General features: G+C 51.6%; 51 protein-coding genes and 1 pseudogene (1 of these 52 only partly in view). 38 read left to right on the top strand and 14 right to left on the bottom strand.

Annotated features, from left to right (window positions below; genetic code table 11):
• Nucleotides 1-331 precede the first annotated feature (331 nt).
• From PGL01S_RS14890 to PGL01S_RS14880, 3 genes are all read left to right on the top strand, one after another.
• Nucleotides 332-1,285 carry an ABC transporter permease gene (locus PGL01S_RS14890; RefSeq protein WP_127495402.1) on the top strand — a complete coding sequence of 318 codons (954 nt, stop codon included), beginning with the start codon at nucleotides 332-334 and terminating at the stop codon, nucleotides 1,283-1,285.
• 27 nt (nucleotides 1,286-1,312) lie between these two features.
• Nucleotides 1,313-2,227 (top strand): carbohydrate ABC transporter permease, encoded by a 915-nt coding sequence (locus PGL01S_RS14885; RefSeq protein ID WP_127495401.1) that lies wholly within the window; start codon nucleotides 1,313-1,315, stop codon nucleotides 2,225-2,227.
• 64 nt (nucleotides 2,228-2,291) lie between these two features.
• Nucleotides 2,292-3,998: an extracellular solute-binding protein gene (locus tag PGL01S_RS14880; protein ID WP_127495400.1), complete on the top strand. Its 1,707-nt coding sequence runs from the start codon at nucleotides 2,292-2,294 to the stop codon at nucleotides 3,996-3,998.
• 90 nt (nucleotides 3,999-4,088) lie between these two features.
• Here PGL01S_RS14880 and PGL01S_RS14875 read toward each other — a convergent pair whose 3' ends face one another.
• The 4 genes from PGL01S_RS14875 to PGL01S_RS14860 all read right to left on the bottom strand — a co-directional run bounded on the left by PGL01S_RS14875 (nucleotide 4,089) and on the right by PGL01S_RS14860 (nucleotide 6,666).
• The gene (locus PGL01S_RS14875; protein WP_127495399.1) at nucleotides 4,089-4,826 is read right to left on the bottom strand and encodes a DUF4247 domain-containing protein; all 738 of its coding nucleotides are present in this window, start codon (nucleotides 4,824-4,826) and stop codon (nucleotides 4,089-4,091) included.
• A gap of 111 nt (nucleotides 4,827-4,937) precedes the next feature.
• Nucleotides 4,938-5,444, bottom strand: coding sequence for a DUF4178 domain-containing protein (locus PGL01S_RS14870; RefSeq protein ID WP_127495398.1), 507 nt, complete (start codon nucleotides 5,442-5,444; stop codon nucleotides 4,938-4,940).
• A 30-nt stretch (nucleotides 5,445-5,474) separates the two neighbouring features.
• Nucleotides 5,475-5,876: a DUF350 domain-containing protein gene (locus tag PGL01S_RS14865; protein ID WP_127495397.1), complete on the bottom strand. Its 402-nt coding sequence runs from the start codon at nucleotides 5,874-5,876 to the stop codon at nucleotides 5,475-5,477.
• Nucleotides 5,877-5,991: 115 nt separating this feature from the next.
• Nucleotides 5,992-6,666 carry a PspA/IM30 family protein gene (locus tag PGL01S_RS14860; RefSeq protein ID WP_127495396.1) on the bottom strand — a complete coding sequence of 225 codons (675 nt, stop codon included), beginning with the start codon at nucleotides 6,664-6,666 and terminating at the stop codon, nucleotides 5,992-5,994.
• 151 nt (nucleotides 6,667-6,817) lie between these two features.
• Here PGL01S_RS14860 and PGL01S_RS31450 point away from each other — a divergent pair.
• Both PGL01S_RS31450 and wsfD read left to right on the top strand, forming a co-directional pair.
• Nucleotides 6,818-6,982: pseudogene (locus PGL01S_RS31450) on the top strand (DinB family protein); the annotation flags it as partial.
• A 127-nt stretch (nucleotides 6,983-7,109) separates the two neighbouring features.
• A complete protein-coding gene (wsfD, locus tag PGL01S_RS14850) occupies nucleotides 7,110-8,534 on the top strand; it encodes a glycan biosynthesis hexose transferase WsfD (RefSeq protein ID WP_127495395.1) in 1,425 nt (474 codons plus the stop codon).
• A 38-nt stretch (nucleotides 8,535-8,572) separates the two neighbouring features.
• Here the strand turns inward: wsfD and PGL01S_RS30845 are convergent, their stop codons facing one another.
• The 3 genes from PGL01S_RS30845 to PGL01S_RS14845 all read right to left on the bottom strand — a co-directional run bounded on the left by PGL01S_RS30845 (nucleotide 8,573) and on the right by PGL01S_RS14845 (nucleotide 10,701).
• Entirely contained in the window at nucleotides 8,573-8,749 is a 177-nt protein-coding gene (locus PGL01S_RS30845) for a hypothetical protein (protein WP_164775472.1), read from the bottom strand.
• A gap of 44 nt (nucleotides 8,750-8,793) precedes the next feature.
• Nucleotides 8,794-8,970: a hypothetical protein gene (locus PGL01S_RS30840; RefSeq protein WP_164775479.1), complete on the bottom strand. Its 177-nt coding sequence runs from the start codon at nucleotides 8,968-8,970 to the stop codon at nucleotides 8,794-8,796.
• 498 nt (nucleotides 8,971-9,468) lie between these two features.
• The gene (locus tag PGL01S_RS14845) at nucleotides 9,469-10,701 is read right to left on the bottom strand and encodes an aminopeptidase (RefSeq protein ID WP_127495394.1); all 1,233 of its coding nucleotides are present in this window, start codon (nucleotides 10,699-10,701) and stop codon (nucleotides 9,469-9,471) included.
• A gap of 181 nt (nucleotides 10,702-10,882) precedes the next feature.
• Here PGL01S_RS14845 and PGL01S_RS14840 point away from each other — a divergent pair, with 181 nt between their 5' ends.
• Nucleotides 10,883-11,992 carry a M24 family metallopeptidase gene (locus tag PGL01S_RS14840; RefSeq protein WP_127495393.1) on the top strand — a complete coding sequence of 370 codons (1,110 nt, stop codon included), beginning with the start codon at nucleotides 10,883-10,885 and terminating at the stop codon, nucleotides 11,990-11,992.
• Nucleotides 11,993-12,714: 722 nt separating this feature from the next.
• Here the strand turns inward: PGL01S_RS14840 and PGL01S_RS14835 are convergent.
• Entirely contained in the window at nucleotides 12,715-13,632 is a 918-nt protein-coding gene (locus tag PGL01S_RS14835) for a proline dehydrogenase family protein (protein ID WP_127495392.1), read from the bottom strand.
• 92 nt (nucleotides 13,633-13,724) lie between these two features.
• Here PGL01S_RS14835 and pruA point away from each other — a divergent pair, with 92 nt between their 5' ends.
• The 3 genes from pruA to PGL01S_RS14820 all read left to right on the top strand — a co-directional run bounded on the left by pruA (nucleotide 13,725) and on the right by PGL01S_RS14820 (nucleotide 18,677).
• Nucleotides 13,725-15,272 (top strand): L-glutamate gamma-semialdehyde dehydrogenase, encoded by a 1,548-nt coding sequence (gene pruA / locus PGL01S_RS14830; protein ID WP_127495391.1) that lies wholly within the window; start codon nucleotides 13,725-13,727, stop codon nucleotides 15,270-15,272.
• A 112-nt stretch (nucleotides 15,273-15,384) separates the two neighbouring features.
• Nucleotides 15,385-16,881, top strand: a complete 1,497-nt coding sequence (gene glpK / locus PGL01S_RS14825) for a glycerol kinase GlpK (RefSeq protein ID WP_127495390.1) — start codon at nucleotides 15,385-15,387, stop codon at nucleotides 16,879-16,881.
• A 110-nt stretch (nucleotides 16,882-16,991) separates the two neighbouring features.
• Nucleotides 16,992-18,677 carry a glycerol-3-phosphate dehydrogenase/oxidase gene (locus tag PGL01S_RS14820; RefSeq protein ID WP_174806566.1) on the top strand — a complete coding sequence of 562 codons (1,686 nt, stop codon included), beginning with the start codon at nucleotides 16,992-16,994 and terminating at the stop codon, nucleotides 18,675-18,677.
• A gap of 11 nt (nucleotides 18,678-18,688) precedes the next feature.
• On the opposite strand, the gene PGL01S_RS14815 is transcribed toward PGL01S_RS14820, so the two are convergent.
• Together PGL01S_RS14815 and PGL01S_RS14810 are read right to left on the bottom strand one after the other, a co-directional pair.
• A complete protein-coding gene (locus PGL01S_RS14815; RefSeq protein WP_127495389.1) occupies nucleotides 18,689-19,615 on the bottom strand; it encodes an AEC family transporter in 927 nt (308 codons plus the stop codon).
• Nucleotides 19,616-19,633: 18 nt separating this feature from the next.
• Nucleotides 19,634-20,332: a metal-dependent hydrolase gene (locus PGL01S_RS14810; RefSeq protein ID WP_127495388.1), complete on the bottom strand. Its 699-nt coding sequence runs from the start codon at nucleotides 20,330-20,332 to the stop codon at nucleotides 19,634-19,636.
• 133 nt (nucleotides 20,333-20,465) lie between these two features.
• On the opposite strand from PGL01S_RS14810, the gene PGL01S_RS14805 reads away from it, so the two are divergent.
• The 8 genes from PGL01S_RS14805 to PGL01S_RS14770 all read left to right on the top strand — a co-directional run bounded on the left by PGL01S_RS14805 (nucleotide 20,466) and on the right by PGL01S_RS14770 (nucleotide 30,868).
• Nucleotides 20,466-21,287 carry a PaaX family transcriptional regulator C-terminal domain-containing protein gene (locus PGL01S_RS14805; protein ID WP_127495387.1) on the top strand — a complete coding sequence of 274 codons (822 nt, stop codon included), beginning with the start codon at nucleotides 20,466-20,468 and terminating at the stop codon, nucleotides 21,285-21,287.
• A 146-nt stretch (nucleotides 21,288-21,433) separates the two neighbouring features.
• Complete coding sequence (locus tag PGL01S_RS14800; protein ID WP_127495386.1) at nucleotides 21,434-23,050, top strand: response regulator transcription factor; 1,617 nt, start codon at nucleotides 21,434-21,436, stop codon at nucleotides 23,048-23,050.
• Between the two features lie 9 nt (nucleotides 23,051-23,059).
• On the top strand, nucleotides 23,060-24,850 hold the full coding sequence (locus PGL01S_RS14795; protein ID WP_127495385.1) for a cache domain-containing sensor histidine kinase: 1,791 nt from the start codon (nucleotides 23,060-23,062) through the stop codon (nucleotides 24,848-24,850).
• Entirely contained in the window at nucleotides 24,847-25,845 is a 999-nt protein-coding gene (locus PGL01S_RS14790) for a substrate-binding domain-containing protein (protein ID WP_127495384.1), read from the top strand. Before PGL01S_RS14795 ends, PGL01S_RS14790 begins: the two co-directional genes overlap by 4 nt.
• Before the next feature lie 123 nt (nucleotides 25,846-25,968).
• Nucleotides 25,969-27,468 (top strand): sugar ABC transporter ATP-binding protein, encoded by a 1,500-nt coding sequence (locus PGL01S_RS14785; protein WP_127495383.1) that lies wholly within the window; start codon nucleotides 25,969-25,971, stop codon nucleotides 27,466-27,468.
• A gap of 265 nt (nucleotides 27,469-27,733) precedes the next feature.
• On the top strand, nucleotides 27,734-28,726 hold the full coding sequence (locus PGL01S_RS14780; RefSeq protein WP_127495436.1) for an ABC transporter permease: 993 nt from the start codon (nucleotides 27,734-27,736) through the stop codon (nucleotides 28,724-28,726).
• Between the two features lie 121 nt (nucleotides 28,727-28,847).
• On the top strand, nucleotides 28,848-29,870 hold the full coding sequence (locus PGL01S_RS14775) for an ABC transporter substrate-binding protein (protein WP_127495435.1): 1,023 nt from the start codon (nucleotides 28,848-28,850) through the stop codon (nucleotides 29,868-29,870).
• Between the two features lie 131 nt (nucleotides 29,871-30,001).
• Nucleotides 30,002-30,868, top strand: a complete 867-nt coding sequence (locus tag PGL01S_RS14770) for a YitT family protein (RefSeq protein ID WP_127495382.1) — start codon at nucleotides 30,002-30,004, stop codon at nucleotides 30,866-30,868.
• 5 nt (nucleotides 30,869-30,873) lie between these two features.
• Here PGL01S_RS14770 and PGL01S_RS14765 read toward each other — a convergent pair whose 3' ends face one another.
• The gene (locus tag PGL01S_RS14765; protein ID WP_127495381.1) at nucleotides 30,874-31,605 is read right to left on the bottom strand and encodes a glycerophosphodiester phosphodiesterase; all 732 of its coding nucleotides are present in this window, start codon (nucleotides 31,603-31,605) and stop codon (nucleotides 30,874-30,876) included.
• A gap of 171 nt (nucleotides 31,606-31,776) precedes the next feature.
• Between PGL01S_RS14765 and PGL01S_RS14760 the strand changes: the two genes are divergently transcribed.
• The 11 genes from PGL01S_RS14760 (at nucleotide 31,777) to PGL01S_RS14710 (ending at nucleotide 44,816) form a co-directional block, all read left to right on the top strand.
• Nucleotides 31,777-32,115, top strand: a complete 339-nt coding sequence (locus PGL01S_RS14760; RefSeq protein ID WP_127495380.1) for a metal-sensitive transcriptional regulator — start codon at nucleotides 31,777-31,779, stop codon at nucleotides 32,113-32,115.
• 20 nt (nucleotides 32,116-32,135) lie between these two features.
• The gene (locus tag PGL01S_RS14755) at nucleotides 32,136-32,336 is read left to right on the top strand and encodes a copper ion binding protein (RefSeq protein WP_127495379.1); all 201 of its coding nucleotides are present in this window, start codon (nucleotides 32,136-32,138) and stop codon (nucleotides 32,334-32,336) included.
• A 400-nt stretch (nucleotides 32,337-32,736) separates the two neighbouring features.
• Nucleotides 32,737-33,663 (top strand): DUF8832 domain-containing protein, encoded by a 927-nt coding sequence (locus tag PGL01S_RS14750; RefSeq protein ID WP_127495378.1) that lies wholly within the window; start codon nucleotides 32,737-32,739, stop codon nucleotides 33,661-33,663.
• 67 nt (nucleotides 33,664-33,730) lie between these two features.
• Complete coding sequence (locus tag PGL01S_RS14745) at nucleotides 33,731-34,471, top strand: GTP cyclohydrolase II (RefSeq protein WP_127495377.1); 741 nt, start codon at nucleotides 33,731-33,733, stop codon at nucleotides 34,469-34,471.
• Nucleotides 34,472-34,555: 84 nt separating this feature from the next.
• Nucleotides 34,556-35,932 (top strand): AraC family transcriptional regulator, encoded by a 1,377-nt coding sequence (locus PGL01S_RS14740; RefSeq protein WP_127495376.1) that lies wholly within the window; start codon nucleotides 34,556-34,558, stop codon nucleotides 35,930-35,932.
• Between the two features lie 199 nt (nucleotides 35,933-36,131).
• Nucleotides 36,132-37,664: a response regulator gene (locus PGL01S_RS14735; protein ID WP_127495375.1), complete on the top strand. Its 1,533-nt coding sequence runs from the start codon at nucleotides 36,132-36,134 to the stop codon at nucleotides 37,662-37,664.
• Nucleotides 37,661-39,460, top strand: a complete 1,800-nt coding sequence (locus PGL01S_RS14730) for a sensor histidine kinase (RefSeq protein WP_127495374.1) — start codon at nucleotides 37,661-37,663, stop codon at nucleotides 39,458-39,460. The genes PGL01S_RS14735 and PGL01S_RS14730 overlap by 4 nt, the downstream gene beginning before the upstream one ends.
• Nucleotides 39,461-39,478: 18 nt before the next feature.
• Nucleotides 39,479-41,038 (top strand): response regulator transcription factor, encoded by a 1,560-nt coding sequence (locus PGL01S_RS14725; protein ID WP_127495373.1) that lies wholly within the window; start codon nucleotides 39,479-39,481, stop codon nucleotides 41,036-41,038.
• A gap of 91 nt (nucleotides 41,039-41,129) precedes the next feature.
• Nucleotides 41,130-42,851 carry an ABC transporter substrate-binding protein gene (locus PGL01S_RS14720; RefSeq protein ID WP_127495372.1) on the top strand — a complete coding sequence of 574 codons (1,722 nt, stop codon included), beginning with the start codon at nucleotides 41,130-41,132 and terminating at the stop codon, nucleotides 42,849-42,851.
• An 83-nt stretch (nucleotides 42,852-42,934) separates the two neighbouring features.
• Nucleotides 42,935-43,897, top strand: a complete 963-nt coding sequence (locus PGL01S_RS14715) for an ABC transporter permease (RefSeq protein ID WP_127495371.1) — start codon at nucleotides 42,935-42,937, stop codon at nucleotides 43,895-43,897.
• 16 nt (nucleotides 43,898-43,913) lie between these two features.
• Nucleotides 43,914-44,816, top strand: coding sequence for a carbohydrate ABC transporter permease (locus PGL01S_RS14710; protein ID WP_127495370.1), 903 nt, complete (start codon nucleotides 43,914-43,916; stop codon nucleotides 44,814-44,816).
• 347 nt (nucleotides 44,817-45,163) lie between these two features.
• On the opposite strand, the gene PGL01S_RS30835 is transcribed toward PGL01S_RS14710, so the two are convergent.
• Nucleotides 45,164-45,307 carry a DUF6254 family protein gene (locus PGL01S_RS30835; RefSeq protein WP_164775478.1) on the bottom strand — a complete coding sequence of 48 codons (144 nt, stop codon included), beginning with the start codon at nucleotides 45,305-45,307 and terminating at the stop codon, nucleotides 45,164-45,166.
• 128 nt (nucleotides 45,308-45,435) lie between these two features.
• Between PGL01S_RS30835 and PGL01S_RS14705 the strand changes: the two genes are divergently transcribed.
• Genes PGL01S_RS14705 through PGL01S_RS14690 form a run of 4 tightly spaced genes read left to right on the top strand, consistent with a single transcriptional unit; the run spans nucleotide 45,436 to nucleotide 49,707 of the window.
• Nucleotides 45,436-46,965 carry a spore germination protein gene (locus tag PGL01S_RS14705; protein ID WP_127495369.1) on the top strand — a complete coding sequence of 510 codons (1,530 nt, stop codon included), beginning with the start codon at nucleotides 45,436-45,438 and terminating at the stop codon, nucleotides 46,963-46,965.
• A 26-nt stretch (nucleotides 46,966-46,991) separates the two neighbouring features.
• Entirely contained in the window at nucleotides 46,992-48,167 is a 1,176-nt protein-coding gene (locus PGL01S_RS14700) for a Ger(x)C family spore germination protein (RefSeq protein WP_127495368.1), read from the top strand.
• Nucleotides 48,168-48,401 (top strand): hypothetical protein, encoded by a 234-nt coding sequence (locus PGL01S_RS14695; protein ID WP_127495367.1) that lies wholly within the window; start codon nucleotides 48,168-48,170, stop codon nucleotides 48,399-48,401. It begins immediately after the preceding gene.
• Nucleotide 48,402: 1 nt separating this feature from the next.
• Nucleotides 48,403-49,707, top strand: coding sequence for a GerAB/ArcD/ProY family transporter (locus PGL01S_RS14690; RefSeq protein ID WP_127495366.1), 1,305 nt, complete (start codon nucleotides 48,403-48,405; stop codon nucleotides 49,705-49,707).
• 441 nt (nucleotides 49,708-50,148) lie between these two features.
• On the opposite strand, the gene PGL01S_RS14685 is transcribed toward PGL01S_RS14690, so the two are convergent.
• Nucleotides 50,149-50,487: a winged helix-turn-helix transcriptional regulator gene (locus tag PGL01S_RS14685; protein ID WP_127495365.1), complete on the bottom strand. Its 339-nt coding sequence runs from the start codon at nucleotides 50,485-50,487 to the stop codon at nucleotides 50,149-50,151.
• 153 nt (nucleotides 50,488-50,640) lie between these two features.
• On the opposite strand from PGL01S_RS14685, the gene PGL01S_RS14680 reads away from it, so the two are divergent.
• Both PGL01S_RS14680 and PGL01S_RS14675 read left to right on the top strand, forming a co-directional pair.
• Nucleotides 50,641-51,615 carry an aldo/keto reductase family protein gene (locus PGL01S_RS14680; protein ID WP_127495364.1) on the top strand — a complete coding sequence of 325 codons (975 nt, stop codon included), beginning with the start codon at nucleotides 50,641-50,643 and terminating at the stop codon, nucleotides 51,613-51,615.
• A 76-nt stretch (nucleotides 51,616-51,691) separates the two neighbouring features.
• Nucleotides 51,692-52,846, top strand: a complete 1,155-nt coding sequence (locus PGL01S_RS14675; protein ID WP_127495363.1) for an MFS transporter — start codon at nucleotides 51,692-51,694, stop codon at nucleotides 52,844-52,846.
• 43 nt (nucleotides 52,847-52,889) lie between these two features.
• Here the strand turns inward: PGL01S_RS14675 and PGL01S_RS14670 are convergent, their stop codons facing one another.
• Entirely contained in the window at nucleotides 52,890-53,639 is a 750-nt protein-coding gene (locus PGL01S_RS14670) for a hypothetical protein (RefSeq protein ID WP_127495362.1), read from the bottom strand.
• A gap of 371 nt (nucleotides 53,640-54,010) precedes the next feature.
• Between PGL01S_RS14670 and coxB the strand changes: the two genes are divergently transcribed.
• The 4 genes from coxB to PGL01S_RS14650 all read left to right on the top strand — a co-directional run.
• Nucleotides 54,011-55,057 (top strand): cytochrome c oxidase subunit II, encoded by a 1,047-nt coding sequence (coxB, locus tag PGL01S_RS14665; protein WP_015846853.1) that lies wholly within the window; start codon nucleotides 54,011-54,013, stop codon nucleotides 55,055-55,057.
• 67 nt (nucleotides 55,058-55,124) lie between these two features.
• Complete coding sequence (gene ctaD, locus PGL01S_RS14660; protein ID WP_127495434.1) at nucleotides 55,125-56,969, top strand: cytochrome c oxidase subunit I; 1,845 nt, start codon at nucleotides 55,125-55,127, stop codon at nucleotides 56,967-56,969.
• Complete coding sequence (locus PGL01S_RS14655) at nucleotides 56,966-57,583, top strand: cytochrome (ubi)quinol oxidase subunit III (RefSeq protein ID WP_127495361.1); 618 nt, start codon at nucleotides 56,966-56,968, stop codon at nucleotides 57,581-57,583. The genes ctaD and PGL01S_RS14655 overlap by 4 nt, the downstream gene beginning before the upstream one ends.
• 3 nt (nucleotides 57,584-57,586) lie before the next feature.
• A protein-coding gene (locus PGL01S_RS14650; protein WP_015846850.1) for a cytochrome C oxidase subunit IV family protein crosses the window boundary here: on the top strand, nucleotides 57,587-57,671 show its beginning. 233 nt of this gene lie beyond the right edge of the window; 85 of the gene's 318 nt are visible here — the first part of the coding sequence; it begins with the start codon at nucleotides 57,587-57,589; the stop codon falls past the right edge of the window.

Genomic DNA, 57,671 nt, shown 5'->3' with positions numbered 1-57,671 from the left:
GTAAGGCTATGTCTAAAGTCTTGCCGGCGAAAGCGAGGATTAGCGATAATGCGACTAAAAACTCCATGATCCTACATAATGCGACAAACATATTTAATATATTATATAGATTAATGTGAAATGAGTGGGCTAGAAAAAAGAAGAAATACCTGTATTTTGTTTAAAAAATAAGCTTTTTTGCCCAAATTCCCCCTAAATTCGTTCATTGGTCGTATTGATTGTATATATTAAATATATTATATTAATATATATGAAACCGCTTTCACCTTAAGAGGGAGAGTTATCCGATTCCGCGATTGTGTGTTATCCATTTTAGGAGGTGGAAGAGACAATGATTGTGAATGAGGCAAAAGCCGAAGTTATGCCGATACCCAAAAAAAAGAACCAGACTTGGTCTAGAGTTTGGTATTTCAGGCATGCGTACTTGTTTATGCTTCCAGCTGTTATTTGGTATTTGGTGTTCAGCTATTATCCGATGTATGGCGTTTTGATCGCATTTAAAGATTTTAAGTACAATCTCGGAATAATGGGAAGTCCATGGGAAGGGCTGCGGTTTTTCAAGCAGTTCTTGAATGATTCCAACTTTTATTCCGTTCTCAAAAATACGCTGTCGATCAGCGGTCTTAAGCTGCTGTTCGGATTCCCGGCACCGCTAGTTCTTGCTTTAATGCTTAACGCCGTGATGCGCAGCAAAATCAAACGCATCTTCCAAACGATTTCTTACCTGCCACACTTTGTATCCTGGGTCGTAGTCGTAACGCTGATGCAAAAAATTCTTTCTCCCAACGTTGGTCTTGTGAATGACATTCGCGAAAAAATGGGGCTCGATTCGATCTTTTTTATGGGAATGCCGTCCTTATTTTATCCGCTTGTCATTTCCTCCGACATCTGGAAGGGCATTGGCTGGGGCTCGATCATTTATTTGGCCGCGTTAACCAACATTGATCCACACTTGTATGAAGCCGCGGAAATAGACGGGGCGGGCCGCTGGAGCAAGCTGTTCAAAATCACGCTGCCAACCTTGGTGCCTACGATCGGCATTCTGCTGATTTTCTCCCTAAGCGGCATTCTGAATGCCGGGTTTGACCAAATATGGCTAATGCAGACGCCAGCTACCTTAAGCGTCTCTGAGATATTGGACACCTACGTGCTTAAGACGGGTATCCAGCAAGGACAATTCGCTTATTCCACGGCGATCGGCTTATTCAAATCGGCCATCTCGCTCATCCTCATCATAACGGTCAACAAGATAGCCAAGAAAGTAAGCGACGTGTCTTTATGGTGATGATAATTCATTTGAGGAGGTGCGGGAATGGGCACGAGAAGAATGTCGGCAGCCGATAAAATATATTCGACCTTGAATTATACCGTTTTGCTCCTATTTTGCCTGACGGCACTCTACCCCTTTATTTATTTTTTGGCGCTTTCGTTTAATGACGGCTATGACGCGATGAAAGGCGGCATTTACTTATACCCTCGCGTATTTACGCTTGAGAACTACTCCAAGGCATTTAATAATCCGCAGGTCTTGAATGCCTTTTGGATTTCCGTTTCAAGGACGGTAATCGTTACCCTATGCTCCGTCATGCTGACTTCTTTGCTCGCTTACGGCCTTTCGCGGAAAGGTCTGCCGGGAAGGAAATACATCGTCTTTTTCTTCTTCTTTACGACCTTGTTCAGCGGCGGATTGATTCCGACCTTCATCTTGTACCGGCAAATTCATATTATCGATACGTATTGGGTGCTGGTGCTGCCCGTGCTGTACGACTTTTTTAACGCGATTGTCATGAAGACGTTTTTTGACGGGATCCCTCCCAGCTTGTCGGAGTCGGCCCGAATCGACGGGGCAAGCGAACTGCAGGTGTTTGCCCGCATCATTCTCCCGCTTTCCATGCCGGTATTGGCTACCATAGCTTTGTTTGTAGGGGTTGGCGTGTGGAACGACTGGTTTACCGGGCAGTTCTTCATCTCGAAAGAAAACCTTCAGCCTGCGGCGACGTTCCTGAACAAAATGATAAGCGAAGCGTCCTTCCAGACCATGACGGGTTCAAGCGGCGGATCGTCCATCCAAAACATGAGCCAATCCCAAATGGAACTGCGGGGCGTAACGCCGGAAGCGCTCCGAATGACATTCGTTATCATCATTACCACTCCGATCCTTTGCGTGTATCCGTTCCTTCAACGGTTCTTCGTAAAGGGTGTGCTGGTAGGTTCGCTCAAAGAGTAGTCGCGAGGGGTATAAGAGGCATTGCCTTTTATATATACAATTAAAAATGAGAGGGGCTTGTCAAATGCGTAAAACCAGATTAAAAGGTTCTCTTGGCCTGGCTGCCGCGATCCCGCTGCTTGCATTGTCGATGACGGCGTGCAGCGATAACGGGGGGAACAACGCACCAGATGCGTCTGCGTCTGCAGGCAATGCAACGAATACGGGGCAAAAAGAAGCGGATGCACCCAAGCAGGTCACGTTAACGTTCCTGAGCGCCTGGAATGGCGGCGGAGCGGGTTTCCCGCAAGATCAAGAGAACAATCCGGTAGCAAAAGCGATTAGAGACAAGACTGGCGTCACGCTCAAGATGGAATCCATCACGACAAGTGAAGTCGAGAAGCTGAATACCATGTTCGCTTCCGGCACGGTTCCGGATATCGTAAACGCTCCGTACTGGTCGACAACCGGCGGTGAAGGTCAAGTTATCAAAAAAGCCGCTCTGGAAGGTCAGCTTCTTGACTTAACGCCTTATCTCGATAAATATCCGAATATTAAGAGACTGGTCACGACTGGCATAGCGAAGGACTTTGCCGAGTTTGACATGAATAGCCCTGATCTGAAGGGCAAGCAATATATTATTCCGACGGAGACGCCGGACGGTTCGATCGAAAGCATTCATAACTGGAATTATGGCCTTTATGCCCGCGGCGATATTTTGAAGGCGCTGAATGTAAATGCGGCGGATATCGATACGCAGGATAAGCTGTACGATTTGCTGGAGAAGATCAAAAACGGCAATTTCAAAGATATTAGCGGCAAGCCGGTTATCCCTTCCGGAACGCTGCACAACGGTTGGGATTCCAGCCAATTCACGAAGGGCTGGACGGGTTACAATATTTCGGACTTCCGCGAGGAAAACGGCAAGCTGACCTTCTGGGCTTTGTCCAAAGACGAAGAAGACAAAATGATGTATTTGCGCAAGTTGATCCAGGGCGGACTGTTCGATCCCGAAGCATTCAGCAACACCGACACGACAGCGATGGAGAAGCTGACCACCGGCAAGCTTGCCGTATTCGGAGCTCAGCCTATGCTTGGCGATCTGTCCAAAACGCTGTATAAGACGAATCCGGAAATGCAATACGAGCTGCTTGGTCCAATGAAGAATAAAAATGGCGAAATCGCTACGCAGGTTGAGAAGCCAGGACGTTCCGGATTCCCTGCGATCTTCTTGAGCGCGAAGATCAAAGACCCGGATGCGGCACTGCGTTATATTGATTTCGTAAACAGCGACGAAGGCCGTCTGCTCGCGTACTGGGGTATTGAAGGCAAGGATTACACGATGGTGGACGGAAGACCGCAATGGATTCCGGACGTGAAGAAGCAATTTGACGACAATCCGGACCTGAAGCGCGACGAAGGACTTAGCTTCCTGCCGGGCAGATTCACTGGCGCATTCTCCGATACGGTGACATGGCCGAAAACAGATGATCAAAAAACGCAATGGGATAAGCTGGAGGAAAGCTTCTCAGCGAAAATGCCGATTAAAATCATTGATAAAGTAAGCGCCTCTTATCTTGAAAGAGAATGGCCGAAATATCAGCAATATCGCGACAAGGTAGGCAGCTTTGATTTTAACGCGGAATTGCAGAAAGCCTACTTCGCGAAATCGGATGATGAAGCTTTGAAAATCCTTCACAAAGCCCAAGATAAATTCAAGGATGCCGGTGTCGAGGAAATGACCGAGTTTGTCGCTCAAAAAGCCGCGGAACGGAATGACATTGGCTTCTAAGATAAAATAGGACTAACACAAATAAACCGCCCGGTCGCCCGGGCGGTTTATTTGTGTTTATTGCTCCATTCACAGTAAGCATGCGCATCGTCACCGTCGCCGCGAAACTCGGCCGGAGCCCATCCGGATCTTCGGCGCCGATTTTTTCGGCTTGGTGAAGACCGAGCTCTTCTTCGATGAGCTTGATGACGAGCCGCCGGTAATGACCTTGCCGGTCTTGCCGGTGGAGCTGCTGCTGCCTGATCCGACCGCAGTGGAGTCGGCGTTCTTCGAACGTTTTAAGATGGATCCGGTACGGTTCACCGTCATTGGCGGTGCTTTTTTCAGATCCTGATCGGTTGGCGTATGGTAAGTGGTCTTCGGTTTGTAGACATCCTTCTGGGAGTAACCGCGGTAATTGCCATGACCGTACCTGCCGTTATCGAACAGATCGCTCAGCACGCTGGCGAGCAGGTAGCCCTCCAGGAAGCTGCTGCTGTAGTTGTTGCGTACGTATTCCTTGGAGTCGATCTCGATCAGGGAGTCCGACGGATCATCGGGAGCCTGCTGGATCTGGATGACCTCATCGCTGTAGACGAGGAACATCCTCTCGGTACTTTCCGCAGACTGCTGCTCCGGCTTCTTCTTATCGACAAGCTGCTTGGCGACCTCCGGAACGGTCTGGTCCGCAGCCCGGTAGACGTAAGACGTCTGGCTGCCCGAACCGTTCACCGATTCAAGCGGGTACTTCTCCTTTACGGTGTCGGAGATGGCGCAGGCCGCAAGCATGGGAATGACGAGGCTGAGTAATAGAATAATTTTGATGCTATGAAGCCACCACTTCTTCATCTTGCTCCTCCTAAAAAGAATTGCGAAGCAATTCTTACTTCGAAAGCATAAACTTAAAGAATTGCGAAGCAATTCTTACTTCGAAAGCATTCACTTAAGAATTGCTTCACCCTATGCGCCCCGAATCACGCGGACATCCGCGGGCAGCACGGATTCGCCGACATACAGCATGAAGCGTCCGTCCAGCCATTCCACGCGGAGCAGCTTCATATCGTCGGACTGATACTGCCATACGTATTGCTCGCCGCCTTGCATAAACGGCGTTTTGCCGTTGGCCGAGATCATACCCGAGAAGTTCTCTTCCATGTGATAAGCCCGGTCATCCAGCTCAAGGGTAGTTGGTACTTCGTCAAACGTATCCAGTCTTCCGTCGATTTGCTCGTACAGCGCGAAAACCGTTCTTTCGCGTTCCTCAATCGAGAGATAGCGGATGTCGCTGCCGTCCTGCAGCGTCAGCACAACCGCGTTGCGGCTGCGGTTCCGGCTGCTGCCGGTTACTTGGTACGTGACCAGGGAAACTTCACATACATCGCCGGGAGCTAGAGACAGGATGCTTTTCTCCGCTTTCACCGGCTCAGGCTTTGCCATAATATTTTTAATCCGTTTAAAAATGCTCATCTAGGTTTACTCCTTCGTACGATCGTTCTGTTAGACCGAAGCAATAATCAGCGCACCCGCAATGTGAAGGGACCCGGCGATTAACGCGTAGCCGACCTTGCCCTCGTGAATGCCTTTGTCCAGCTGAATGCCGGCAATGGCACCAAATATAATCCGGAAAATCGCTTCGACAATCAGCAGGGTGATAAACGATACAAGCGAGATCACAAGAGCTTCCCACATGTAAGTTGCCTGTCCGATCGACGATGCAAGGATGTAGGCCTGTGCGCCCAGCTTCATGACGAAACGGACCGCTACAGCCATATTACCATCTTTCATTTCCTTAAAATCATGGTATTTCGTGGACAATGAGTCTAAATACATGAGGATAAAAAGCAGCAGCGCCCCAGCGCCTGTCCACACCGGAATTTGAAGCAAATCCGTCCAAGTCATGACCATCTTTCCCCCAATAAAGTAATAGAACCGCAAAATCCGCCGGCGCTGCCGTTAAGCTATGGCGCCGGCGGACATGTTTGCGTCAGTCCATTTTATTCCATGCGAGCAGGAGCTATTCCTTCTTTTCGTACTGTCTCATCAGCGCGGCCAGTTCGTCTTCAACCGCTTTGTCCTTGCCAAGAGCCGCGAACTCGTCGTCAAGCGATTTGCCTTTGGACTGGGCAAGTTCGTTCGATGCTTCGGCGCGTGCTTCGGCTTGAAGCATTTTTTCTTCCATGCGCTTCAGGCCTGCGGAAGCGGAATCGGAGCTGAAGCCCGCAAGCGATTTGTTGATATGCTCTTGCGCTTTGGCCGCTTGGTAGCGGGCAACAAGCGTCTCGCGTTTGTTTTTCATCTCGGTCAGCTGTTTGCGCATTTCGTCGAGCTTCGCGCGGAGGTTATCCGCCATCGCTTTGTTGTTGTCAAAGCTTGTTTTGTATTCGGCGGCTTTCGCTTCAGCCGATTTTTTTTCTTCCAGCGCACGGCGGGCAAGGTCGATGTTCTGAGCTTGAGCCGCGATATGTGCTTGCTCGCCGCGTTTTTCCACGAGCTGAGCTTGCTCTTCGTACAGCTGCTTGAATTTTTTCTCGAGAGCGATTTGGGCCGCTACGGCTTTTTCGGCATCCTCAAGATCTTCTTGCATGTCACGGATATATTGGTCAGTCAGCTTGATCGGATCTTCCGCTTTCTCAATCAGAGCGTACACATTCGATAAAGTAAGGTCACGAAGTCGTTTGAAAATAGACATTTTAAACATCCTCCCGGAATTTTCGATTTTCAATATTGGAGCTTATATCACCTACATACGATTATACGCTCGATTAGGTTTCATTTCGATAGTTCGGGAAAAAGTGGGCCCCGGTTTCACAAGCGGCTGTTCGAGCATTTGAGGCAGCGTATCGGGTATTATTCAGCATGTTGTTAACCATGGTACGTATCACCGGGGGAAAGTGACGGCAATACTAAGACAACAGGGGCATCCGGGCATTGCAACGGATTATATCTTTTTCCTGTACGGCAATTTAATTAATCCACAGGCTTATCCACATTATCAACATGTATAATCCCCAATTATAGTGGGACTTTACATAAAGTTAATAACATATCCACAACAGAGGATGTCCACATAAAGTCCTAGTCCGGAAGTCAGGTCATACATGCAAAAATGTTGAGATTTGTCGGAGGTACTATTTGAAAATAAGGATTCGTTTGGAGTGGCTGGCCGTTATCGTTGCAGCCGCTGTCTTGTTGCCGCTGTTATTTTTCAGCCCCGTCGGGGTTGCGAATAATGGCGACTTTTACCGCATGATGCTGGCAGGCGGTATCGACTTCGCCGATCCCGGCGAATCTTACCGGGACAAGTATTTCGGATATTTTCATAGGTTGTATCATTACGGGCCGTTCTCGGCGGATAGATATATTTCCTCCCAGATCATCCCCGTTTTTATTGCGGGAATAATCGGCAGAGCGGTCAACTCGCAGACGTTTGACATCCGGATCCTATCGTTGCTGTATTCGGTGCTGTATGTCGCGGCCTTGTATGTCATCGTTAAATTCAATAAGCAGCGTTCGATCGTCTTTAATACCGTGCTTATCGCAAGCTTGGCGCTTGTATTTCTGGATATTGGATACGTCGCTTATTTCAACTCGTTTTTCGGCGAAGCGGTCACCGTCATCTTTATGCTGCTTACGTTCGGATTGGCGCTTGCTTTGCCGCATTCGGACAAGCCTTCGGTCTGGCTTCTGACGGCCTTTTATTTGTCGGCGGTTTGTCTTGTCGGCACGAAGCTGCAAAACGCCCCAATTGGGCTCCTGTTTCTGCTGCTGGGCTTGCGTTACTGGAAGCTGCGTGCTGACCGGGCATGGCGATGGACGGTCGGAATCTGGTCGGCCGTGCTGCTGCTTGCTACCGTTACAATGTATGCCGCTGCTCCAAGCGGACTGAAGCATATTAACCTGTATCAAACGGTGTTCTTTGGTGTACTCAAGGACTCGCCGGACCCGGCGTCGGATCTTAGGGAGCTGGGATTGCCGGAGGCATTCAAGGTGAATGCCGGAACGAATTTTTTTCAGAAGGATACGGTAATCAAGCAGAACGACCCCCGCATTGTTGCGGCGCTTGAGGGGATCAGCCATAAAGATGTGCTGCTGTATTACGCAAAACATCCGGACAGATTCCTGCAGAAGCTGAAGCGAGCTGCGAAGAACGGAATGAGTATCCGGCCTTTTTATCTGGGAAGCTACGAGAAGGAGGCGGGCAAGCCTTACGGGGCGGTCAGCTACGCTTATAGCACCTGGAGTACGTTTAAGCTGAAGGTTATGCCGAACAAACTTTGGTTTATTGCGGCGTTTGCCGCGGCTTATCTGGCCGTGCTTGCCGTCGAGTATATAAGGCGTTGGAGATCGGTGCAGCAGCGGCTGTATCTGGAGGCTTTGTTTGTTCTTGCGCTTGTCGGGATGTGTGGCTTTACCGTCCCCCTTGTTGGCGACGGGGAGGCGGATCTCGGCAAGCATTTGTTCCTGTTTAACGTCTGCTTCGATATGATGATGGTCGTTAGCGTGCTGTATGTCGTGCGGATCATCGTGAAAAAAGCAGGGCTGCCGCGCGGAGCTTGACCTCCACGCGAAACAGCCCTGCTTTCTTTTGGATCTGCTTAGCCCTGCGCGCCAGGACGGATGCGGACGACGCCAATCTCGGAAGCGTTAATGGCAAACGCGTTGCCGCCTTGGTTAATCGTTGCGTTCGCCGATTGGCCGACGCGGACGTTGGTTGTGCCTTTGCTCCATTTGACAATGTTCTTGTCAGCGGATTTCGTTCTTTTACGACCCATTCGAATCACCTCCTCGCCATTGCTTGGACGACTGTAGAGGCGGATTAACGTTTGCGTTTCTTTTGCTTCGCCAGCTGCTTCATAATTTGCACGTTAACGGCGTTGCTCGCGAGCACGTTGCCGGCTTCGGCCGATGCCTTGGCCGTCTGATAAATATTAATAACGATGTAGTTGTTGCGGCCGACGCGGTAGCGGTAGGACTTCACGTTTTGATGAATCAAGGGGGGAGCCTCCTCCTGATAGACTGGTATAGTCTATGATTGATAGGTAGATTCGGTCGCGGCGTATGCTAGAGATGAAGGGATTGTTGAGTTGATGAGGTTGCGCAGGAAAGTATCGGGATGGGGGATTGATCTGGTTACGCAGGAAAGTATCTCCTTCCGGTTGCTGTTGTTCTCTTGATATTCGGATCGAATTTTCAGCGGCGGTAATATCAAGAGTAACAAAGGCAAGCGCTAACGCTCCTCCATGAGATACTATTCCTTCTCCACCTATCAATCGGTGTGGGGAGAAAACAAAAAAGAGTGGAACCGGCTTAAAGCCTAGTTCCACTCCTTTTGTCTCAAAAAATAATCGATAGGATCCGAAGAGAAAACATCTCCTGAAAGAGTGTAACGCTTGCCTTTGAAATCGTGATAAAACCCATAAACTATTTATTCCAATATCACGATTTCAACAGCAACTAGAAGGAGATGTTTTCTCGGCAGGATCATTATCGATTAAAACGCCCAGTTGCCGTTAACCAAGATAGGCTCGCGGGTGCCGTCTTCGGTGATGCCGTAGAGGTTGAGCTCGGCGGAGCCTACCATGAAGTCGGTATGCGCCATGCTTTGGTTCAGCCCTCTTTCGAGCAGCTCCTCGCGCGATAGGCCGGCGCCGCCCTTGATGCAGGACGCGTAGGCGCTGCCCAGAGCCAAGTGGCAGGAAGCATTTTCGTCGAAGATCGTTTTATAGAACAAAATGTTCGAATCCGAAATGGGCGAGGTATGCGGCACTAGGGCAACTTCGCCGAGGAACTTCGCTGCGTCGTCGGTATCGAGCAGGCCTTTAATGGCTTCTTCGCCTTGCTCCGCCTTGAAATCGACCACGCGGCCGTTCTCGAAGGTAAACGAGAAGTTGTCAACGATATTGCCGTTATAGCTGAGCGGCTTCGTGCTGGAGATGGTTCCGTTTACGCCGGTACGAAGCGGTGCCGAGTAGACTTCTTCGGTTGGCAGGTTCGGAACGAACCAGGTGCCTTGTTCATTTTGCTTGCTGCCGCCAAGCCAGATTTGATCTTTGGGCATTTCTAGCGTCAGGTCGGTGCCAGGGGCAACGTAATGCAAATATTTATAGGCTTTATCGTTCAAATATTGCGCCTTGGATTTCAGCTGCTTAATATGCGCTTCCCAAGCGGCGATTGGATCCGGCTGGTCGGCACGCACCATTTGGAAGATCGTATCCCACAGCTTTGCGACTTGCTCTTCCTGCGGAAGATCCGGGAAGACCTTGGCTGCCCATGCGGCGGAAGGGGCTGTTGCCAGCGACCAGGTAAATTTGAAAGCCTGGGACATTTGACGGTATTTCTCGTTAGCTTTACGCGCCGTACGGTCCGCGTTGCGGATTTTTTCCTGCGATACGCCGCGGAGCAGATCGGGATCGGCGGATCCGATCGTAATGGAGGCAGCGCCTTTTTCCGCCATCTCGAGCTTTTCGCCGGCGGACCATTTTGGCTCCTCCAGGAACGATTCAAGCGAAGCAAGATCATAATGAATGCGGGATACGGCGTCGTCATGCCAGAATACCTTCACTTGGTAGGCACCGGCTTCATACGCTTTTTTCACGACGAGTCGAACGAGCTCTGGCGCGTCAATTGTCGCATTAACCATAACCGTTTGCCCTTGTTGTATGTTCGCTCCGATTTTTACAATGATGTCCGCATAGTTGTTTAATTTTTGCTCAAAAGTCAGCACGGGGCTTCATTCCTCTCTCGTTAACGTTATGTATAGTTTCCTGTGGACCCTATAGCTATAGTATGAACTTATTTTCGAGGAATTTCAAAATGGTAGAGGAGAGGCAGAATGGTTTGGTTACCGCGCGAGACGGCGTTATAATAGCAGGGAAAGCTTTTACTGAGAAACGGAGTGAATATGCATGGAATCCATTTGGCAACAGAGAAAAGGGCAGCTGGCTGCTTATTTGAAAGAGAACGGCATCGATATCGCCTTTATTACGTCTCCGACGAATGTATATTATTTTACGGGCTTTTCCTGCAATCCGCATGAGCGGTTCCTGGCGTTGGCGCTGGATGCGCGGACGGGGGAGGAGACGCTGTACATGCCGCTTCTCGACCTGTCGGCGGCGGAGCCGTTTGGCGGGAACGGCAAGCTTGTGCCAATCTCGGATACGCAGAATGCCTACGAGGTGCTGAAGCAGCATACGGCGTCGGGTGTTGCGGCAGCGGGCATTGAGAAGGAAGCGGTCTCGATCGCCAAGGCTGAGCGGATTCAGGATGCTTTAGGCGGCGCGCGTTTTGTTGATCTCGAAGGCTTTATTCTGTCCCTGCGCACGAAAAAAAGCGAGGAAGAAATCAGCAAGGTGCAGAATGCCGTTCTAATGGTGGAAAAGGTTGTGGCACACGCCGCTTCCCATGCCAAAATCGGCATGACGGAGCTTGAGCTGACGGCAGAGATCGAGTATCAGATGCGCAAGCTTGGCGCGGACCGTCCGGCGTTTGAATCCATCGTGCTGACCGGCGCCCGTTCCGCGCTGCCGCATGGCACGCCGGGCTACGACACGATCAAGCATGGCGACTTTGTGTTGATCGATATCGGCGTTCAGGCCGGCGGCTATTGCTCCGACATTACGAGAACGTTTGTGATGGGGGAGGCTTCCAAAGAGCAGCGCGCCATCTACGATACGGTGCTTGCCGCCAACATGGCGGGGATCGCGGCGGCCAAAGCCGGCGTAACGCTGGCTTCCGTGGATAAAGCGGCCCGCGACGTCATTGAGCAGAAGGGCTTTGGGCCGCTGTTCACGCATCGTCTCGGCCATGGCTTTGGCATGGATGTGCATGAGCAGCCTTCCGTTTCGGGGCAAAATCAATCGGTTATCGAGCCGGGCCTGTTGTTTACGATTGAACCGGGCATCTATGATCCGGTGATCGGAGGCGTCCGGATTGAGGACGACGTGTACATTCAAGCGGACGGTTCCGTCAGCGTGCTGACCAGCTATCCGAAAGAGCTGATTTTGCTGGGCAACTAGTAGAGCGATGTGGCGGTAGTGGGATAGCCTTCGCGTTGGCGTTAACGAAACTACAACACCTTATTTGGTGGTTATTGGGCCGCTGTGATTTCTAACGAAACTCAGTAACGTTAATTGGGGCGAATGAGCTACATTGGGCTTAAAAAACGACCTAATAGCGATACCAGGTTTCGTTAGAATCTGAAAACGGCTGTTTTTCCGGAAATAACGATACTACGTTTCGTTAGCCGGGATGGGGGCGTTGGCTTTGAGCCCGCCTGCAGCCCGCTTGCGTCTTTGCATCCTCGGCCCATGTAGCCGGCAAAAAGAAATCCCTGCGTACCCGCAGGGATTTCTTTTTGTGATATTTTACTGAGCACAACGTTGGATGGGCCCTCGCTTGGCGCTAACGAAACTACAGCACCTTATTTGGCGGTTTTTGGGCCGCTGTGATTTCTAACGAAACTCAGTAACGTTATTTGGGGCGAACGAGCTACATTTGGCTTGAAAACGACCTAATAGCGATACCAAGTTTCGTTAGAATCTGAAAACGGCTGTTTTGTCGGAAATAACGATACTACGTTTCGTTAGCCGGGATGGGGGGCGTTGGCTTTGAGTCCACCTGCAGTCCACTTGCGTCCTTACGACCCCGGCCCATGTAGCCGGAAAAAAGAAATCCCTGCGTACCCGCAGGGATTTCTTTTTGTGCGAATTTGCAAGGCGTGGCGGGTGCGGGAGGCAAGTTACTTAAACATATTCCTCAAAACCAACACCAGGTTCGCCGGCTTCTCGGCCAAACGGCGGGTGTAGTACGGGTACCACATCGTGCCGTACGGCACGTAGCAGCGGACGCGGTAGCCTTCTTGGGCTAGCTCGGCTTGCTTGCCCATGCGAAGGCCGTAGAGCATCTGGAACTCGAAGGCATCCTTCGAGATATTGTTTGCCTCGGCGAAAGCCTTGGTGAAGTTGATGACCTTATCGTCATGCGAGGCAACGGCCGTATATACTCCGTTCTTCAGGCGATGCTCGATGAGCTTTTTGAAGTTGCCGAGCACTTGCCCCGCATTCTGGTACGCCACCTCCGGGGGCTCTTTGTAAGCCCCTTTCACCAGCCGCAGATTAACCTTTTCCTTGCTCAGCGCCTTTACATCCTCTTCGGACCGGTGCAAATACGCTTGAATGACGGTGCCCACATTGGTCATCCAGCCGGCATGAAGCCTCCGCACCAGATCGATGGTCGCCTGCGTATACGGCGTATCCTCCATATCGAGCCGGACAAAAATCCGGCTGTACTTCGCCTCCGACACAACCGCCCGGATATTGGAGTGGCATTGCTCCTTATCCAGCGCAAGACCGAATTGGGTCGGCTTGAGCGAGACGTTGGCATTCACTTTGCGTCTTGCGATCTCGCGGACAATCTTTAAGTACTCATCCCTGTAGCCCTCGGCTTCCTTCAAGTCCTTGATCCCTTCTCCAAGATGGTCCAGCGTCACCATAATGCCCTGACTGTTGAGCTCCTCCGTTCGATCCATCGCTTCTTCCAGATTGTCGCCGGCGATGAATTTGGAAGCGAGCTTGCGGCCGTAGCGGATGGACAGATGCTCCACAAGCTTGTTGCCGGTGATGCCTAGCAGTGTTCGGCGGTAAAGGCCTGCACCCATTGTCTATCGCTCCTTTCTAAGTAAAAAACATAACGTCCTGCCGGATGAACTATAAATGGAATAGTGAGCATGTATCGAAGGGGGATGCGGGTATGAGGGCAACATTTAAGAATGAACCTTTCACGAACTTTCAGTCGGAAGCAAATAACAAGGCGTACGATGCGGCGCTTGAATTGGTGGGTTCCAAGCTGGGCAGGGAATATCCGCTGGTGATCGGTGGCCGCCGGATTACGACGACGCGGACCTTGCCGTCCACGAATCCGGCCTCCAAAAATCAGGTGATCGGCGTAGTTTCCCAAGCGGATGCCAGTCTTGCGGAAGAGGCCATTCAGACAGCGGCTCGCACCTTCGACAGCTGGAAGTTTACCGAGCCAAACGAACGGGCCAGGTATTTATATAAAGCAGCGGCACTGCTGCGGCGGCGCAAGCATGAGTTTTCCGCATGGATGACGGTTGAAGCGGGCAAAACGCGAGCCGAGGCCGATGCGGATACGGCGGAAGCGATAGACTTTATGGAATTTTACGCGCGCGAGCTGCAGCGCATAAGCAAGCCGCAGCCTCTGACTCCTCTTGACGATGAGGAGAATCAACTTTATTATATTCCGCTTGGCGTCGGTATTGTCATTCCGCCCTGGAATTTCCCTCTCGCTATTATGGCGGGCATGACCACGGCCGCTCTCGTATGCGGCAACACGGTTGTCCTGAAGCCGGCAAGCCCAACGTCGGTTATTGCGGCGCAGTTTTTCGAGCTGCTTGAAGAAGCCGGCGTCCCTGCGGGCGTCGTCAATTATTTGCCGGGGCCGGGCAGCGAGGTTGGCGATTATCTGGTTGATCATCCGCTGACGCGGTTCGTCAGCTTTACCGGTTCCCGCGAGGTTGGACTAAGGATCAACGAACGGGCGGCAAAGACGCAGCCGGGGCAAAAATGGATCAAGCGCGTCATTGCCGAAATGGGCGGAAAAGACGCCATCATCGTGGATGCGGAGGCGGATCTGGAGCTTGCCGCGGATTCGATTGTAGCTGCTGCCTTTGGCTTTTCCGGGCAAAAATGCTCCGCCTGCTCCAGAGCGATCGTCCACGAAGCCGTGTACGACGAGGTGCTGGCGAAGGTTCTGGACCGAACCAACCGGCTTACGGTAGGCGATCCTGCGGATGCTACCACGAATGTAGGAGCCGTTATCGATGACAAGGCCTTCCGCAAAATCCAGGAGTATATCGAGATTGGCAAGGGAGAAGGCCGATTGGTCGCCGGGGGAACATCCGATGATTCGGTCGGTTATTTTATCGAGCCTACGATCTTTGCCGATGTAGACGCGAACGCCCGAATCTCGCAGGAGGAGATTTTTGGTCCGGTGCTTGCTTTTACGAGAGCCAAATCGTTCGAGAATGCTCTTGAGATCGCGAACAATACGGTGTTCGGCTTGACGGGAGCCGTTATTTCGAGAAACCGGGCGCATCTGGAGCAGGCTCGGCGCGAGTTTATGGCAGGCAATTTGTATTTAAACCGCAAATGCACGGGGGCGCTTGTGGGCGCGCATCCGTTTGGCGGGTTCAATATGTCGGGTACGGATTCGAAGGCGGGCGGCCGCGATTACCTGCTGCTGTTCACGCAGGCAAAGATCGTATCGGAGAGATATTAAGGAATGTAAGCGCCCGGCAAAGGGAGTTTGGCTCAGCGCCTCGAATAGAATACAATAGTGGAAGCGGGTACTTGGGAAATGCAGGATTCATGGAAAAAGGGGATCGATCATTATGACGCAGCAGGAAACCTATATCATCGCGCTGGACCAAGGGACAACGAGCACACGTGCGATTTTATTCGATAAAGCGGGGAACCCGCGCGCAATTGCCCAGACGGCGGTGGACTGCGCGTTTCCGCATCCGGGCTGGGTAGAGCAGGACGCCGTGCAGCTGTGGGAAACCTCGCTGAAGGTGATACGCGAGCTGCTTGCGAAGGAAGGCCTGAGGGCGGAGCGCATCGCCGCAATCGGCATCTCGAACCAGCGGGAGACGACGATCATCTGGGACAAAACGACGGGCAAGCCCGTCTATAACGCCGTCGTCTGGCAATCGCGCCAGACTTCGGGCATTTGCGAAGCGCTGAAGGAAGCCGGCCATGAAATGCCGATCCGGGAGAAAACCGGGCTCTTGATCGACCCGTATTTCTCCGGAACTAAGGCGAAATGGGTGCTCGACGAGGTAGCGGGAGCGCGCGACAAAGCTGCGGCCGGCGAGCTGTTATTCGGCACCGTGGACAGCTGGCTGATCTGGAAGTTGACCGGCGGAGCGGTTCACGTGACGGACTACTCGAACGCGTCGCGGACGTTGCTGTACAATATTCATGAGCTGAAGTGGGATGCTGACCTGCTCGAATGGCTGGACATTCCGGCTTCCATGCTGCCGGAGGTGCGCTCGTCTTCCGAGGTATACGGCACAACGGAAGCGGCGTTGTTTGGCGGGCCTATTGCTATCGCTGGCGCTGCCGGCGACCAGCAGGCCGCTTTGTTCGGGCATGGATGCTTTGAGAGAGGCGAAGCGAAAAACACGTACGGCACCGGCTGCTTTATGCTCATGAACACGGGCACGGAGCCGATCCGTTCGGAGCATGGCCTGCTCACGACCATCGCCTGGGGCTTTAACGGGCAGGTGGAATACGCGCTTGAAGGCAGCGTCTTTGTAGCGGGCTCGGCGGTGCAGTGGCTTCGCGACGGCATGGAATTGATCGAGTCCTCGGAGGAGAGCGAAAAGCTGGCTTCTTCCGTGGATTCGACGGAAGGCGTTTACGTTGTTCCCGCCTTTGTCGGGCTAGGTACGCCTTATTGGGACAGCGAAGTCCGCGGCGCGGTATTCGGCATGACGCGCGGAACCCGGCGCGAGCATTTTGTCCGGGCAACGCTTGAGTCCATTGCGTATCAGACGAAGGATGTGCTGGACGCGATGGAGCAGTCGGCGGGCATTCCGCTGCAAACGCTATGCGTGGACGGCGGCGCGATCCGCAACAATCTGCTCATGCAGTTCCAGAGCGATCTGCTTGGCGTGCCGGTTGAACGGCCGGTCATCAGCGAGACAACGGCGCTTGGCGCCGCTTATTTGGCTGGGCTTGCGGTTGGCTACTGGCAGGGCCGCGGGGAGATTCTGGAGCAGCGGCGGCTGGACCTCGTTTTTGAGCCGGCGATGGCACTTGAGAGGGTAGAACAGCTGTATGCCGGTTGGCAGAAAGCCGTAAAGGCGGCAATGGGTTTTCGATAAGGGAATAGACCGTGGCAGTTCTTCATCATGCGTAATAGCATAATGGAGAAATGTTCGCGGTTTTCTTTTTTCCACAGAAGATAAAGAATTTGCGATAGGAGCTGTTCGTAATGGCAAGCGGGAACGGGCATGGTGGAGGACCAACTTTTAACGCTCTAAAGAGAGAGGAGCAGTTCGGGCGGCTGCAGGCGGAGGAATACGATCTGCTTATTATCGGCGGAGGCATTACCGGGGCGGGGATCGCGCTTGATGCGGTTACGCGGGGATTAAAGACGGCGCTGGTGGAGATGCAGGATTTCGCCGCGGGGACGTCAAGCCGCTCGACCAAGCTGGTGCATGGCGGTCTGCGTTACTTGAAGCAGCTCGAGATTGGAGTTGTAGCCGAGGTCGGCAAGGAACGCGCGATTGTATACGAGAACGGGCCGCATGTGACAACGCCGGAATGGATGCTGCTCCCGATCTATAAAGGCGGTACCTTCGGGATGTTTAGTACTTCGCTTGGTCTTCGATTGTATGACTTTCTGGCAGGGGTCAAACGCGCCGAGCGGAGGAAAATGCTTGGAAAAGACGAGACGGTCACGCGCGAGCCGCTTCTGAAGCGGGAGGGCCTGAAGGGGGGCGGCTATTATGTCGAGTACCGTACCGACGATGCCCGATTAACAATAGAAGTGATGAAAAGAGCCGTAGAGCTCGGAGCTTGCGCGATCTCTTACGTGAAGGCCGAATCGCTGCTGTATGAGAACGGGCGGATCGTTGGCGCGGACGTGAGGGACCGGCTGACGGGAAATACGGGACAAGTGAAGGCAAAGGTTACGATCAATGCCGCAGGCCCTTGGGTAGACGCGATACGGGAGAAGGACGGATCCAAGAAGGGGAAGACGCTCCATCATACGAAAGGCGTCCACCTCGTATTTGACCAGAGACGTTTCCCGCTTGGTCAGGCCATCTACTTCGACTCGGAAGACGGGCGGATGCTGTTTGCGATTCCCCGCGACGGAAAGACGTATATCGGCACAACCGATACGGATTACAAGGAGGACCTTGTCCATCCGAGGATGACGGCTGCGGACCGGCAGTATATTTTGAAGGCGGCTAACGATATGTTCCCTACGCTTGGGCTGAAAGCCGAGGACGTGGAATCGAGCTGGGCAGGCGTAAGACCGCTTATTCATCAGGAAGGGAAAGACCCGTCCGAGATTTCGCGGCGCGACGAGGTGCTGGTATCGCCTTCGGGCCTTCTCTCCATGGCAGGGGGCAAGCTGACCGGCTACCGGAAGATGGCCGAGACCGTTATGGAACAGGCTGCAGAGCAGCTTGCCAAAGCCGGACGGGACGGTATAGGCGAGAGCCGGACGAAGACGCTTCCGATCTCGGGCGGTGACGTTGGCGGTTCGGAGGGATACGAGCGATTTGTCTCGGATAAAAAGGCGGCAGCCGTCAAAGCGGGGCTCGCCGGCCCGGATGCGGAACGGCTTGTCCGCCGGTTCGGGTCCAACATCGATACCGTGCTCAGCCTTATGCCCGAAGCGCAGGAGGAAGCGATTCGCCGAAAGCTTCCGGTTACGCTTTTGCTGGAGCTGCTGTATGCGATCCGCCATGAAATGGCCTGCAAGCCGGTCGACTTCTGGATCCGCCGCAGCGGCAGCCTCCTGTTCGACCGTAGCCGTGTTATCCGCTGTAAGGACGGCGTGCACCGTTATATGGCGGAGCTGTTCGGTTGGTCGGCGGGCGTCAGCACGGCTTATGCGGAGCAGCTGGAGCGCGAGCTCCAGCTGGCGGTGGAACCGAAGGAGTAGGATTAGTATGGTTATGCCGGAAAAAGCGTACCTGACAGCTGGATGATGATCGTTAGCGTCACGCTGCTGAGCAGGGTGGAGAACAGCACGGCCTGGGCGGCAAAACCAGGCTCATTGTTGTACTCAAGGGCAAGCGCGGCACTGTTGCGGCTTGTCGGAATTGCGCTTGCGATGAAGAGCGCCTGAGCCGTAATGCCTTGTACATGCATGAGTTCAAGAAGCAGCCAGGCTATAAATGGAGCTGCCGCAAGGCGGAGGAGACTGCTCCATAAGACGGTAATTGTATGGAGTGACAGCATCGTGGAAGCCATCTGTGCGCCAATCGTGAGCAATGCGAAGCTGAGCATACCGTCGGCAATGGTCGATAAAGGCGTCAGAAGCGGCTCCGGCATGTCAATATGGGCGAGCCGCAGCAGTGTTCCGGCGATAATGGCATACAGGACGGGCATTTTAACAAATTGCAGCAGCGATTTTTTTAGCCCGCTTGCCGCCCTGCTGGCATTCAGCAGGCCAAAGGTGAAGGTTGCGAACAGCTCAAAGGTTACGACCATCATCTGAATGGACATTGCAAACGGATCGTGCTTGAACGCCATGGCATTAACCGGGATACCGATATTGCCGTTATTCGTTAAGGCGATGCTGTTCGAGAAGCTGGCGGCAAGCGGCTTTGGGTGGCGAAGCATCCGGCTGACGCCATGACCGAGCAGGACAATCAGGATGAACTGTGCAGCGAGGAAAACGAAGATGGTAGCGACCAAAGAAGCGGACAGCTCGGCTTGATACACTTTTACGAAAGCAAGGGCGGGAATGTAGTAATACATGAGCATCTTGGAGAAACCGCCAAGCTCGAACTTGAACTTGCGATGGAGCAGTGCTCCGATTGCGAGCGGAATTAGGATCGGAACGATAATGTAGAGGAAAGTATGCCATATACTCAATGAGAGCAACTCCTTTGATTAGCTTGAGTGAATAACCATTTGTTCGCCTGGCGCAAGTACTTGACCGGCAAGCCCTTGCTGCAGAAGCATCTGAACGAAAAGAGAGGCATCCTGCTTTATGATAGGGAATGTATCGTAATGAATGGGAATGACGCGGCGCGCTTTAATCCAAGACGCGGCAATTGCGGCGTCTTCCGGCCCCATCGTAAAACGTCCGCCAATCGGCAGGAAGGCAATGTCGATATCGAAACGTTCCCCAATCAGACGCATATCGCCAAACAATCCGGTATCTCCCGCATGATAGAGGGTAAACCCGTCTATCTCGAGAATAATCCCGACCGGTGATCCGGTATAGACAATCTGGCCCTCCTCGGATAAGGCGGATGAGGTATGAAGGGCTTGCGTCAGACTGACGCGCCCAAACGGAAAGTCCCAAGCTCCGCCGACATGCATGGGCTCGACCTGAACGCCATGCCTTCCCAGATGGATGGCCAGCTCTTCAACGGCAATAATCGGGGCATGGTTTTGTTTTGCCAGCGGAATGGCATCGGTGATATGATCGGAATGACCGTGGGTCAGCAGGATGTACTGCGTCTTAATCTGTTCCAGACTCTTGGAGACGGCGAGCGGATTGCCGGTCAAAAAAGGGTCGATGATGACGGAAACGGCATCATGGGTCACTTGGATGCAGGAATGTCCGTGATAAACAATGCGCATAAGTGAGGCCTCGCTTTCAAAATGAATTTTATAACCAATTTATATACGAGCGTTTGTATTTATGTTATATTATTGACAGTGAATAAATGTCAATCTTTTTTTGTTTATTTTTGTCAAAGGAGCCGTGGAGCCTTTGTTATCGATAGAGAAACAGTTGCTGTATCTCCTGACCAGCGGGGACGGAGCCGGATCGGGCGCAGCCGTCGGCAGGCTTATCGAGGTGTATGAAGCGCGGGGCATCTCCCATCAGATTGTGCGCAACGCTCTTTCCAGGCTGAAGAAGGAAGGTTATGCCGAATCGGCGGAACGTTCCCGATATAAGGCAACGCCTCTTGGCGAGGAATTCATCCGGATCATTAACGCTAAACCCGGTTTGTACGAAAAGGAATGGGACGGGCAATGGTGCATGGTTATGTTCGAGATTCCGGAGTCGGAACGACGCAGAAGGGATAGCTTCCGATCGGAGCTGTTACAGCTGGGGTTTGGTTCGCTTTATAAAAGCGTCTATGTCTCGCCATGGGATTACAGGGATGAGGTCATCCGGCTAGGCCGGCAGTGCGAGGTTGCCGGATATATAACGGTGACGAGTACAAGGATTGTACATAATGACATCACGCCGGAGCACTCCTTCCGTCTATGGCCGCTTGAGGAGCTGCAGGCGTTGTATCGAGATAAAGACCGATGGTTACAAGAGCACCTGGTACCTGCTTTGGCGTTGCTTGAGCATACGGGAGATGAGGACGGACTGCAATTATTTGTCCTTTTTCTCGAACTTGGCGAGATCATTGCGGAGCTTGGCTTACGCGATCCTATGCTTCCGGATCCGCTGCTTCCGGACGATTGGACAGGAAAGAGGCAAATGCAGCAGTTTCAGGCAAGCCTGCGCCAAATCGCGCAAGCGATACCCGAGCAATCGCCTTACCGCGCCTTTGTGGAGCATTTCCTCGGACGCTAGAGGAGATGCCGCATGAGCAAGGAGGAGCCTCACGGACAGTGAGGTTTTTTGCGCTGTTCTTTTTCCTCGTTGCCGGAAATCTATTTCGCTGACTATAATAAAAGCGCATACAATTCCAATCCTGATAGGCAGTAGGGGGAACGTCCTTGTATACGATATTGCTGGTTGACGATGAAGCGGTCGTAAGGGAAGGCATCAGGGAGCGCATACCGTGGGAGGAGCTTGGTTTTCGGTGCGTGGCGGATTGCGAGAATGGCGTGCAGGCGCTGGAGGACATCGAACGGCTGCGGCCGCATATCGTGCTGACGGATATTAACATGCCGTTTATGGACGGGCTGGCCTTGTCCCGCGAAGTCATGGAACGGTATCCGGAGACAAAGGTCGTGATCCTGACCGGATACGACGATTTCGAATACGCGCAGCAGGCGCTGAAGCTGAAGGTAAAGGATTTCATTCTGAAGCCGGTAACGGCTGCCGAGTTCTCGGCGATGCTGCATAAGCTCCGGCTGGAGCTGGACGAGGAGAAGAGAGAGCGGGAGGATCTGGCCCGGCTGCAAAGCCAGCTGCATGAGAGCATGCCGCTCCTCAAGGAACGTTTCCTCGAGCGGATGTCGACGATGGCCTTAAGCGAGAAGGAGATTGCGTCGCGTCTGCACTATTTCCAGATTCAATTGACGGGACCTTGCTATCTGGCGCTGGCAATCGACACGGACCGGCTGGAAGAGCAGGGCGGCGCGGATACGGACCGGGAGCTGCTTAGGTTTGCCATATACAATATCGCGCAGGAGATTATTAGCGCGGAACCGGGGGCCGTTGTTTTCCGCAGCAGAGAGGAACGGGTGATGGCCGTCCTTGGCGGGGATCGCGAGGAGCTGCTGCAAGAGAAGGCGCAGGAGCTGGCTGAGCGTATCCGTCAATCGGCGGTCCAATTCCTGAAGCTGACCGTTTCGGTCGGAATCGGGATGACCGTTCATAGCTGTACGAGAATCAGAGAGACCTGCAAGGCTGCGGCTGCGGCATTGGATTACCGGCTTGTGCTTGGCGACAACAGCGTTATCAGCATACTGGACATGGAGAAGCGCAGAAGCTCGCCGGCCGGGCATCCGGCCGAGTTCGACCGCGAATTAATAGCGGGAATCAAGACGGGCACGGCGGATGAAGTAGAGCGGGCTATCGAAGCGCTGATCCGATATAACAAGGCAGAACTGACCAGTATCGATCACTGTTATTTGCGTATTCAAAAAACGATTCTTGCCGTCATGCAGTCACTTGGCGATATCGGCTGCAAGGAGTCCGAAGTGTTCGGAGAAGGCATTAATCCGATGACCGAAATCTACCGGTTCAGGACAATGGAAGAGATCGGGGAATGGCTGAAGACGGCCTGCCGGCAAGCCGTTCACAGCGTAACGGCAACTCGCCATGACCAGTGCCGGTTACAGATTGCGGAAGCGATCGCTTATCTGGAAACGAATTACGAGGACGAGAATCTATCGGTGAAAGGCGTCTGCAAGCAGGTTCATATGAGCGTCAGCTATTTCAGCGCGGCTTTTAAAGCCCATACCGGCAGAACCTTTATCGAATACCTGACTGCGGTCCGAATGGATAAAGCGAAGGAGCTGCTGAAATTTACCGGTCTCCGGACTTACGAGATTGCCGCCAGAACCGGCTATAGCGATGCGCAGTATTTCAGCGTTCTGTTCAAGAAGCACACGGGGGAGTCCCCAACGGATTACCGTCATCGGACGGCGGCGGAACAGGCATGAGGCGCGCTTATGGAATTATTTAAATTCAAAAGCATTCAGACGAATATCGCCGCCGCCTCCGCTTGTCTCATTCTTCTTACGGCCATCCTGCTTGGCGTCATCTCTTACCAGCTGTCGGCCTCGTCCGTCCGCGAGACGGCCCAGGACTATACGGCGGAGCTGATCCGCCAGGTAAATGCCAACATCCAGACCTACATTACCAGCATGGAAAATATATCGATGCTCGCGCTCAGCAACGAGGATGTCCGCGAGCTTGTAAGCGAAGAGGGAAATAACGGGACAAGCTCGGAGGAGCTGGCGCGCGAGCAGCGGATCTCCGCGTCTTTTCATTCCATTATGGCTTCTCGCAAAGATATCGCTTCGATTAACGTGATTGGCTACAACGGCCGATTCGTCTCGGACCGCGAGCATGTCGAGCTGAATCCAAGCATCAGGCTGGCGGAGCAGCCCTGGTACACAAGCGCGCAGGAAGCATCGGGCCGCATCGTCGTGTCTTCCTCCCATGTCCAGCATATGTTCAAGGATGAATACGACTGGGTCGTATCGCTCAGCCGGGAGCTGTGGAGCAAGGATCAGACGGAGCCGCGCGGCGTGCTGCTTGTCGACTTGAACTTCAGCGTCATCAACGACACGCTGAACAACATTGACTTAAGCAAACGCGGGTATGTATTTATCGTGGATGAGAGCGGCAATATCGTCTACCATCCGCAGCAGCAGTTGATCTACAGCAATCTGAAGTCGGAGAAAATCGACCAGGTGCTGGCGAAGGGCAGCGGCAGCTTTACGACCGAGGAAGGGAAGACAAGCCGGATCTATACGATTCAGGATACCGGCTTCGGCTGGAAAATCGTTGGCGTGTCCTACGTCAACGAATTAATCGGCAACAAACGCGAAATGCAGCTGTCGATGGTAGCCGCGGGAGTCTTTTGCCTGATCGTAGGCCTATTGCTTGCCGTCTTCATTTCTCGTAATCTGTCCCGTCCGATCAAGCAGCTGCAGGAGCATATGAAGAAGGTGGAGAAGGGGATCTTCAACATCCGTGTGCCTATCGGCAATCCAAGGGAAATTGCTTCTCTAGCCCGCACGTTTAACCTGATGGTCGTCAAGATCGAGGAGCTGATGAGCCAGGTCGTCCGGGAGCAGGAGATTAAGCGGAAGAGCGAGCTGACGGCGCTGCAGGCGCAGATTAACCCGCATTTTTTGTACAATACGCTGGATTCGATTATATGGATGGCCGAGGGGAAAAAGACGGACGAGGTTGTTCTGATGACCTCCGCGCTGGCGCGGCTGTTCCGCTCCTCCATCAGCAGAGGACAGGAGCTGGTCCCGATCCGTACGGAGATTGAACATGTTGCCAACTACCTGACGATTCAGAAAATCCGGTACAAGGACAAGCTGGATTTCCATATCGACGTGGATCCGGATATTTACGGGTACCGCACGCTGAAGGTACTGCTCCAGCCGCTGCTTGAGAATGCGATCTACCACGGCATCAAGAACAGAATCGGGACGGGGACGATTCAGGTAACCGGCGGCAAGCGAGACGGTTATATATGGCTGGAAGTGAGCGATAACGGCGTTGGGATGGAGGCGGAGGCGCTCCGTACCATTCTGGAGCCAAGGAGAAACGACCGGGAAAGCAAAGGCGTTGGCGTGGTGAATGTCCATGAGCGAATCCAGCTTTATTTCGGGAAGGATTACGGCCTGACGTACAGAAGCGTACCGGATGAAGGGACGACCGTAACGGTACGGATTGCCGCCATTGAAGGCGATGAATTGGCTGGAGGTGTTGGCGCATGAGCGAGTATAGACGCAAATCCGCATCTATCGCCATTACCGCGGTTCTTATCGTGATTGCTGTCGTTGGCATCTATAAATGGGCGGCAAGCCAGCGTACGGAGAAGCCCGTCGACATCATCGTTACGGTAAAAGCAAAAAGCTCGGCGATTGATTTCTGGAAGGTGCTCATCACCGGAGTTGAGGACGCGGCGAATGAATTCGGCGCCAATGTCACGGTGATTGGACCTCCGTCCGAGACGGAGATCGATATCCAGATGGAGCAGCTGGAGCAGGCCATCCGGCAGAAGCCGGATGCGATCGTGATGGCCGCCACCGATTATAACCGGCTCGTTCCTGTCGCCCAGCAGATCGTTAAGGCAGGTATCAAGCTTATTACGGTGGATTCCCGCATTAACAGCGACGATGCGCTCAGTTTTATCGCAACGGATAATATTGCGGCCGGGGAGAAGGCCGGAGAAGAGATGGCCAAGCTGCTGCCGGAATCCGCTTCCTCGAAAATCGCCATAATGAGTTACGTTTACGGAACCTCGTCACAGCTTGAACGGGAAAAAGGCGTGCGGCAGTGGCTGGACGGACACTCGCACATTGCGGTGGCAAGTACGCTCTATAGCGAAGGGCGGCTCGAGAAGGCCTATGAGCTGACCAAAGAGCTTCTCGCCAAAGATCCCGGCATTGAAGGGATTGTTGGGCTAAATGAGCCTTCTACCGTTGGCGCCGGACGGGCCATAGAAGAGCTTGGGCTAAGCGGGAAAGTGAAGCTTGTCGGCTTCGACAGCTCGGTAGATGAAGTAAAGCTGATTGAAAGCGGCGTGCTACAGGCGACCATTGTCCAGAAGCCTTACAATATGGGCTACCTCAGCGTAAAGACGGCCATTGAAGCGGTGCGGGGCAAGAAGGTGCCGAAGCTGATCGATACGGAATCGGTCATTATCAACAAAGACAATATGTATACGGAACAAAATCAGAAGCTGCTCTTCCCCTTTGTGGGAGAGTAGCTTTTCTTTTTTCAATAGGAACAGAACAGATTTTTTTCAACTATTCAAATACATTATTCCATTCTGGCAAAAGCGAAAGCGCTTTAGAATGAGCTTAGTTACATCGGGATGGAGTGATTGGGCATGAAGGACATACTCGTTCGCATGGAAGGAATCAATAAGTATTTTCCGGGCGTTCAAGCCCTGCAGGATTGCCGCTTAGAGTTAAGGCGGGGCGAGGTGCATGCGCTGGTCGGAGAGAACGGAGCGGGCAAGTCGACCATGATGAAGGTGCTGACCGGCGTTTATCAAAAGGATGGGGGAAGCATCGTATACGACGGAACGGAAGTCGAGATACCCAATTCGAAAACCGCGCAGAATTTGGGGATTTCTATCATCCACCAGGAGCTTAACCTAGCCCCCGATCTGACGGTGGCGCAGAACATCTATATCGGACGCGAGCCTCGGCGTGGTCTTCGGCTGTTTCTGAACGAGCGGGAGCTGAGGCGGAAGGTCGAGCGGTTGTTCGAGCGGCTGAACATGGATTTGGATCCGGATGAACCCGTCGCCAATCTTACCGTAGCGAAGCAGCAGATGGTGGAGATCGCCAAAGCGTTGTCTTACGACGCCAAGGTGCTCATCATGGACGAACCAACCGCGGCGCTGAGCGATACGGAGATCGATGATCTGTTCGTTATTATAAACCAGCTTAGAGCAAGCGGAGTTGGCATCGTCTATATCTCGCACCGGATGGATGAGCTCAAGCGGATTACCGACCGGATTACCGTCATGCGGGACGGACGATATATCGATACAGTGCCAACGGCTTCCGTTACAAACGAGCAGATCATTGCGATGATGGTTGGCCGCGAGATTTATGACAGCACCAAGCAGAACCGGATAGCGGAGAACAGCGAGACGGTGCTTGAGGTGAAGGGGCTAAGCCGCAAGGGAGCACTCGACAATATCAGCTTTAAGCTCCGCAAAGGAGAAATCATCGGCTTCGCGGGGCTGATTGGAGCGGGTCGGACCGAGGTGGCGAGAGCGATTTTTGGCGCCGATCCGATCGATTCGGGCGAGATAACGGTGCATGGCCGCAAGGTAGTAATGAAGCAGCCCTATGACGCGGTGCAGGCGGGAATCGGATACTTGTCGGAGGACCGCAAGCGGTACGGCTGCATCGTGGAGATGGATGTGAAGACCAACGTGGCGGTCGCTTCGCTCCGGCAATATGTGAATGCAATAGGCTGGGTGAACCGGAGCAAGATTGCGAAGGCGGCCGAGCAGATTGTCGAGATGCTGAAGGTGAAGACGCCTCATATCGATCAGGAGGTCAAATTCCTTTCGGGAGGCAATCAGCAGAAGGTTGTCATCGGCAAATGGCTGACCCAGGGTTGCGACATTCTGATCTTTGATGAGCCGACCCGCGGGATCGATGTTGGAGCAAAAAGCGAAATCTACAAGCTGCTGAACGATCTGGCCGCCAAGGGCAAATCGATCATTATGATCTCCTCGGAGCTTCCGGAGATCCTGCGGATGAGCCACCGCATCATCGTGATGTGCGAAGGGCGCATCACGGGCGAGTTGGACCGCGAGGAAGCCACGCAGGAGCAGATTATGAGATATGCGACATTAAGAGCTTAATCGGCAGAGGTTTCGAGCTCAAACTCGCGGCCGCATGGTCCAGTAGCAGGTAAATACCGTGTTACAGAGGCGCTCGCTGCAAGTTGCAACCTCCGATGAGTCAAATAGCAGGCAAAAACCGAGTTACAGGGGTGTAAGCACCTTAGCCCTGCCTCGAACAAGGCAAATAAGAGGAAAGAACCGAGTTACAGAGGCGCGTGACCCCGTGGGTCAAAGTAGCCTTATATGAGGAGGTACGTCAATGAAAATGCAGCCAAAAGCCGAAATGGCGCAGCTTGGCGGCAAGCAGACCGCAATTATTCTGAAACCGGGCGTTCTGCAGCAGGTGCTTGCTTTTGCCAGTCTGATCGTCCTTATTCTCGTATTCACCTTTTCGTCCAGCAATTTTTTTCAATTCTCCAATATCGTAGGGATTCTGCTCTCAACCGCGGTGACCGGCGTCCTGGCGCTGGGCTCTACGTTTGTCATTATTACGGGCGGCATTGATTTGTCGGTCGGAACGGTGATGACCTTAAGCGCGGTAATGACCGGAGTGTTTATTACGTATTGGGGGCTGCCGGTTCCGATTGGCATTATCGGTGGCATCCTGACGGGTGCCGTTTGCGGGCTGTTGTCCGGCGTGATGGTCGCCAGGCTTAAGATCCCTCCCTTTATCGCCACCCTTGCCATGATGATGATCGCCAAAGGCCTTGCTCTTGTCATCTCCGGTACGAAGCCGATCTACTTCAACGATCATCCGGTGTTCAGCGAGGTGTCGCAGGGCTCGTTCTTCGACAAGCTTATCCCGGGCTTTGCCATCCCGAATGCGGTTGTCATTTTCTTCATCGCCGCGATTATCGGAAGCATTCTGTTGTCCAAAACAATCGTCGGCCGTTATAACTTTGCTCTCGGCAGCAATGAGGAAGCAACGAGGCTGTCCGGCGTTAACGTGAACTATTGGAAAATCGTAATCTACACGCTTACCGGCGTTTTCACCGGTCTGGCTGGTATTCTGATTGCTTCCCGGCTCAACTCCGCCCAGCCTGCGCTTGGCGCCGGTTACGAGCTTGAGGCTATAGCGGCGGTTGTCATTGGCGGCACCTCGCTTAGCGGGGGGAAGGGTACAATCGTAGGCACGGTTATCGGCGCTCTGATTATGAGCGTGCTGACGAACGGCCTTCGCATTTTGTCCGTTCCGCAGGAATGGCAGACCGTTGTGGTCGGCATCGTCATCTTGCTTGCGGTTTATGCGGACATTCTGCGCCGACGCAAAGCGTAAACCGATTCACGCTAGAAACTTTGGTCTCTTCGCAAGTCTCGCTAACCGGGGAACCAAGATTCTATATAGGATGATTGAAATCCAAGATCTGATTGAATCCAAAATCAAAGGGGAGATTTCGGTGAAAAAGGTTACGGCATTGCTGTTAGTTGCGTTAATGACGGTTGTTATGCTTAGCGCCTGCGGGTCGAATAACTCGGACAATTCGAAGAACACGGGCAATACGGGCGGCAAAACCAGCACGAACAACAGCGGAACCAAAGCGAGCGGAGACAAAATTTACATCCCGATTATATCGAAGGGCTTCCAGCATCAATTCTGGCAGGCGGTAAAAGCCGGGGCGGAGAAAGCTGCCACGGAGTTCAACGTGGAGATCACCTTCGAAGGACCGGAGACCGAAGCACAGGTCGACAAACAGATCGAAATGCTTCAGGCCGCTCTCGACAAGAAGCCTAGCGCGATTGGTTTTGCCGCTCTCGACAGCCAAGCTTCCATTCCGCTCCTGCAAAAAGCGAAAGACGCAGGTATTCCGGTTATCGCCTTCGACTCCGGCGTAGACAGCGATATTCCGATCACAACCGCTTCAACCAATAACGTAGCCGCCGCTGCTCTCGCCGCCGACAAAATGGCGGAGTTAATCGGCGGAGAAGGCGAGATTGGCGTCATTGTGCATGACCAGACCTCCGTTACCGGCGTTGACCGCCGCGACGGCTTCGTGAACCGGATCAAAGAAAAATATCCGAATATTAAGATTGTCGACATTCAATACGGCGGCGGCGACCATCTGAAATCGACGGACCTCGCGAAAGCGATGATTCAGGCTCATCCGAATATTAAAGGGTTCTTTGGCTCTAACGAAGGCTCCGCGGTTGGCGTGATCAACGCCGTAACCGAGCTGAAGAAGGAAGGCCAAATTACCGTAATCGGCTTCGACTCGGGCAAAGCGCAAATCGACGCGATCAAGAGCGGCGTTATGGCCGGAGCCATTACGCAAAATCCGGTCGGCATCGGTTACGAGACGGTTAAGGCTGCCGTCGAAGCGATTCGCGGCGAGAAGGTAGAGTCCACCATCGATACGGGCTTCTATTACTACGATAAGTCCAATATCGACAGCGATGAAATTAAAGCGGTACTATATGAATAATCAGTAAAATAGTGGAACAAAATAGCAGTCGGGTGTCATATAAGATGACGCCGGCTGCTATTTTTTTGGGCGCATTTTTTGAAAAGACCTGAGGATTGTGTTACCCTAAAAAGAAAAGGTTGGAGGTCACGATGGCAAAAGAGCACAAAAAAATATCCGGTTTAGAGATTTTTAAAAGGGCCATTTTTATCACGATTGGTTCGGTATTAATGGGTGTTTCACTGGAATTATTCCTCGTACCAAATGATGTAATCGACGGTGGTATCACCGGTATCTCCATTATGGTATCCGAATTAACCCACTTGCCCCTTGGTCTATTCATCTTCATCCTGAACATTCCGTTCCTGTTCATCGGCTTCAAGCAGATCGGCAAAACGTTTGCCGTATCCACTCTCTACGGCATCGCCGTAATGTCGATTACCACGCAGCTGCTTCATCACGTACATGCCTTTACCGAAGAAAAACTGCTGGCCGTCCTGTTCGGCGGGATCATTCTAGGAGCGGGCGTTGGTCTGGTTATCCGGTTCGGCGGTTCCCTGGACGGCACGGAGATTCTTGCGATTCTGGCATCGAAAAAATTCGGCATGCCGGTCGGACAGATTATCATGATCGTCAACGTCTTTATCTTTATCCTCGCAGGATTTGTGTTTGAATGGAATTCCGCGATGTATTCGATGGTCACCTATTATCTCGCAACCAAGGTCATGGACATTGTTGTTGAAGGTATCGAGGAATCCAAATCCGTCACGATTATTTCCAGCGCGTACGAAGAAATCGCCGAGACGATTATGACGCGCCTGGGACGCAGCACGACTTATATCCAAGCACGCGGCGGTTACTCCAGGGAAGAAACGCAAATGGTTTATTGCGTGGTCAGCCGTCTGGAAGTGGCGAAGCTGAAAGCGATTGTTCACGATATTGATACAAGAGCGTTTATCGCGATTGAAAATGTTGCCGACGTACAAGGCGGCGGCTTTACGAAGAAAAGCATCCACTAAACGGATTAAAGCTTGTTTAGCAGATTAGTGAGCCGTTCCGGGTAATCGGTAATGATGCCTGCGACTCCCGCCTGGATCAGACGCTTCATCTCGGCCGGTTCATTGACCGTAAACACGTTATAGATAACGCCATGCTGGGCGGCTTCCGCAACCCAGTCCGGCAGCACGGCAAAATGCGAGGCATGCAGGGCGGATGCTCCAATCGACAAGGCGTATTTCCACGGACGGTATAAGCCTTCCATGTACAAGATGCCAGTCCGAATTTCCGGAGCCAGCCGCTTGCACTCGATAAGCGAATAATGATTAAAGCTGGAGAGGATCACCTGATTCTCCATGCCGCAAGCACGAACGGTTTCGATTACCTTTTGCTCCAATCCGGGGTAAGGTACGATGCCGTTTTTTAGTTCGATGTTGATGATCGTCCCGGTCCGTTTGGCGAGGTCCAGCAGCTGCTCCAGCGTCGGAATTCTTGCCTCCTTGAAATGCGGAGAGAACCAGCTCCCGGCATCCAGCTGCAGCAGATCATCGGACAACGTATCCGCAACAAGGCTGTTCAAGCCGGTTGTCCGCCTCGGCATTTCATCATGGATGAGCACCAGCTTGCCGTCCTTGGTCATCTGCACATCGGTCTCGATTCCCGTTGCGCCAAGCTCAATCGCCTTCTCGAAGGCGATCATCGTGTTCTCCGGATAATTGCCGGAAGCTCCCCGGTGCGCATAATTCACAAGCGTAGTCATAACCGTTCTTCCACTCCCATCTTCATCATAAAATTGAATTGATTTTACTTTACTTCCGATTTGTTTGCGGCATATTAATCTTAATGATGTTTATGCTCAAATTGCGGATTGCATACCCCTAGGGGGTATGATATGATAAGACTATGCCATACCCCCTGGAGGTATTTAAAGATGATTGAACAAGAGAAGACCGAGCATTGCCATTCGACCGAACCGGAACAACAAGGTGCCGAGCGGAAGAGCCATCATTCCGATAAAATGAAATCCAATCTCGTATCGCGCCTGAACCGGATTGAAGGTCAGATCCGCGGCGTTAAGGCAATGATTGAGAAGGATACGTATTGCGATGATGTGCTGAACCAGATTGCCGCGGTGCAGTCTGCGTTGAACGGTGTTGGGAAGCTTCTGCTGGAAGGTCATCTGAAAAGCTGCGTGATCGAGCGCATTCAGGCGGGAGAAAGTGAAGTTATTGACGAGCTGCTCGTTACCGTAAATAAATTAATGAAATAAGATCGGGAGGGATTTGTGTTATGGCAAATGTTACGTTGAAGGTTGAAGGCATGTCTTGCGGACATTGCGTAAGCGCGGTGGAGAAGGCCGTTACCGGAGCAGGGGCAAGCGGCTCCGTGGATTTGGCTGCGGGCAAAGTAACCGTCCAGTATGATGAGAAAAAGGTATCGCTTGATGCGATCAAGGAAGCGATTGAAGATCAAGGCTACGATGTCGTTTAACCGGCTATAAAAAGGCGCTGCCAACTCCGACGGAGTCAGGCAGCGCCTTTTTGTTAGTCTGGGATGAGCTGCCCTTACGTTGTACTTTATGCAGGATAATGGGGCATCTTGGTCGATGCAAGGTTCTACATTGCACGAAATGCAGCATATCGGTGCAAAACAGCCCACAATGGCTCCAATAGGGACAAATATCCTGCATTCTGTACAACATAACGCGCCCGTCTTACCTGGAATAGGCGAATATCCTGCAGTTTGTACAACGTGCGTTTTCTGGCATTTAAAAGCCCTCAAGCCCCTTATCCGCGCGGGATTGGGGGCTTTTTGCCCTCTCCCTGGGTGATTAGCTTATACCGGCTGTGGGTATATTGTTAGGGATAAATGGAAGGGGCGAATATCACGCATGATGCATAAACGCAATCGAAAAAATCGAAATCGCACGTTACATATCGGACTTATGGCCGTTCTTTTGTCGGCTGCCTATACATCCAGCCAAACGGGCTGGGCCGCATCCGGTTCCGCCGCAGCAGCTGCTGCGTCCGCATCCGGAGTAACCTTTAATCAAGCCGGCACGCGGCTAACGGGCGACACCGCCGCCGGTCATGAGCATCATCATGCTCATGAGAAAGGGCATAACCAGAGCGCTACCGTACAATGGAGCTTCTTGCCGCAGCAGCCTGAGGCCGGCAATAACGCAACTATTCAACTTAGCTTCAAGGATACGCACGGCCGTCCGGTTCAAAATTTCACTTTAAGCCATGAGAGGGAGATTCATCTCATTGCGGTCAGCAGCGATCTGAGCGAATTTCAGCATCTTCATCCGGTCGATGAAGGACAAGGGCAATTTACGGTCGATACCGTCTTTCCGAAAGGCGGGGCCTATCAGCTCTACGCGGATTTTGTCCCCGCCGGAGGAACTCATCAGGTTGCTCAGGCAGAGGTGACGGTAGGGGGCAAAACAGCTGCCGCCGTTCCGCTTGTACCGGACAAGAAGCTTGTTGAGACGGCCCAGAATACCGTCGTATCGCTGCAAACCGGCGAGCTGCACGCGGGTAAGGCAACGCCGCTCGCTTTCTCCTTCAAGGATGAGGCAACAGGCGAACCGGCGGGGGATATGGAGCCTTACCTCGGCGCGGCCGGCCATGTGGTTATCGTCAGCTCCGATCTTAAGCATTATTTGCATGTTCATCCGAAGGAAGGGCAGACGGCGGGACCGGAAGCTTTATTCGAGACGACCTTCCCTGCTCCGGGGCTTTACAAGGTATGGGGCCAGTTCCAGCGCCACGGCGATATATTTACCGCTTCCTATACGATTAAAGTCGGCGAATAAGCATAGCAGCCCTTGTCCTTGCGCAACCTAGGTCAATAATGGAAGCGAAGGGATGGTCTAGTGAACCATGAATGATAAGGTTATTTCGATTCTCGAAGGGAAAATCCGGCATATCGACAGCGAGGACGGGGAGATTTATTTGGTTGGCCCCATTAAGCTGCCGGTTAATCTGGATGATCAAACGGCTATATTTCATTGGTATTGCTGGCTGTTATGCAAGGAGGAAGTGGACAAGCTCGAGGATATTATAGATAAGCTGTCCGGCGCCAATCTTGCGGAGATGCAGCAGTCGAGCGTGCTTGTCTATGGGGATTTCGAGCATGCGGACGATGCTTTCATCCGGATGCACAGCATCTGCCATACGGGAGACATATTCGGCAGCAAGCGCTGCGACTGCGGTTACCAGCTGCATCAGTCGATGAAGATGATCGTGGCGCATGGGACGGGAGCGCTCTTTTACCTAGCGAATCATGAAGGGCGCGGTATCGGGCTGTTCAGCAAAGCGATGGCTTATTTGCTTCAGGAGCAGGGCTACGATACCGTAGAGGCGAATCTTAACCTCGGGTTTGTGGATGATGCGCGCAACTACGGCGATGCAATCCGGGTACTGCGCTCCTTACGGCCGAAGGATAAGCCAGTTACGCTTATTACGAACAACCCTCGCAAGCTGGATGCGCTGCGCAATGCCGGGCTTGACGTGGCAGACCGGATTCCGCTCTGGGGAGACGTGTCGGAGTATAACGAAAAATATTTGCAGACGAAGATCAACCGTTCGGGTCATCTCGTCAGCGGTTGTCCGGAGCAGTAGCGGCATTCCATATAATGAGTACGTCACATCTCTATAACTCCTGTGATATAATTCAAGAAAAAGCGCAGGAAGCGGTGAGGTCGCGTGACTTGGCAGACGAATCGGGACGGGGAAGTGCCTGAAGTCATTCATGAAATCATACTTGAAAGCTTTCGGCTTGCCTTTCAGCTGTTAGGCACGCATTGGCGCACCGTCGGAAAAGGCTGGTCCTACAAGGAGCATCAGCATCCGCTGCTGGAGCTCAATATCGTGCTTCAGGGGAGCCAGTCAACCGTGATCACCGGCAAGGAATACATCCAGCGGGCAGGGGATCTGCTGCTGATCCGGCCGGATGAGGTTCATCACAGCCGTAACGCTTCGGATGAAGCGATGACTTATTTTTCGATGCACCTGGATGTGGACGACCCGGATTTGTTTGGCTTGCTGAGCCGGATCGAGCAGCATTTGTTCCGGGCGGAATCGCCTACCATGCAGCAGCTGATGCCTCATATTGAAGAATTAATGGAGATCTGTTCGGGCGAGCCGGAAAGCGATATCGCCAGGCGGCTGGATATCCGGGTGAAGGTCATGCAGATCCTGCTGATTCTAACAATGGAAGCAAGAAGCCTGACGCAGCCCTATTCCGGAAGCGCCGGAAGGCCTCAAGGCGAATCTTCCGTTCCCTTATTGCGCCACCGCGAGCAGAGCTCCCTGGAGAAGAAGGTTCAGACCTTGTTCTCCGAGCCGTATATGCGCGATCTTCAGAGGGATGAGGCAACCCTGCCTTCCTTCCGCTGGGTGGGAGTGTTTACGTTTCAAATGGAGGACAAACCGTTCTGGCAATCGACCGACCGTTTCTGGATGAAGGAACAGCTGACCGAGGATATGAAGGAGCTTGGGACAGTCGTTGTTATCGATGATCCTCCTTTTATGAATGCAGCCGTTCTGACCTCGAGGCATGCGGTTCCGAATATGGAAGAGATCGTGCTCAAGAAAAAAAGAGAACTTGAAGAGCGGCTAGGCATTCCGATCAAGCTGGGCTTTGGCGGGATTACCGCGGCGGTGTCGGAGCTGCGTTCCTTGTACCTGAACAGTCTGCGGCAGCTGGGGCATACGGAGGAAACGGACGGAAAGCTGCTCCGTTACGAGTTCGTGAGCCGCATTATCCGTTCCGCGATGCAGATTATGGAGGCCGAGTACGGGGACAAAGGGCTGTCTCTCGTCAGCCTGGCGAAGCGGCTTGGCGTGACGCCCAATTATTTAAGCAATCAGTTCAGCTCGCAGACCGGCGCTACTTTTACTCACCATCTGACGAGCATTCGGATACATGAGGCCATCCGGCTTATGAGAGAGACGAATTTGAAAATCTATCAGGTGGGCGAGCTGGTCGGTTATGCCGATCATACCTACTTCAGCCGTTTATTCAAATTGACGGTGGGGGTCAGCCCCGCGAAATACCGTTTGTCCGAGCAGTCATTTTAACCGATTCGGGCAAATGCCTCAGTACCCCGGGGAACCGGGGTTTTGCAATTTTGTTGCAAAATGAATCGTAAACGCTTACATTTTATCTTAAGATAATCCAATAAATCTTAACTTTTTAACATTGCTGATGGTGTAACCCTATGTGACACTGAGGGTAGGTATTGACGACGAAGATAAACGTCTGAAAGGTGGTGCTCGCATGTACAACGTACTTGTTGTAGATGATGAACCGTTTATGCTGGAGGGCTGGAGAACCATGGTCGATTGGGAATCGCATGGGTTCCGGCTTTGCTGGGCGGTTTCGGACGGCAGGGAAGCGCTTGAGGTTATGGAGCGGGAAGTGCCCGATCTTGTATTTACCGATCTGCAGATGCCGGTTATGGATGGGCTTGAGCTGATCCGGCAAATGAAGCAAAGCCAAGGGCTGAAAGAGATAAAAACGGTGATTGTGAGCGGGTATTCGCGGTTTGACGCCGCGCAGTTTGCGATCCGTCATCAGATAGAGCAGTACCTGTTAAAGCCGCTTATCGAAGAAGAAATACATGAATTGCTCGATTCGCTTCGGTTAGACATGGACCAGCGGAACAGCATGGAGGCATCGGCGAGCGAATCGTTATCCATCGTATTTGCCAGAGCGCTGCAGGAGGAGAGCGAGGAGGCTCGGACAGCCTTGACCTCCCGTCTGGGCTGCTTGGCGGAGGCAACGGGGAGACTGATTGTTTTGGACGCAAAGGCTGGAAAGCCCGGGCCGACTATGGAAGAAGTGGAAGCTGAATTGTCAGGGCTGCCGGCCGGCTTCGGATGCATGGAGGAGCCATCGGGTTCAATTGGGCTGCTGGTATGGTCCCCGCAGCAGGATGGACAGGAAGAGGGATTAGACGCGGGCATTAGGCGGATGGTGGAGAGGCTTTCCGGCCGGTGGCCTTCGTGCTCGATTTATGTTAGTGGGGAAACGCGGGGCTGGCGGCATCTGAGACAGCTGAATACGCAGCTTCAGGAGCTCCGAAGCAGAGGCTTGTATAATAAGGGACGGGCGGGTGTCTTTTGGTATGAGCACAGGGATGAACAGACGCATTGGCGGTGGGAGGATGCGGCAAGCCGGGCAGAGGCTTTATTAGCGGCGGTAGAACGTAACGATTTTTCCGCAATTGAAGAGGCTGCCACCGCACTCGTTGAGTTTGTTGAAGGAACCCATAAACCGGCAAGCAGCTTGACGGCAACTCTCTCGTATCTGCAGGGCGGACTGCTTCGCGCTTATCATAAAGCCGGCGGGGATCCGGCCAATCCGCCGGAATGGATTCTGCCTCCATACGGCCTGCTGGGGAATGTGCGGGAACAGTTGTCGGCAGCGTGCCTGCAGGCAGCCGGGCAGATCGACGAGCTGAACAGCAAGAGGCCGGAAGGCCGGCTCCAGGAGGCCGTTGCCTTCGTAACCGATCATTACCGGGAGAAGCTGCAGTTGAAGGACCTTGCGGAGCTGTTCCGCCTGAACCCGGTCTATATGGGCCAGCAGTTCAAGAGGGTAACCGGCTATTGCTTTAACGACTATATGCATCTTCTGAGGATTAAGGAAGCGAAGAAGCTGCTGCTTCGAACGGATCTGAAGGTGTCCACCATTGCGAACGAGCTTGGCTATCACAGCACGGAATACTTCGGCTCCGTCTTCAAGTCCCTGACGAAAGTATCGCCATCGGCTTATAAATCAAACCAAAAAGGGGATTGTCTTGAGTGAAGAACAGGCTGTTTTCGAATAAAATCAACGATATTCCCCTAAACCTGAAGTTTCTAATGATTTACTTGTTATGCATCCTCATTCCCATTATCGGCATCAACGTTTTTTTCTACCAGCAGAACTCGGACAATATCCGGATTCGCGAACAGGAGAACCTTCGCAAATCGATGGACCGGGCCGCGGCGGAGCTTCACAGCATGATTGACGAAAGCGTTGCGGTGAGTCATTCCATCGAAGGCGACGATTCCCTGAACGAGGTGCTCGACAAAACCTACGACAGCCCTGTCTCCTCTTACGAGAGCTATGACAGCGTTCTCCGCAATAAGCTGAAGCGTTACATGCCGGTGTACCCGAACATTTTGGAAATCCGGATTTATACGTACAACCATACCATTCAGACCGGCAACAATTATTACGTCATTAATACCCCGGAAGAAAAAAGTCCTTGGCTGGGGCCATTGTTAAGCCAGCCGGGTCATGCTTTTCGCGTCATTGCTTATTCCGAGGCGTCGGGAACTACGGGCCCGGCAAAGAAAATAAGCGTCATCAGCGACATGGATCAAGGCTTTAGCATTGTAAAGCCGCAATACCGCAAATTTCTAAGGATCGATTTGAACGTGGATAAAATCTACGATATTTTGAGCAGGGAAAGCGACAGCCTGCAGCTGGAGCTGGTAAACGAGCAGAATCAGGTTGTGGCGGAATCGGGCGGACGCGGCAAGTCGGTTTATGATGCCGATATGTCGGATTGGGCAAAGGGAGACGTTTTTGTATCCAAGCTGGGCACAGTCAGTTACGTGCAAGGATGGAAATTGGTTGGCAGGGCTAACAACGACCGGATTACGACTCTTCTGGATGAGGCGCGGCGTTCCATCCTGTGGCTAGCGGTCATAAGCACGCTTATTCCTTCGCTGTTAATATTCGTTATGCTCCGTTCTTACCATTATCGGATCAAGAAGTTGGCCCGGCATATGGACCGCGTGCGCAATGAGCGGTTCGATCAGGTCACTCTCCCGGAAGGAAAAGACGAGATTGGCGGACTTATTAACACCTACAATATGATGACCAGGAAAATCAATACGTTGATTAACGACGTCTACAAACTCGAGATTCATCAGAAAAGCCTGGAGGTCGAGCGGGTGCGAATGGAGATGAATATGCTTCAGAGCCAGATGAATCCGCATTTCCTGTTCAATACTTTAAATGCCCTTCTTGTTGTGGCGACGAAAAACGGTTACAAGGATGTGACCGAAATTATAAAAAGCCTCTCGCTTCTTCTACGGAGGCTGCTCCGGCGGGCAGATGATCTGGTACCGCTGAAGGAGGAGCTGCAGTTCACCTTGATGTACCTGCAGATTGAGAAATTCCGTTTCGGCGATCGGTTTGATTATGTTGTTGATATTGATCCGCTTGCGAATGACGTCCGGGTACCGATCATGAGCATTCAGCCGCTGGCGGAGAATGCCTGCAAGCACGGACTGCAGGCGATTAAAGGCGGAGGAGCCGTCAGAATCGAGGCTCGCATGTCCGAACGGGGGTTAACGGTCTCCGTAGCCGATAACGGAATCGGCATGGAGCAGGAGGCACTGGACCGGATTCAGCAGGCGGTCCGTTCGGAGCATGCGATGGAAGGACATGTCGGACTTCGCAACGTGTACCGCAGGCTGGAGCTTTTTTACCATGAAAGCGTACAGTTCCGGATGATGAACGGCCCGGAGGGCGGGCTGACCGTGAGCTATCAAATACCTCTTCACCAGCTTGAGAATAACCAGACAAAGCCGGGCACGGCTTCGTAATTGGAAAGGGGGAGCAGTATGTACCGTGTTTTGCTCGTTGATGATGAGCCGTTTGCAATAGAGGGTCTTCAATTATTAATCGATTGGAAGAAGAATGGATTCGAGGTGGAATCGGTCTGCGGAGACGGCGAAGAAGCAGCCCGCCTGATCCGGGAATCCAAGCCCGATTTAGTCGTTACGGATATTCGCATGCCGATCATGGACGGACTGGAGCTTATTTCCCAGATGAGGCTGGAGGGCCATAAACAGACTAAATTCGTCGTTATGAGCGGCTACAGCGATTTCGAGTATGCAAGGCGCGCTTTGCAGCTGGGCGTCTCGCATTATTTGACCAAACCGATTATGAGCGATGAAGCCGATGAAGTGCTGGAATGTTTGAACAAAACATTGGAGGAAGAGACCCGCAAACAGAAGGTTGTCCGCTATACGGAGCGCTGCGCGCAGAGACGCGCGTTAACCGCATTGCTTCGCGGCGAGGAACTTTCCGATGCTGACCAAACTTCCATTAAACGCATCTCCGCAGAGGCTGCCGGATGGGTATACATGCGTGTTGCAGTGGACGAATCGGAATTAACATCCGCGGTGGAAGAGGTTGAGAAACTGCTTGAGAAGGGGCAAGTCGAAGGAGGAGCCGGAGGCTGCATATTGGATCAGGAGCTGACCTCTTTCGGGATGGCCTGTATACTTCGGGACGATAGCAAGTCGGCTATGCAGGATGCGGCAGAGCTTCTTTACAAAGCGCTCCGGGGATCGATTCGCGGAAGCCTCAGCATGGTAGTCGGCAGTCTGGTGAAGGAGCCGGAGCAGCTTGGAAGCTCTTACCGGCACGCCGAGGAAGCGGGTGCTTATCTCTTTTATGACCGTAGAGAGAGACCTCTCTACTATGACGAGATTAAGGAGCAGGGCTTTGGCTATGATTCGCATCTATGGGAGGCAGCCGAAAAAATCATTGAGGCCGTTGAAACCAATGATGAAGAGAGGATTGTAGAGCGCCTGCAGCAGATCTTTGATCATTTCGCCGATAAAAGAACGATGCCTTCCTTGATCTCCGCCTTTTCTACCCACATTATGGTGCAGTGCTCCGGCATTTACAAAGAGCTTGGCGGGGACGCGGACCAGATGCTTGAGAAGACCGGGTATCCGCTTGTTGGGGCGAATGAGCATTCTTTGATGAAGCTGCATGCGTTTTTGCTGAGCTTTTGCCTAATGTGCCGTGAAGAATTGTCATTGTGCCGAAGCCGGCAGCAGGGAGGAACTATTGCCAAGGTAGAGGAATATTTGCGCCAGCACTACTGCGAATCCGTTACGGTGAAGGAGATAGGGGAAATCTTTTATATGAATCCGGTTTACCTGGGGCAGGCTTTTACCAGAAAATACGGCGTCAGCATTCATGAATATATTCATCAACTGCGGATGAACGATGCGAAGAAACTGCTCCATAACCAGGATATTTCGGGGTCAGCACTGGCGGAGAGGCTTGGTTATTGCAGCTATCAACATTTCCTGAAGCAATTCGAGAAACGCTTCGGCATGAAGCTTGCCGAGTATAAAAAAACAATACCCCACCTTAAATCGTAGGGGTATAATGCTTAACTCTGATTATGATGTAAACGCATTCAAATGCTTCATAATGTAGAGGTAAGCACACAATCCGTAGGAGGAGAAGCAAATGGGGGTTAAAGCAAAAAAGCCATTGTTGACAACTATGGCAGTCGCGGTTGCCTTGAGTTTAACGGTTGCAGCGTGCAGTAATGGCAATAACGGTGGCAAAAATAGTAACAGCGATGCGTCCGCTGCGCCATCTGCATCTGCGAACGCAGGCAATTCGGGCACAAATGCAACGGATGAGGCATTGAAGCCAATCGAGATCTCCGCTTTTATCGGGGCTCCTGGCCAATCGCCAACACCGGACAACAAGCTGTTCAAAAAAATTAAAGAAGATCTGGGCATTACGTTTAAGACGGAATTCCTGGTAGGCGACCTTGAGCAAAAGCTTGGCGTTATGATTGCCGGCGGCGACTATCCTGATTTGATTACCGCGGACCCTAAGCTTGTATCGGCGGGTGCTGTTATTCCGCTTGAAGATCTTATTGAGCAGTATGCTCCAAAGCTGAAAGAGCATTACGCGAAATACTGGAACCGGATGAAGGATCCTTCCGACGGCCACATTTACTGGCTGCCTAACTACGGCGCGTATCAAGGCAATGTGAACGAAACGTTCTACAGCGGTCCAGCCTTCTGGATTCAAAAAGCCGTACTGAAGGAATTCGGTTATCCTAAACTCCAAACTCTTGATGATTATATGAAGCTGATCCGCGAATATCAGGCGAAATATCCTGAAATCGACGGTCAGAAAACAATCGGCTTTACGACACTCGCGTCCGACTGGCGGACATTCGGCCTGCTGAATGCGCCTGAGCATCTGACAGGACATCCAAACGACGGCGGCGTTGTTGTAGACAATGGCGTGGCAAGCGTTTTCGCGACACAGGATATTTCGAAAACCTACTATAAAGAATTGAATGGCCTGTACAACGAAGGGCTGATGGATAAAGAAGCTTTCACTCAAAACTATGACCAGTATCTGGCGAAGCTGACTCAAGGCAATGTCCTTGGTATGTTCGACCAGCACTGGAACTTCCAAACCGCGGAAGATTCCCTGAATACGCAAGGCAAGTCCGACCGCACTTACGTAGGCTTCCCGCTTGTTTATGACACAAGCACTAAGGACTACTACCGCGACCGCGCCGTTATCAACTTGAACAACGGCTTTGGTATTTCGGTAGACGCGAAGGATCCGAAACGCATTATTCAAGCGCTTGAACAGCTGATGGATGAGAAATACCAGAAGATGTTCACTTGGGGCGAAGAAGGCGTTGACTATCAAGTTGGCGCAGACGGCAAATATACCAGAACGCCTGAGCAACGCAAAAACTACGAGGATCCGGCTTGGAAGCTTGCTAACCTCGGAGACGGCATTTACGGATACCTGCCTAAGATTGAAGGTACTTTGAGCGACGGCAATGCAACATCGCCGGGCGGAGACCCTGTAGAATTCTATGACAGCTTGAAAGATGTCGACAAAGAAGTTCTGAATGCTTACGGCCACAAAACATGGACGGAATTCTTCTCGATGCCGCCGGATAACCCGGTTTACTACCCGGCTTGGCAGATCGACCTGATTGACGGCTCCGATGCTTCGATTGCCAACAAGAAAATGACGGATGCTTCGCTGAAATTCCTGCCTAGAGCGATTATGTCGAAACCTGATCAATTCGATAAAGTATGGCAGGATTACGTAAACGAGTATAAGAAAATCAACGTAAAAGCTTACGAGGACCGCATTAACGAACAAATTCAATGGCGTATTAAAAATTGGAGCACCAATTAATGTAAGGCAGCAGAAAGCGGAAGGGATGAAGCAGACTGCCTCAGCCCTTCCGCTTTATCTTTGGAGCGGAGGAAGGAAGAGAGATGGCGAAACCTGTAGATACTATAGCTGTAGAGGCTGCTATCCAGCCTAAGAAGACCCGCAAATCCAAGCGGTTCAAAAACCAGGGTCAGCTTATGTGGATGTCGCTGCCCGTACTCATTTATGTCATGCTCTTCTCGTATTACCCGATTTGGGGCTGGACAATGGCTTTCCAGAATTACAAGCCGGCAAAATCTTTCGGCGAGCAAGAGTGGGTTGGCTTAAAGCAGTTTAAATTCTTGTTTACCGATGACAGTTTCTTGCGCGTTTTGCGTAATACGATTGGCATGAGTGCCATTAACATGGTATTAGGCTTCGTAACGGCCATTGTTTTCGCGATTCTGTTAAACGAAGTGAAGAACAAGCTGTTTAAACGTTCGATTCAAACGATTTCGTATTTGCCGCATTTTCTATCGTGGATTATCGTAACTGGAATTGTTGCAACTTCGCTGTCCGTGGATGGCGGTATCGTCAATGAAGTATTGATGAAGCTTGGGATTATTCACGAGCCTATCATGTGGCTTAGTGAGCCTAAATATTTCTGGGGCATTGTTGGCGCATCGCATGTATGGAAAGAAGTCGGTTGGAATGCAATCATCTATCTGGCGGCGATTACCTCGATTGATCCATCCCTGTATGAGGCGGCGGAGATTGACGGGGCTAACCGTTACCATAAGATGTGGTATATAACGCTGCCAGGCATCAAGTCCATCGTTATTATTTTGCTCATCATGAACCTGGGCTGGATTCTGGAAGCTGGCTTTGAAGTGCAATATTTGCTTGGCAATGGCGTTGTAGTCGATTGGTCGGAGACCATAGATATATTCGTACTGAAATACGGACTCAAGCAGGGCAACTATTCGCTTGCAACCGCAGCAGGTATATTCAAGACGGTTGTCAGCATCACGCTTATCTACGCCGCCAATACGATAGCGAAGCGATTCGGCGAAGAAAGGCTTATTTGATAAGGAGGGGATTACAATGAGAAAAAGAACACTTCAGCTTGAGCCGGCGATTTTTGGTACAGTCAATGCCATCATCATGATATTGCTGGCCGTAGTTACGCTCTACCCCTTCTTGAATACGCTAGCCGTATCCTTTAATGCGGGGCTTGATACGATTCGGGGCGGTATTTACGTCTGGCCGCGGGAATGGACGCTTCAGAACTATAAGGCGGTATTTGTTACAGGCACCGTATTTAATGCCTTCTTTATCTCGATCGCGCGTACCGTTCTGGCAACCGTGCTCAGCTTGTTCCTTACGACGATGCTGGCCTATACGGTAAGCCGGAAGGAATATGCTTTCCGTAAGCCAATCACGATTATTATCGTAATGACGATGTACTTTAACGCGGGTCTGATTCCGTATTACTTCTTGGTTAAGGACCTTCACCTTCTCAATAACTTCCTGGTGTACATCGTTCCTGGCCTGGTCAGCGCTTTTAACATGATCGTCATCCGCACGTATATCGGTACGTTGTCGGAGAGCCTGATCGAGTCGGCAAAAGTAGACGGTGCTGGCGACTTCCGCATCTTCCTGCAGGTCATTCTGCCGCTCTGCCAGCCGGTACTCGCAACGGTGGCTTTGTTCGTAGCGGTAGGACAGTGGAACTCTTGGTTCGATACGTTCCTGTTCACCTCTTCCAAGCAGGAGCTCAGCACGCTTCAGTATGAGCTGATGAAGCTTCTCTCGTCGGCGATGAACTCCAACAGTAATCCGGCGCTGCAAAACGGCGGCGATGCCAGCGCGGCAAAAGCAATGGTTACGCCTCTGTCGATCCGCGCTGCCATTACAATCGTCGCATCCTTGCCGATTCTCGTTGTTTATCCGTTCCTGCAGAAATACTTCGTTGTCGGCATGCAGCTCGGCGGCGTAAAAGAATAACCAAACGACAGAAAGACCATCCTAAGGGGCAATGCCCTAAAGGGTGGTCTTTTTTGTCGTGGTTTGGAAGGCGGATATTCAGCCTTCCGATTTAAGCTAAGCAGTCAGGGTAAGCTGACTGCCGACACGTCTCCAAAAAGAAAAGGTGAGGGAGCGCAGCGGAAATAACGTACTGGAGAAACGGAGTGTTCGCCTTTGCCCCCGAATTTCATCCGCATTAAGCGGATTACATTCGAAGAAATTCGGGGGCAACAGCGATCGGAAGGACGTTATTTCCGCGCAGCGGCTGCCCATCTTACATCTCTCTAATCTAAGCTAAAGCTGCCACTAAGCGAAGCTACCTCGCCTTAGTAAATCTCTACATCATTAGGATTAGTCCGTCCAACTTCCTTGCTCAATTCATCGAAGGATTTCACTTTGCCATGCGTTGGATGCTGCGTATGCTTACGCTGCTTCCAAGCGTTTTCGCGGCGGTTTTTTGGCGATGTCATGGTCATTCCCTCCCTTCCTAAGCAATAGGTTGGCGCTTTGGGCACCGAATCATGCAGAAGAGAACGCTCATCATAATTTAGGCGAAATAGGTAATCATAACCTGTATTAATGAACGGTGGTGACAACAGTGCCGACGAAAACCAAGGCCAGAAGCTTACCCGAAGGGAAATTGGATCATTACGCGATTAACAAGTTCCAGGATGTGCCCATCCGGCCCACTGTAGAAGCGAACGGCAAAATAATGGAGGAGCTCTTCAAAGACAGCTCGGATATCGTGATGCGCGAATTCGAGATCGAGAATGGTCCCAAGGCGCTGCTCTGCTATGTGGACGGGATGGTTACGACCAGTGCCGTGGATGCGGCGATGAAGGCGCTTATGATCCTTGAGGGCGGCGAGTTTACCATTGACTTGATAACCGAAACTACGCTTCCGGTTGCCCAAGCCTCCAAGATTCAATTCTACAAAGAGCTGCTTACCAACCTGTTGTCGGGCGACAGCGTTCTGTTCGTTGACGGGCAAGACACTGCGGTCTGCCTAGGCCTCAGAGGCGGCATCCGCCGCAGCGTAGCCGAACCCGAGACGGAAACCGTCGTTCGTGGTCCACGCGAGGGCTTTAATGAGCATCTCCGTACGAATACATCGCTTGTGCGAAGCAAGATCAAGTCGCCGCGGCTCAAGATGAAGTCCTTCGTGATCGGAACCGAGACGAATACGAACGTAATCCTTACCTATATGGCCGGAATCGTTAATCCCAAGCTGCTGCAAGAAGTGGAAGACCGCTTAAGCCGGATTCATATCGACGGCGTATTGGAGAGCGGTTATATCGAAGAGTTTGTCCAGGATCAAGGCTTCTCTCCGTTCCCTCAAGTGCAAACGACGGAACGTCCGGACACGGTGGCGGCATCGCTTCTGGAAGGCCGGGTTGCCATCCTTGTAGACGGCACCCCGTTTGCCTTGATCGCTCCGTTTGGCTTCTGGCAGTGGCTGCAGGCAAGCGAGGATTATTATGAGCGGTTTATGTTAGGCACTTTATTGCGATGGTTGAGATTATTCAGTTTGTTTGTCGCCTTGTTTGCCCCGGCATTGTATATCGCGGTTTCTACCTATCATCCGGAGATGATTCCGACCAACCTGCTGCTAAGTATCGCGGCCTCGCGCGAAGCGATTCCTTTCCCCGCCGTCGTGGAAGCATTACTTATGGAGATCGCCTTCGAGGCGCTTCGCGAAGCGGGCGTACGGCTGCCCCGGACTGTCGGTCAGGCCGTCAGTATCCTGGGAGCGCTTGTGGTTGGCCAGGCGGCGGTTCAGGCCGGTATCGTGTCAGCCGCAATGGTTATCGTCGTCTCGATGACAGGTATCGCTTCCTTTACTTTGCCCCGTTACAATGCAGCGATCGCCATCCGGATGCTCCGTTTTCCAATCATGCTGCTCGCTTCGGTCTTTGGCTTGCTTGGCATCATGATCGCGGCAATGGTTGTTGTTGGTCACTTGGCTAAGCTGACGACGTTTGGCATTCCTTATCTGGCCCCGGTTACGCCGGTTGATCTAAGCGATATGAAGGATGTCATGGTTCGCGCGCCTTGGTGGAAGATGCGGAGACGTCCGAAATATTTGACTCCCGACAATCTAGAGCGTCAGCGTCCGCAGCCCGAATAAGCAGGAGAGGAGTATCCTATATCCGTATGAAAATAATCCGATTATGGCGTTTGGCTTCCATCAGCGTATGTGTAGGCATGCTCCTCACGCTGACGGGCTGTTGGGACCGGCGTGAAATTAACGACGTCGCTTTTGTACTGGCAAGCGCCATCGATAAAGAAAACGATAGCTTCAGGGTGAGCGTACTTATACCTCTCCCAGGCAATATGGGGAGCATGGGCGGCGGAGGCGGCTCCGGCGGGCAAAAGCCGTTCGCCATCAAGACCGAAACCGGCAAGACGGTTCGCGAAGCAGTCTCGAAGCTCCAGTTCCGTCTGCCAAGACATCTGTTTTTCGGTCATCGGCGCGTCATTATTATTGGTGAAGACCTGGCAAGGACCGAAGGGGCAAAAACGGTTATCGATGCCTTAACCCGTACGCCTGAAAACCGGTTAACCGCCTACATAGCCATAACAAAAGGCAAAGCGGTGGATGTGCTGAACGCCGATACGCGTCTTGAGCGCTTCTCCGCGGAATCGATGAGGGAGCTTCTTCAATCCGAGGCAAGCGTACGGATTTCCGTGAAGGACATTATCAGCAAAATTATCGCGGTTGGCGAGGATGCCTTTTTCCCCTATATAGAAAAAGTAAAGACAAGGGTGAAAGGCTCCGAGGCGGAGGATGTTCTCATCGAAGGCTTTGCGATGACGCATGACGGTAAAATGACCGGGGTTGCCAAAGGAAGCACGGCAATTGGCGTCCGGCTGCTCAACCAACAATTCCGTAAATACGACGAAACCTTTAATGATCAAGGCAATTACCTTACCGTATCCATCAATGAGGCCAAAATCTCTATTAAACCGATCATTCAGAATGACAATATCACCTTTCGTATTCATTCGAAAGTGAAAGTCAGCGTTAACGAGGACAGGAATCTGAACAGAAACTATGACGATTACGAGCAGCGCAAGCAGATCGAACAACTGGTGACCAAGCGGGTGGTGGAAGACATCAAGCTCGCGCTGGATAGCATGCAGCATGCCAATTGCGATGCCGTCGGATTTGGACTTCACGTATACCGTGCATACCCTCAAATATGGACCAAGCAATACCGCAACGAGTGGGATACGATTTTCCCTAAAATTAAATTCGAAGTTTCCGCAACTGCGAACTTGTACAGGTTCGGGATGACCAGCGAGAATCTGGGAAGGAAGGATCAATAGATGGATTTAGGGTTTATCGTTTTTGTGATCTTTCTAGTGATTGGCACGGCGAAGGTGAAATGGAAAAACATGAAAAACGGATCAAGCAAGGCAATGTTTTTCACAGTGGTGGGTGTCATCGCCCTGTTAATCGTTTTTTGCGTCAACCACAAAATATACTCCATTATGAACATTACCTTCATGCGGGCAATGGTTATGGGCGTTTACGTTCTGATGAGAGGGCAGGGGGTCTAGCATGCAGGACCGGATGAAAGTTACGACCATGCAAATGTCTATGCTGGTTGGATCATTGCTGATTGCTTCCAATATGAACACGATGCCGACGGCTATTACGATGGCTTCCAGTCAAGATGCTTGGTACGCTTATTTGTTTCCGATTCCGTACGGCATCTTTATGGCGTATTTGCTGTGGAGGATGCTGCGCTTCAACCCGGAAAAAAATATGTACGAAATGATGCAGTATTCCTGCGGCAAATGGCTTGGCGGGCTGCTGAACGGCATACTAATCGCGTACCTGACACTGGATTTAATTAGTCAGCTGCGCATATACAGCGACTTTTTCAGCTCCTCTATTCTGCTGCGTACGCCGCAGATTTATATCTTGCTCATGACGATGCTTCTGCTCGCCTATTATGCAGGAGGATCCATGGAGCATTTATTCCGGACGAACGTCGTGTTTATTACGCTGTTCCTGTCCCTGTATGTTCTTACGCCGCTGCTGCTCCTGAACGAGATTGATATGCAGAAGCTGAAGCCGTTTCTAAGCGGTGGAATAGCCCAGCCGTTAAAGGGAGGCATGCTTGCCTTAGGCTCCTTCACGGATTTGATCATATTCGGGTCCTTCCTGCATCATGTGAGGAAGCCGCGCGATATCTACATAGCCATGAAAATGGGGGTCATTTACTCCGCAATGTTTCTGACGATCTGGCTGTTTTGCGTCGTTAGCGTCGTAAGCCCGATCCTTTCCTCAAGGGTGCTCTACATCGGCTGGATTCTGGTGCAGCAGATTCACATTACCGACTTCCTGGACAGAATCGACCTGTTCCTCATCTCGCTTTACGTACCTATTCTGCTGATCAAATTCGCGGCGCTCTACATAGCCATCCTGACGGGAATTGCGTCCTATACGAAGAAAAAGAAATTCGATTTTATCAATTTGCCAATGGGGATCGTCATTACGATACTGGCAGCCATTTCATTCGATAATACGGATGAAGTTTCGTTATTTTACGCTTTTGGCATGCTGCCGTTATCGTTTGGCGTACAGATCCTGTTCCTTGGAAGCTTGTTTATTGGACTTGCCGTCCGGAAGAAAAAGAGTATGCCGCCCGATTTGAATATATCCGGTTACGGAATAGGGGTATGGCTGACGCTGATCGGCGCGATCGTCTCTGTGCTTGCGGGTACGTTGGTCGGCAATATGCGGGGGATTTATGGCGATATAGGAGCCACCTTGTTTATCTGCTTCCTTGTGTTATGCGTCTTTCTGAGCTTCAAGGAGTACAGCAAAGGATTTGCATCAAGAGGGAAAAACAGCTAGAAATGGATAACGGCACCCATAAGTGGGTGCCGTTGGCTTGTGTACCGTATATTTAACCTCGGCGGTTTGTACTTCATGCAGCATCATGCTGACCGCGTGGTTCATATCCCTTGTTAATTGCAACAAGATTTGTGTGAGATGTTCATCTTGCGCATACTCTGGGTTGCTTTGCGTAACGGGCAAAGCAGCTTGTAAGCATACTTTAAAACAACGAAAGCCCTGCCTCTCTTCCGTCCTTGCGGCTCCTAGACCGCGCCAGTGTGAATCAAAGTTCTTACTGTTCGTAAGGATTGGAATTAACAGAAAAAGAAAAATCGAAATTCGAGGAAATCATGAATTTTTCTGTTTTTTGGAGGGATATACAGGGGTTAAATATAACACAACTTTTATAGTATACAATCACTCGCCAGAAAAAGCAAGTAAAAGTAAGAAAATGTTAAGCTAAGTCCATTTGGCTGCCCACAGCTTCATTTGCTTCAAAATCGCATGCAGGTCTTCGCCTTTTGGCGTAAGCGTATATTCAACCGTCACGGGTACGGTAGGGAATACCTGCCGTTCAAGCACGCCTTTTTCCTCCAGGTGGCGAAGCGTACTGGTCAATGCCCGCGGACTAACCGCCGGAATCAGACGTTGAAGTTCACCGAATCTTTTTGTACCGCAGAATAACTCTCTGATCACAAGAAATGCCCATTTGCCGCCTATGACGTCCAGCGTTTTTTCGATATTGCATTCAATTGTTTCGGGTTCTTTCGGAATGTAATTATTCGCGTTCATGATCATTAAAGCTCCTTTCTTTCTTAACGAGCCAAAGTTACCTTCAGTATAGTATATATAATAGAAATAATAAATTAAAAAAACATTCACTACTTTAAAAAGAATACGGACTGCCTTACACTTAGCCTTGAAAGAGATCAGGCGAGGAGGAGTCAACGGATGAAATACAGAAGACTCGGAGGCAGCGGATTAAAGGTTAGCGAGATTGGTCTTGGAAGCTGGCTTACTTACGGCGACGCCACGGAGAAAGATACGGCAAGAGAATGTATCCGGTATGCGTACGAGAACGGGATTAACTTCTTCGATACGGCAAATGCGTATAACCGGGGAGAAGCCGAGAAGGTAATGGGCGAAGCCCTTAAGGAATTCCGGCGCAGCAGCTACGTGCTGGCTACCAAAGTGTATTTTCCGATGGACGCCGGCCCTAATGACCGGGGTTTGTCTCGCAAACATATTATGGAGCAATGCGATGCCAGCTTAAAACGACTCGGCACGGATTATATTGACCTATACCAGTGCCACCGCTATGACGCGGAGACCCCGGTGGAAGAGACTCTTCGTGCATTAGACGATCTGGTTGCCTCCGGCAAAGTTCTCTATGCGGGAATCAGCGAGTGGACGGGCGCGCAAATCACCGATGCGGTTGGAATCGGCAAACGCCTTGGTCTTCGCCCTCTAGTCTCCAACCAGCCGATCTACAATATGATTGAGCGTTACATCGAGAAGGAAGTACTCCCGGTAAGCGAAAGAGAGGGCCTTGGGCAAGTCGTGTTCTCTCCTCTGGCACAGGGCGTGTTGACGGGTAAATACAAACCGGGACAAGCTGCCCCTTCAGACAGCCGCGCGGCTAATGACCGTACGAACTTCGTCATCAATAGCTATATGCGGGAGGATGTACTGGCCTGCGTTCAAAAGCTGGAGCAGCTGGCGGGCGAAATCGGCGGTACCTTATCGCAGTTTGCCCTTGCCTGGGTGCTGCGCCAGCCTGGTGTAAGCTCCGCAATCATCGGCTCAAGCCGGCCTTCGCAAATCAAAGAGAACCTGGGGGCTATCGATCTAGTATTGACGGACGAAGTACTTGCGCGCGCAGATGAAATTCTATCCGAGATTGAAGGGTTTGCTCCGCTTCGTTGAGCAAGTTTCGAATGCATTCCTTCATTTAAATAGGGTATGATGGGTTCAGGTTTAATGAAGGGATGAAAGATAAGATATGAAGCTTGTTTTGCTAAGGGGATACAACTTCTTCTATTTCTCGATGTTTGCGATGTTCCTGTCGTTCCTTCCGTTATATTTCGCGGAGAAAGGGATTACGGCATCGGAGATCGGGGTTATTCTGGGGACGGGAAGCATTATCGGAGTGGTCTCGCAGCCGCTCTGGGGAATGATCAGCGATAAATATAAAACGGTCAAGGCAGTGCTCTTGATCCTGCTCATGGCTTCGATTGGACTTGGGATGGCGTTGTTCTCGATATCGCTAATGCCAGCCGCATTTGCGCTGACGGCGGCAATGTACTTCTTCCTGATGCCGGCCGACCCGTTAACCGAGAGCATGAATTACCGCTTGGCGGAAAGAGCGGGGGTTGGCTTTGGTACCGTCCGGATGTACGGCGCGCTTGGGTATGCTGTCGCTTCCTATATAATAGGCTATATTGGCGACAGGTACGGAATGGGCAGCTTTATGTATCTGTTTGCCGCTTACGGCGTTCTCGCGTTTTTGCTCTGCGCCATGCTGCCCGAAACTCCGGCAGCCGGCAAGCCGGTGGCTTGGCGGGATATGAAGCCCTTCTTCAAGGACAAGCGTACCGTACAATTTCTGCTGCTGGTGCTTCTGATCGCGATCCCGCACCGGATGAACGACAGCTACGTCGGCTTGTACGTGCAAAGCCTTGGCGGCGGGGTAGGGATGGTTGGATTGGCCTGGTTCATAATGACGCTGGCCGAGGTCGCATTCTTCGCTTTAATTAACCGGTTCATCAAGCCGGGCAAGGAACTGCAGGTCATCTCCGTAGCGGCGTTTTTTTATGTGCTTCGTTTTGCCCTGTCGGCCTGGTGGGATAACCCGGTAGCGATTGTATGGCTGCAGCTTTTGCAGGGCGTTTCGTTTGTCCTGTTCTATGCGGCATCCATTCAATATCTGTATACCTTGATTCCGGAGCAGTGGAAAGCGACCGGACAAACGATACTCGCGATGCTGCTGTTCGGGATATCGAGTATTATATCCTCGACGGTGGGGGGCTGGCTCTTTGACTGGATAGGGGGACCTGCCTTGTACGCTTGCATGTCGGCTTTGTCGTTTATCGGGGCTTGCTGCGGACTGCTTATTCAGCGGAATGTGAATCAAATGAAAAGGATCAGGGCAACCTGATCCTTTTTGCATATATAATAGAAGAGATTTTTTTGGAAGTTCATTAATGGGTAGGAATAATGGATTGTCCGTTTTTTTGTTTGGCGCGCATATTATCGTAATCCTTAATCTTTTGCGGCATGATATCTCCGCCCGCAAACTGGTATTTCACGAGGGTATTAAAGTCCTGGAGCCATGGAGTAAGGGAGTGATTCATCCAGGCTTCTTTCGCATATTCGTTAAGTTCGTTCACAAAATCCATGTTGGCCGAAATATGAACTTCCTGGACAGCCGGGGCAAGCTCCCTGACCTTTACGGCTACGGTCTGCTTCAGCTCAGGGGAAAGCATGCTGTGGTCATTTACAGTGAATAGGGAGTTATAGGGCGTGACCAGATGACGGTTATCCCAGCGTTGACTGCCGGTGTCATGATTGTATACGCCCTCGCTTGAACCGCTGCGGTCCTGTTCGTCGGTACGCCCTGCGCTCTTGGTGCCAACGGCCGACCAATCGAGAGCAAGGCCTACATAGGCATTCTTGTCGGTGAGCATTACGATGGCGGTGCCTACGCCGCCAAGCTTGGAAACTTCATTAGACAGCTTATTGCTGTATTCGAAAAAGGCATTGTCATGCTGGCGGGGATTGTTGGCGGAAGAAGTCCCGTACATTTTGCCGCCGAGCATTTTGGCGTCTCCGGCTTTCCGGCTACCGTAATCGTGATCGCTGCTTCTGCTGAGCTTCTCATAACCGCAGGCCGCAGTCATGCTTATCAATAAACAAGAAATCATCAATAATCCGGATACTCGTTTGTTCATGGGTAATCAGCCTCCATTCGGGCAGTTATAGGAATAGGGTTTGTAGGGAACGATGAAATATACACTTTGGCCTCCATACATAATTGACCATGGGTTTGGTGCACAATGTAGGGTAGGGAAACCGTGTTTGATAGCACGTTTTTAATCACTTTGTCAAAGCCGCGAAACCGTGAAAAACCTGAGTTTTTGACAGCTTTGAGAACAATTTGTGAACTCTCTGTGGAACATTGACAAATAAGTACAGCAACTTTATATTTAATTAAGTGATTTAGTTCCAGTAGTTGTCATAACATCTGTGAAACACGCAGTTTGCCGCATTATTACTAAGATGTTAGCATCTGCGAAAACGTCAAAAGTGGGGTTGATTATTGATGAATCGGTGGCAGTTTTTTAGAAAGCTTGCACCGCTTCTGGCCTTGATGGTGCTCGTGCTGTCGGCATGCGGACGAAGTGACTTGTCCACGCTGAGGCCCCAAGGTCCTGTAGCGGAAGAGCAGTTCGGACTGATGAAGCTGGCGATTTCAATCATGCTCATCGTGATTGTGGTCGTGTTTGCGATTTCTTTCTATGTAATTATTCGTTTCCGCAGACGTCCCGGCGACAACACCATTCCGAAACAAGTGGAAGGTAACCATAAGCTGGAGATTATCTGGACGGTCATTCCGATTATCCTGCTGATCATCCTGGGCGTACCAACTATCCAATCGGTATTTAACCTCTCAAAGGATCACACAAAAGATCCGGAGGCGGTTAAGGTTGTTGTAACCGCTCACCAATATTGGTGGGAATTCGAGTATCCTGAACTCGGAATTAAGACTGCACAGGAATTGGTAATTCCTAAAGGCAAGACGATCTCCATCGAAGCGAAATCAGCAGACGTTCTTCACTCGTTCTGGATTCCGTCTCTTGCCGGTAAAATCGATGCTAACCCTGGAGCTAACGTAAACATCATGTACTTCTCGGCTCCAAAAGAAGGCGTTTACTTAGGTAAATGCGCCGAGCTTTGCGGACCTTCGCACGGCTTAATGGACTTTAAAGTAAAATCGGTGGACGAGGCTTCGTTTGACCGTTGGACTGCTGCTTTGCAAGCTCCGGTTGCGCTTCCAAGCGACCCAGCTATTAAAGAAGCATTTGTCAGCAAGTGTCTGACTTGCCACGCCGTAGGCGATCAAGGCGGTCCGGCATTCCCTAACCTGACTGGTATCGGCAGCCGTGAGACTGTCGGTGGTATTCTCGTTAACACTGATGATCCGAAATATTCCAACGAAGGTTCGACTTACGACAACCTGCATCGCTGGATTGAAGATCCGTCGGCTGTAAAACCTGGCACGCTGATGCCTAAGGTTGATCTTACTCAACAAGAGCTTGACGGAATTTCTAAATATTTATCGGAATTGACTCTCGACTATCAACAATAATCATCGGTGATTAAAGGAGGTACCTACCTTGGCTCATGGACATGCGGTTAAACGTTATTCCGGCCTGATGGACTGGCTGACAACGGTTGACCACAAAAAAATCGGTATATTGTATTTAATCGCCGGCGGTTTTTTCTTCCTGGTCGGCGGGTTGGAAGCACTTCTCATTCGGATTCAGCTGTGGAAACCGCTTAACGATTTCGTTAGCGCGGATACATATAACGAGCTGCTTACGATGCACGGTACTACAATGATCTTCCTTGCAGCGATGCCAGTCATCTTCGCATTGATGAACGCTATTGTACCGCTGCAGATTGGCGCGCGCGACGTTGCGTACCCATTCGTAAACGCAATTGGTTTCTGGACTTTCTTCTTTGGCGCAGTCCTGCTGAATGTCAGCTGGTTTACTGGCGCTGCACCAGACGGCGGCTGGACGGCTTACGCACCGCTTTCGGGCACTACATTTAACGGCGACCACGGTTTTGACTATTACGTGCTAGGCTTGCAGATTGCGGGTATCGGTACGCTGGTCGGCGGTATTAACTTCTTGGTAACGATTATTAATATGCGCGCTCCGGGAATGACCTTCATGCGCATGCCGATGTTTACTTGGTCCGTATTCATTACTTCGGCACTGATCCTGTTCGCATTCCCTGCACTGACGGTTGGCCTTGCGGCCCTCATGTTCGACCGCATATTCGACGCAAACTTCTTTGATCCTTCCGGCGGCGGTAATGCCGTTCTCTGGGAGCATATTTTCTGGATCTTCGGGCATCCTGAGGTTTATATCCTGATCCTGCCGGCATTCGGTGTTATCTCCGAAGTTGTCAGCACGTTCTCGCGTAAACGGTTGTTCGGATACAGCTCGATGGTCTTCGCTACGATCCTGATCGGTTTCTTGGGCTTCATGGTATGGGCGCATCACATGTTCACGACAGGTCTTGGACCGGTTGCGAACGGCTTGTTCTCCATTGCAACGATGCTGATCGCGGTACCGACAGGTATCAAGATCTTTAACTGGCTGTTCACGCTGTGGGGCGGTTCGATTACATTCAACGCAGCAAACCTGTTTGCCGTAGGATTTATTCCGACGTTCGTAATGGGCGGTGTAACCGGTGTCATGCTGGCTGCGGCTCCTGCCGACTTCCAGTACCACGACTCCTACTTCGTCGTAGCGCATTTCCACTACGTTATCGTTGGCGGTCTTGTATTGGGTCTCTTTGCCGGTCTTCATTACTGGTGGCCTAAGATGTTCGGCCGCATGCTTAACGAAGGTCTGGCAAAGCTGACGTTCTGGACATTCTTTATCGGCTTCCATCTGACATTCTTCGTACAGCATTTCCTTGGTCTGATGGGTATGCCGCGCCGGATCTGGACTTACCTAGACGGACTTGGCTTTAATCAACTGAACTTAATTAGTACAATCGGCGCTATGCTGATGGGCCTGGGTACGATCTTCTTCCTTCTGAATGTTGTCATTACGGCGTTCAAACCGAAAAACGCAGCAAATGATCCTTGGGAAGATGGCCGTACGCTGGAGTGGACGATCCCTTCGCCGGCTCCGGAATACAACTTCAAGCAAACGCCGCTTGTTCGCGGTTATGATGCATACTGGAAAGAAAAAATGGAAGGTCATAAAGAAATGACTCCGGCTGAACCGATTGGCTCGATTCATATGCCTTCCCCGTCTATTCTGCCATTGTTTATGGCGATCGGCTTGTTTATTACAGGTCTTGGTCTCATGTACTCGCATGGCGAATGGGGTAAAATCGCAGGTATTGAAGCAGGATTCGTTGTAGGCGGTATCGGTCTGATCATTACATTTACATGTATGATTATCCGCTCCCTGATCGATGATCACGGCTTCCATATCGAACCAGAAGAACTGCAAGATAAGGGGGTTAAAGCATGAGTGCACATTCCCATACTGAAGGCCAATTGCCTCATGAGCCTGAAAAAGCAACCCTCGAGGGTCGCAATAAGATTCTTGGTTTCTGGTTATTCCTTGGCGCGGAAACGGTATTGTTCGGAACGCTCTTCTCGGCGTTCCTTGCACTCCGCGATCAAGTGCTTGACGGTCCCAAATCGCAAGAGCTGTTCGAGCTTCCGCTCGTTGCGCTTGCAACCGGCTTGCTCCTGACTTCCTCGCTTACGAGCGTATTCGCAACTCAAGCTCTTCACCTGCAAAAGGTGAAAGCAATGATCGGGTGGCTGGTCATTACGGTCATTCTGGGTCTTGGCTTCCTTGGCCTGGAGATTTACGAGTTCACGAATTACGTTCATGAAGGACATGGATTTACAACGAGCGCATTCAGCTCCTCGTTCTATACATTGGTTGGCTTCCACGGCGCTCACGTAGCGTTTGGTATCGTGTGGATCTCGCTTCTGATCGGACAATTGCTGAAGAAAGGCCTGACGGTTACAACTGCTCCTAAAGCATACGTTGCCGGCATCTACTGGCACTTCATCGACGTTGTCTGGGTATTTATCTTCACCGTCGTTTACCTGATGGGAAAGGTGGGCTAATCCATGGCAAGCAATCATACCACGGAGGAACAACGTCCGGTTCGTCATAAGGTTGAAGGACCTAAGAAACACATCGTTGCCTTTATCT

It is taken from the genome of Paenibacillus glycanilyticus NBRC 16618, from assembly GCF_004000805.1.
Taxonomy (GTDB): Bacteria; Bacillota; Bacilli; order Paenibacillales; family Paenibacillaceae; genus Pristimantibacillus; species Pristimantibacillus glycanilyticus.
The sequence above is the reverse complement of the archived record's forward strand: the minus strand, read 5'-3'. Positions and strand labels throughout refer to the sequence as shown.

Excerpts from the sequence above, each read along its gene's own strand:
- pruA (WP_127495391.1), top strand. The coding sequence starts at position 13,725 with ATGAGGGCAACATTTAAGAATGAACCTTTCACGAACTTTCAGTCGGAA.
- PGL01S_RS14785 (WP_127495383.1), top strand. The coding sequence starts at position 25,969 with ATGAAGGACATACTCGTTCGCATGGAAGGAATCAATAAGTATTTTCCG.
- PGL01S_RS14760 (WP_127495380.1), top strand. The coding sequence starts at position 31,777 with ATGATTGAACAAGAGAAGACCGAGCATTGCCATTCGACCGAACCGGAA.
- PGL01S_RS14690 (WP_127495366.1), top strand. The coding sequence starts at position 48,403 with ATGCAGGACCGGATGAAAGTTACGACCATGCAAATGTCTATGCTGGTT.
- PGL01S_RS30835 (WP_164775478.1), bottom strand. The coding sequence starts at position 45,307 with ATGACATCGCCAAAAAACCGCCGCGAAAACGCTTGGAAGCAGCGTAAG.
- PGL01S_RS14695 (WP_127495367.1), top strand. The coding sequence starts at position 48,168 with ATGGATTTAGGGTTTATCGTTTTTGTGATCTTTCTAGTGATTGGCACG.
- PGL01S_RS14875 (WP_127495399.1), bottom strand. The coding sequence starts at position 4,826 with ATGAAGAAGTGGTGGCTTCATAGCATCAAAATTATTCTATTACTCAGC.
- PGL01S_RS14670 (WP_127495362.1), bottom strand. The coding sequence starts at position 53,639 with ATGAACAAACGAGTATCCGGATTATTGATGATTTCTTGTTTATTGATA.
- PGL01S_RS30845 (WP_164775472.1), bottom strand. The coding sequence starts at position 8,749 with ATGGGTCGTAAAAGAACGAAATCCGCTGACAAGAACATTGTCAAATGG.
- PGL01S_RS14870 (WP_127495398.1), bottom strand. The coding sequence starts at position 5,444 with ATGAGCATTTTTAAACGGATTAAAAATATTATGGCAAAGCCTGAGCCG.
- PGL01S_RS14790 (WP_127495384.1), top strand. The coding sequence starts at position 24,847 with ATGAGCGAGTATAGACGCAAATCCGCATCTATCGCCATTACCGCGGTT.
- PGL01S_RS14750 (WP_127495378.1), top strand. The coding sequence starts at position 32,737 with ATGATGCATAAACGCAATCGAAAAAATCGAAATCGCACGTTACATATC.
- PGL01S_RS14715 (WP_127495371.1), top strand. The coding sequence starts at position 42,935 with ATGGCGAAACCTGTAGATACTATAGCTGTAGAGGCTGCTATCCAGCCT.
- PGL01S_RS14890 (WP_127495402.1), top strand. The coding sequence starts at position 332 with ATGATTGTGAATGAGGCAAAAGCCGAAGTTATGCCGATACCCAAAAAA.
- PGL01S_RS14655 (WP_127495361.1), top strand. The coding sequence starts at position 56,966 with ATGAGTGCACATTCCCATACTGAAGGCCAATTGCCTCATGAGCCTGAA.
- PGL01S_RS14810 (WP_127495388.1), bottom strand. The coding sequence starts at position 20,332 with ATGCGCATTGTTTATCACGGACATTCCTGCATCCAAGTGACCCATGAT.
- PGL01S_RS14835 (WP_127495392.1), bottom strand. The coding sequence starts at position 13,632 with ATGGGTGCAGGCCTTTACCGCCGAACACTGCTAGGCATCACCGGCAAC.
- PGL01S_RS14755 (WP_127495379.1), top strand. The coding sequence starts at position 32,136 with ATGGCAAATGTTACGTTGAAGGTTGAAGGCATGTCTTGCGGACATTGC.
- PGL01S_RS14840 (WP_127495393.1), top strand. The coding sequence starts at position 10,883 with ATGGAATCCATTTGGCAACAGAGAAAAGGGCAGCTGGCTGCTTATTTG.
- PGL01S_RS14765 (WP_127495381.1), bottom strand. The coding sequence starts at position 31,605 with ATGACTACGCTTGTGAATTATGCGCACCGGGGAGCTTCCGGCAATTAT.
- PGL01S_RS14880 (WP_127495400.1), top strand. The coding sequence starts at position 2,292 with ATGCGTAAAACCAGATTAAAAGGTTCTCTTGGCCTGGCTGCCGCGATC.
- glpK (WP_127495390.1), top strand. The coding sequence starts at position 15,385 with ATGACGCAGCAGGAAACCTATATCATCGCGCTGGACCAAGGGACAACG.
- PGL01S_RS14820 (WP_174806566.1), top strand. The coding sequence starts at position 16,992 with ATGGCAAGCGGGAACGGGCATGGTGGAGGACCAACTTTTAACGCTCTA.
- PGL01S_RS14725 (WP_127495373.1), top strand. The coding sequence starts at position 39,479 with ATGTACCGTGTTTTGCTCGTTGATGATGAGCCGTTTGCAATAGAGGGT.
- PGL01S_RS14710 (WP_127495370.1), top strand. The coding sequence starts at position 43,914 with ATGAGAAAAAGAACACTTCAGCTTGAGCCGGCGATTTTTGGTACAGTC.
- PGL01S_RS14700 (WP_127495368.1), top strand. The coding sequence starts at position 46,992 with ATGAAAATAATCCGATTATGGCGTTTGGCTTCCATCAGCGTATGTGTA.
- PGL01S_RS14675 (WP_127495363.1), top strand. The coding sequence starts at position 51,692 with ATGAAGCTTGTTTTGCTAAGGGGATACAACTTCTTCTATTTCTCGATG.
- PGL01S_RS14865 (WP_127495397.1), bottom strand. The coding sequence starts at position 5,876 with ATGACTTGGACGGATTTGCTTCAAATTCCGGTGTGGACAGGCGCTGGG.
- coxB (WP_015846853.1), top strand. The coding sequence starts at position 54,011 with ATGAATCGGTGGCAGTTTTTTAGAAAGCTTGCACCGCTTCTGGCCTTG.
- PGL01S_RS14885 (WP_127495401.1), top strand. The coding sequence starts at position 1,313 with ATGGGCACGAGAAGAATGTCGGCAGCCGATAAAATATATTCGACCTTG.
- PGL01S_RS14745 (WP_127495377.1), top strand. The coding sequence starts at position 33,731 with ATGAATGATAAGGTTATTTCGATTCTCGAAGGGAAAATCCGGCATATC.
- ctaD (WP_127495434.1), top strand. The coding sequence starts at position 55,125 with ATGGACTGGCTGACAACGGTTGACCACAAAAAAATCGGTATATTGTAT.
- PGL01S_RS14720 (WP_127495372.1), top strand. The coding sequence starts at position 41,130 with ATGGGGGTTAAAGCAAAAAAGCCATTGTTGACAACTATGGCAGTCGCG.
- PGL01S_RS14780 (WP_127495436.1), top strand. The coding sequence starts at position 27,734 with ATGGCGCAGCTTGGCGGCAAGCAGACCGCAATTATTCTGAAACCGGGC.
- PGL01S_RS14770 (WP_127495382.1), top strand. The coding sequence starts at position 30,002 with ATGGCAAAAGAGCACAAAAAAATATCCGGTTTAGAGATTTTTAAAAGG.
- PGL01S_RS14735 (WP_127495375.1), top strand. The coding sequence starts at position 36,132 with ATGTACAACGTACTTGTTGTAGATGATGAACCGTTTATGCTGGAGGGC.
- PGL01S_RS14795 (WP_127495385.1), top strand. The coding sequence starts at position 23,060 with ATGGAATTATTTAAATTCAAAAGCATTCAGACGAATATCGCCGCCGCC.
- PGL01S_RS14680 (WP_127495364.1), top strand. The coding sequence starts at position 50,641 with ATGAAATACAGAAGACTCGGAGGCAGCGGATTAAAGGTTAGCGAGATT.
- PGL01S_RS14685 (WP_127495365.1), bottom strand. The coding sequence starts at position 50,487 with ATGATCATGAACGCGAATAATTACATTCCGAAAGAACCCGAAACAATT.
- PGL01S_RS14860 (WP_127495396.1), bottom strand. The coding sequence starts at position 6,666 with ATGTCTATTTTCAAACGACTTCGTGACCTTACTTTATCGAATGTGTAC.